Source organism: Cupriavidus sp. 2TAF22 (assembly GCF_052115045.1).
Taxonomy (GTDB): domain Bacteria; phylum Pseudomonadota; class Gammaproteobacteria; order Burkholderiales; family Burkholderiaceae; genus Cupriavidus.
The window spans coordinates 1-43414 of sequence record NZ_JBFRFX010000050.1; the positions used below are offsets into that span (position 1 = coordinate 1).

Annotated in this window: 33 protein-coding genes and 5 pseudogenes; 27 read left to right on the forward strand and 11 right to left on the reverse strand. The window is 59.6% G+C overall.

Annotation, left to right across the window (positions count from 1 at the left end; all coding sequences use genetic code 11):
• A partial coding sequence (locus AB4Z48_RS35030) for a GntR family transcriptional regulator (RefSeq protein WP_441622587.1) occupies positions 1 to 416 on the reverse strand: 416 nt, incomplete at its 3' end.
• A 33-nt stretch (positions 417 to 449) separates the two neighbouring features.
• Positions 450 to 2066 carry an HAL/PAL/TAL family ammonia-lyase gene (locus AB4Z48_RS35035; protein WP_441622589.1) on the reverse strand — a complete coding sequence of 539 codons (1617 nt, stop codon included), beginning with the start codon at positions 2064 to 2066 and terminating at the stop codon, positions 450 to 452.
• Positions 2067 to 3057: 991 nt separating this feature from the next.
• On the opposite strand from AB4Z48_RS35035, the gene AB4Z48_RS35040 reads away from it, so the two are divergent.
• Positions 3058 to 3645, forward strand: coding sequence for a TetR/AcrR family transcriptional regulator (locus AB4Z48_RS35040; RefSeq protein ID WP_441622591.1), 588 nt, complete (start codon positions 3058 to 3060; stop codon positions 3643 to 3645).
• Between the two features lie 31 nt (positions 3646 to 3676).
• Here the strand turns inward: AB4Z48_RS35040 and AB4Z48_RS35045 are convergent, their stop codons facing one another.
• Positions 3677 to 4009: a hypothetical protein gene (locus AB4Z48_RS35045; protein ID WP_441622593.1), complete on the reverse strand. Its 333-nt coding sequence runs from the start codon at positions 4007 to 4009 to the stop codon at positions 3677 to 3679.
• An 846-nt stretch (positions 4010 to 4855) separates the two neighbouring features.
• Here AB4Z48_RS35045 and AB4Z48_RS35050 point away from each other — a divergent pair.
• Together AB4Z48_RS35050 and AB4Z48_RS35055 are read left to right on the forward strand one after the other, a co-directional pair.
• Entirely contained in the window at positions 4856 to 6232 is a 1377-nt protein-coding gene (locus AB4Z48_RS35050) for a pyridoxal phosphate-dependent decarboxylase family protein (protein WP_441622595.1), read from the forward strand.
• Between the two features lie 137 nt (positions 6233 to 6369).
• Positions 6370 to 6524, forward strand: a pseudogene (locus AB4Z48_RS35055) (IS256 family transposase); the annotation flags it as partial.
• Positions 6525 to 6630: 106 nt separating this feature from the next.
• Here AB4Z48_RS35055 and AB4Z48_RS35060 read toward each other — a convergent pair.
• The 4 genes and pseudogenes from AB4Z48_RS35060 to AB4Z48_RS35075 all read right to left on the reverse strand — a co-directional run bounded on the left by AB4Z48_RS35060 (position 6631) and on the right by AB4Z48_RS35075 (position 11233).
• Positions 6631 to 8301, reverse strand: a complete 1671-nt coding sequence (locus AB4Z48_RS35060; protein ID WP_441622597.1) for an MFS transporter — start codon at positions 8299 to 8301, stop codon at positions 6631 to 6633.
• Positions 8302 to 8419: 118 nt separating this feature from the next.
• Positions 8420 to 8610, reverse strand: a pseudogene (locus AB4Z48_RS35065) (FAD-binding protein); the annotation flags it as partial.
• A gap of 143 nt (positions 8611 to 8753) precedes the next feature.
• Positions 8754 to 9950, reverse strand: coding sequence for an acetyl-CoA C-acetyltransferase (locus AB4Z48_RS35070; RefSeq protein ID WP_441622599.1), 1197 nt, complete (start codon positions 9948 to 9950; stop codon positions 8754 to 8756).
• Positions 9947 to 11233, reverse strand: a complete 1287-nt coding sequence (locus AB4Z48_RS35075) for an acetyl-CoA hydrolase/transferase family protein (RefSeq protein WP_441622601.1) — start codon at positions 11231 to 11233, stop codon at positions 9947 to 9949. The genes AB4Z48_RS35070 and AB4Z48_RS35075 overlap by 4 nt, the downstream gene beginning before the upstream one ends.
• An 830-nt stretch (positions 11234 to 12063) precedes the next feature.
• On the opposite strand from AB4Z48_RS35075, the gene AB4Z48_RS35080 reads away from it, so the two are divergent.
• From AB4Z48_RS35080 to AB4Z48_RS35150, 15 genes and pseudogenes are all read left to right on the forward strand, one after another.
• The gene (locus AB4Z48_RS35080; protein WP_441622603.1) at positions 12064 to 14007 is read left to right on the forward strand and encodes an AMP-binding protein; all 1944 of its coding nucleotides are present in this window, start codon (positions 12064 to 12066) and stop codon (positions 14005 to 14007) included.
• Between the two features lie 58 nt (positions 14008 to 14065).
• A complete protein-coding gene (locus AB4Z48_RS35085) occupies positions 14066 to 14851 on the forward strand; it encodes an SDR family oxidoreductase (RefSeq protein WP_441622605.1) in 786 nt (261 codons plus the stop codon).
• 59 nt (positions 14852 to 14910) lie between these two features.
• A complete protein-coding gene (locus AB4Z48_RS35090; RefSeq protein ID WP_441622607.1) occupies positions 14911 to 15741 on the forward strand; it encodes an enoyl-CoA hydratase/isomerase family protein in 831 nt (276 codons plus the stop codon).
• A 21-nt stretch (positions 15742 to 15762) separates the two neighbouring features.
• A complete protein-coding gene (locus tag AB4Z48_RS35095; RefSeq protein WP_441622609.1) occupies positions 15763 to 16950 on the forward strand; it encodes a CaiB/BaiF CoA transferase family protein in 1188 nt (395 codons plus the stop codon).
• Positions 16951 to 17505: 555 nt separating this feature from the next.
• Positions 17506 to 18909, forward strand: coding sequence for an amidohydrolase family protein (locus AB4Z48_RS35100; RefSeq protein ID WP_441622611.1), 1404 nt, complete (start codon positions 17506 to 17508; stop codon positions 18907 to 18909).
• A 166-nt stretch (positions 18910 to 19075) separates the two neighbouring features.
• Positions 19076 to 20254, forward strand: a complete 1179-nt coding sequence (locus tag AB4Z48_RS35105) for an ABC transporter substrate-binding protein (RefSeq protein ID WP_441622613.1) — start codon at positions 19076 to 19078, stop codon at positions 20252 to 20254.
• 95 nt (positions 20255 to 20349) lie between these two features.
• Entirely contained in the window at positions 20350 to 21741 is a 1392-nt protein-coding gene (locus tag AB4Z48_RS35110; RefSeq protein WP_441622615.1) for an amidohydrolase family protein, read from the forward strand.
• A 1212-nt stretch (positions 21742 to 22953) separates the two neighbouring features.
• Positions 22954 to 23859 (forward strand): SDR family NAD(P)-dependent oxidoreductase, encoded by a 906-nt coding sequence (locus AB4Z48_RS35115; RefSeq protein ID WP_441622646.1) that lies wholly within the window; start codon positions 22954 to 22956, stop codon positions 23857 to 23859.
• A 60-nt stretch (positions 23860 to 23919) separates the two neighbouring features.
• Positions 23920 to 24798: a MaoC/PaaZ C-terminal domain-containing protein gene (locus AB4Z48_RS35120; RefSeq protein ID WP_441622617.1), complete on the forward strand. Its 879-nt coding sequence runs from the start codon at positions 23920 to 23922 to the stop codon at positions 24796 to 24798.
• A gap of 350 nt (positions 24799 to 25148) precedes the next feature.
• Positions 25149 to 26021 carry a branched-chain amino acid ABC transporter permease gene (locus AB4Z48_RS35125; RefSeq protein WP_441622619.1) on the forward strand — a complete coding sequence of 291 codons (873 nt, stop codon included), beginning with the start codon at positions 25149 to 25151 and terminating at the stop codon, positions 26019 to 26021.
• On the forward strand, positions 26014 to 27051 hold the full coding sequence (locus tag AB4Z48_RS35130) for a branched-chain amino acid ABC transporter permease (protein ID WP_441622621.1): 1038 nt from the start codon (positions 26014 to 26016) through the stop codon (positions 27049 to 27051). The genes AB4Z48_RS35125 and AB4Z48_RS35130 overlap by 8 nt, the downstream gene beginning before the upstream one ends.
• On the forward strand, positions 27044 to 27802 hold the full coding sequence (locus AB4Z48_RS35135) for an ABC transporter ATP-binding protein (RefSeq protein ID WP_441622623.1): 759 nt from the start codon (positions 27044 to 27046) through the stop codon (positions 27800 to 27802). Before AB4Z48_RS35130 ends, AB4Z48_RS35135 begins: the two co-directional genes overlap by 8 nt.
• Positions 27803 to 27804: 2 nt before the next feature.
• Positions 27805 to 28509: an ABC transporter ATP-binding protein gene (locus AB4Z48_RS35140; RefSeq protein WP_441622625.1), complete on the forward strand. Its 705-nt coding sequence runs from the start codon at positions 27805 to 27807 to the stop codon at positions 28507 to 28509.
• Positions 28510 to 28684: 175 nt separating this feature from the next.
• Positions 28685 to 28960 (forward strand): annotated as a pseudogene (locus AB4Z48_RS35145) (ATP-binding protein); the annotation flags it as partial.
• A gap of 270 nt (positions 28961 to 29230) precedes the next feature.
• Positions 29231 to 29365: pseudogene (locus AB4Z48_RS35150) on the forward strand (biotin/lipoyl-containing protein); the annotation flags it as partial.
• A 96-nt stretch (positions 29366 to 29461) separates the two neighbouring features.
• Here the strand turns inward: AB4Z48_RS35150 and AB4Z48_RS35155 are convergent.
• Entirely contained in the window at positions 29462 to 29656 is a 195-nt protein-coding gene (locus AB4Z48_RS35155) for a hypothetical protein (protein WP_441622627.1), read from the reverse strand.
• Between the two features lie 1322 nt (positions 29657 to 30978).
• Between AB4Z48_RS35155 and AB4Z48_RS35160 the strand changes: the two genes are divergently transcribed.
• From AB4Z48_RS35160 to AB4Z48_RS35180, 5 genes are all read left to right on the forward strand, one after another.
• Positions 30979 to 31923: a LysR substrate-binding domain-containing protein gene (locus AB4Z48_RS35160; RefSeq protein WP_441622629.1), complete on the forward strand. Its 945-nt coding sequence runs from the start codon at positions 30979 to 30981 to the stop codon at positions 31921 to 31923.
• A 626-nt stretch (positions 31924 to 32549) separates the two neighbouring features.
• Entirely contained in the window at positions 32550 to 33008 is a 459-nt protein-coding gene (locus AB4Z48_RS35165; RefSeq protein WP_441622631.1) for a (2Fe-2S)-binding protein, read from the forward strand.
• 1 nt (position 33009) lies between these two features.
• Complete coding sequence (locus tag AB4Z48_RS35170) at positions 33010 to 35211, forward strand: xanthine dehydrogenase family protein molybdopterin-binding subunit (protein ID WP_441622632.1); 2202 nt, start codon at positions 33010 to 33012, stop codon at positions 35209 to 35211.
• A gap of 32 nt (positions 35212 to 35243) precedes the next feature.
• On the forward strand, positions 35244 to 35558 hold the full coding sequence (locus AB4Z48_RS35175; protein ID WP_441622634.1) for a c-type cytochrome: 315 nt from the start codon (positions 35244 to 35246) through the stop codon (positions 35556 to 35558).
• A gap of 105 nt (positions 35559 to 35663) precedes the next feature.
• Positions 35664 to 35867, forward strand: coding sequence for an XdhC family protein (locus AB4Z48_RS35180; RefSeq protein WP_441622648.1), 204 nt, complete (start codon positions 35664 to 35666; stop codon positions 35865 to 35867).
• A gap of 340 nt (positions 35868 to 36207) precedes the next feature.
• Here the strand turns inward: AB4Z48_RS35180 and AB4Z48_RS35185 are convergent, their stop codons facing one another.
• The 3 genes from AB4Z48_RS35185 to AB4Z48_RS35195 are packed head-to-tail and all read right to left on the reverse strand — an operon-like array spanning position 36208 to position 40252.
• A complete protein-coding gene (locus AB4Z48_RS35185; RefSeq protein ID WP_441622636.1) occupies positions 36208 to 37893 on the reverse strand; it encodes a 4Fe-4S dicluster domain-containing protein in 1686 nt (561 codons plus the stop codon).
• On the reverse strand, positions 37893 to 39056 hold the full coding sequence (locus AB4Z48_RS35190) for an acyl-CoA dehydrogenase family protein (RefSeq protein WP_441622638.1): 1164 nt from the start codon (positions 39054 to 39056) through the stop codon (positions 37893 to 37895). Before AB4Z48_RS35190 ends, AB4Z48_RS35185 begins: the two co-directional genes overlap by 1 nt.
• A 41-nt stretch (positions 39057 to 39097) precedes the next feature.
• Positions 39098 to 40252, reverse strand: coding sequence for an acyl-CoA dehydrogenase family protein (locus AB4Z48_RS35195; protein WP_441622640.1), 1155 nt, complete (start codon positions 40250 to 40252; stop codon positions 39098 to 39100).
• A 516-nt stretch (positions 40253 to 40768) separates the two neighbouring features.
• Between AB4Z48_RS35195 and AB4Z48_RS35200 the strand changes: the two genes are divergently transcribed.
• The 4 genes and pseudogenes from AB4Z48_RS35200 to AB4Z48_RS35215 all read left to right on the forward strand — a co-directional run.
• On the forward strand, positions 40769 to 41152 hold the full coding sequence (locus AB4Z48_RS35200; protein WP_441622642.1) for a cupin: 384 nt from the start codon (positions 40769 to 40771) through the stop codon (positions 41150 to 41152).
• A gap of 49 nt (positions 41153 to 41201) precedes the next feature.
• Positions 41202 to 42386 carry an NADH:flavin oxidoreductase/NADH oxidase gene (locus AB4Z48_RS35205; RefSeq protein WP_441622644.1) on the forward strand — a complete coding sequence of 395 codons (1185 nt, stop codon included), beginning with the start codon at positions 41202 to 41204 and terminating at the stop codon, positions 42384 to 42386.
• 208 nt (positions 42387 to 42594) lie between these two features.
• Positions 42595 to 42997 (forward strand): annotated as a pseudogene (locus AB4Z48_RS35210) (transposase); the annotation flags it as partial.
• Between the two features lie 264 nt (positions 42998 to 43261).
• Positions 43262 to 43414: biotin carboxylase N-terminal domain-containing protein (locus AB4Z48_RS35215; protein ID WP_441622650.1), on the forward strand; the 153-nt coding region annotated here is incomplete at its 3' end.

The following is a 43414-nucleotide window of genomic DNA, read 5'->3' on the forward strand; positions in this document are numbered from 1 at the left end:
ATCAATATCAATGCTCCGTGAAAAGCGCGGTTACAGCTTTCCCATTCCTCGATATCCGAGGCATGGTTGCCGCGTTCGATTGCTGTGGCTGCGTCAGCGATATCACTGTCCCTGATAAGCGGTACTGCTACCCGCAGCGCCAAGGTTTCCAATGCTGCTCGCATCCTTGTGATTTCCACGATGGATGTTTCGTCGAGATGCGCAACTCTGACGCCCTTGCGGGGTTCGCTGAGCACGAGTCCCTGCGATTCGAGTCGACGAAATGCTTCACGCACTGGTACATGACTGATGGCGAACTCGTGTGCGATCGTGTCTTGGCGTAACCACTCTCCTGGCATCAATTCACCCTTGACGATGCGATCGGCCACTATCTTTGCAATCCGCTCCTGCAATGTCAGATCTGTTGAAGCATCCATCTGAAGCTCGCACTGAGGTTAATTAAGGTGTCATTAAAATAGAAGGTCGCAAACGGACTCGACAGCATTTCTAAACGTGCCATCGATCACCATCGCTTTTATTGCCTCCAAATCGTCATACACCCATCTGTCGTCTTCGAGTGTCGCTGGAACTTTCTCCCGAAGAGCCTGAAGCGCTACCGCGGTACCAATTCCAAGTGGATATTCATTAAGACGGGGCTCAGACAGGTCTAACGCCTGTGCGGCGATCAGCAGCTCGGCCGCGACAATCGCCTGCGTATTTTGAATTACCGTCCGAGTCCGACGGGCGGCAAAGCAAGAATTGCTCACATGATCTTCGGTGTTTCCCTTTGCTGGCAAACTAATTGTGCTGGCGGGGCTGCATAGTCCTACATTTTCGAGAGTAAGACCCGTACCCATGCTTTGCACAACTGAGAAGCCAGTGTTTATTCCGGCCCGCTGAGCGATCAAGTTAGTAGGTAGGCCAAAATTGCAAGCGGGGTCGATGAGGCGGGCACTCCGCCTGTCACAAATAGCGCCTACATCAGTTACTGCCAAGGCAAGAAGATCCATTGCTTGCGCAATATATTGGCCATGGAAATGGCCACCCGAAACTACATCGTATCCTCCCTTTAGGTCGGAAAATATCAACGGATTGTCCGTTGCACTGTTCATTTCCGCTTTGAGAATGGTATCGATGTAATCGAGTGCGTCTAGCGCAGGTCCATAGACCTGCGGCGCACAGCGTAAGGAATATGCGTCTTGAATGCGGGGTTCAATCACAGCTTCCTGGGAGGCCTGGAGCTGAACTTGTCGGGCCGCTTCTGTGCACCGACCGCTGCCCGAAACGACATTGCGTATCGCGGCGGCGACGCGCCGTTGACCACGATGTGGTCGAGCCAGCATGACGCGGTCTTCGAAGCAGGACAGTTCTCCGCGCAATGCCTCAAGTGTCATGCCTAGCGAGATAGTGGCGTCGGTCAATAGTGACCGTGCGTCGTGTGCGGCCAAGACTGCATAGGCTAGGGAAGCTGTGGATCCATTGATGAGAGCCGTTGCGTCCTTTGCGTGCACATCCATGGTCGGTGCCAACCCCGCACGTTCGAAAGCGATTGAGGCTGGGATAACGTCGCCTTGGAACTCGACCTTGCTCTCAGCCATGCCCATGAGCGCGGCACTCATGATGGCGAGCGGCGCGAGATCCCCACTCGCTCCTACGCTTCCTTTGGCCGCGATGACGGGGATGATGTCGTGATTCAGCATCGCGAGCAGCCTATCAACAATCGTCTCTCTAACACCTGAGTGATTACTGGCGAAGGCGTTGGCCCTCATGGCCATCATGGCCCGTACGACTTCGGATGGCATGCGCTCCCCAGTGCTTGCAGAGTGAGAGCGCACAAGATTCCTCTGAAATTCCGAGATCTCTTCGCTTCCAATACGTCGATTTTTGAGACTTCCAACGCCAGTATTGAACGCGTACATCAGGGGAGCGAAATCGTTGAGCCAATTCTCCTCAATGTGAGCGCGTGTCGTGCGAAGTGCTCGCCGGGCGTGCGCGGACAACTCAACTCGGGCATGGTTGCGTGCGATTTCGATCACTTCGTCGGGAGTGAGAGTGGCGCCGTCGAGGGTAACGGTCACTTGGGTCATGGGCTGCTCCGTATTTGATAGATAATAGATAATAGATAATAACTCATCAGAACCGAGTGTCAAGAGATGCATGGGGCACATGCACGCGAGTTGCCGCTTGGTGGGAGGAGCTGCTAGCGGTCTTGAGTGATGTACGCCTCAGGCGTACTGGAACAGGGTGCAGGCAATTGGGGAGGCCATATGCAGCAGCGCGACTAGCTTTGGCGGCGCGTGGGGCGTTTGGATGACTCGCCGGGCTGTGGTGCGCCGTCAAGCGTTCAGTTGGGGGCTACAACCCTGGGGCGGCACGCCTGTCAGGTTGTCGCGTGAAGTAGGAAGGCGCGTCGCTGTGCCTTGATTTGCGCGACAAGCGATGCAAGCGCTTTGCATCAATCTGCTCGATCGCTGCAAGGGAGACGCCCGCCTGTCGACCGAAGACGGGCGCTGCGAGGACGAACTGTTCTTGCAACTGTTCGTCGAGTCCTATCTACTGACGGCCCCTGCGGGTTGCGGCGCTTGCGCCTTGCCGTGGATCGTTTATCCGAATCATCCGACGCGCCGGCGGCTCTTACCCTACTATGGCGCGGCGGCGAGCGTGCCCGCGGCGAACGCGGAAACACTATGCTTGGCCATAGACTTGGTCTCCGCAGGATTGGGGGCTTGCGTGGCGCCTGAGTCCTTGGTGCGCGGCCGTCCGGGTGTCGAGATCCGGCCTATCTGGGCTTCGAAGTGTCGCGACGTGTGGGCCTGTGGTATGCCGTGCAATCGCTCGACAATTCCGTCCTGGCTACACTGGTCGAGCAGCTGCGCACCGATCGATCATCCCGCCAGTTCTGCGTCTGGATGCTTAAGGCCGCCCTAGCGGCCGGGCGACGTTATCCCTGCATTCAATAACTGCGCTCGAAGGATTGACACGAACCCGACCAACTAGTAGATTGGTTGATGTTGTATAGATACCAAGTGCGCGCATGAAACATTGTTCTTGCGTTATGAGTCCCTCCAATGAATAGGCATGAGCGCTGATCTGTCTCCCCGTGCGACCGAAATTGCAGAGCACACTAAGCAACTGCTCGCCGCAGGCGGCTATCACGGGTTCAGCTATGCGGATCTGTCCAAACTGGTGCACATCGGCAAGCCCAGCATTCATCATCATTTTCCGAGCAAAGCGGACTTGGTGTTGACAGTGGTCACGCGACACCGCCAGCAGGCTCGGGAAGGATTGGCGGCTCTCGATCGGAATATTGAGGATCCCTTGGCGCGATTGATGGCCTACGTCAACTATTGGACGGAATGCATCCGCGATGGCACATCGACAATGTGTATTTGCGCCATGCTCGCCGCAGAATTGCCCATGATCCCGCAAGAGATCGTGGATCAGGTTAGAGGTTATTTCGACGACTTGACGACTTGGATAGCGACAGTTCTGGACAGTGGGGTGGCAAGGTCTCAGTTCAAGCTGTGCGACAGCGCGTTTGTCGAGGCTCAGACCTTTATGTCTACGGTACACGGTGCGATGTTGACCGCACGGGCCTTGGGCAACGCGGACTCGTTTCAGGCCATTTCGCGAGTGGCAATTGGTCGCTTGAGCGCGTTGAGTTGAGCATCCCTCATGGAGGCGGGCGCTACGGCGCTCATTTTTTGAGTTGTTTTATCGACCAACTAGTCGGTTGTTTGTTTGGGAAACAATAATTGCCGCCCTGCATTCGTCCAGCCGCCAGCGTTACGGCGATCAGGGCTTTACCTTCAGAAGGAGTCATTGTCCTATGCCTCATCCCATTTCCGCGTTGGGCGCGGGTCACACCATTCTCAGCTTGGCGACCTTCGCTGCGGGTCTCTATAGCTTCGCCCGATACCAAAGAATTGAGAGCACTACCCAGTCCGCCAAGATCTACTTGACCGGAATGGTGGTCTCGGTACTCACATCGTTTGGCTTGTCCAGTACAGGCGGCTTCAATGTTGGCCACGCACTGGGTATCGCGGCACTTATTGCGGTATTGGGCGGCCTATTCGTTCCGCGGATAGGGTTCTTGGGTGGTGCACGGCGATACCTTTCCCAGTTCGCATTCACGTTCAGCTTCTTTCTGTTGTTAGTCCCCGGGATCAATGAGACGCTGACGCGGCTACCGGCTAGTCATCCCATAGCGAGTGGTCCCGAGTCCCCCATCGTACGTGGCGCGCTTGCGGCGTGGCTGGGTATTTTTGTGCTGGGGTCGATACTGCAGTTTTCGTGGCTTCGTTCGTACCGCAGCCGTACATAGCCTGCGAAAACATATTCCAATAGATGGCTAGGCAATATGGCATCGCCAACCTCTGGCCAGAGTTTCGCCAAACTCTGAGCCTAGAACTAGACATTCCACCTAACAGTATTCCTCTCTCCCTCAAGCCGCATCAACGGCGGCCGATGATTTCTAGGAGCAGATTGTGCATGCCGGTCATGAGCAAATACAGAATAATAGGCATTCAGAGAACATGAAAAACATGCTTGATGATGACGAAGCCTTGGAGGGAGTGGAGTCGTGGTTTAACGGGCAAGAGTTGACAATCAAACTAGGCATTCGATACCCAGGGCGAAAAGCTGACGAGTACTTGGAGTCGTGTGCGGGTTGGTTGCTGCGCCTTGTCCGACATGCTCGCGGCGCAAGCATTAAATAGATAGGACGCTGCCGGGTAGCTACTTGTATTTCCCGTATCCTTCTTCAAGCGCTTTTCCAATGTCAGTGCGACGGAACGGTGGTTGAGGCCAGGGGCGCAGAAAACGGCGCCAGAATCAAACGCGCGCGTCTAGTACACCGGAAAGATATGGAGTTTCTATGGAAGACTCGTCGGTATACAGAGTTTTGCAAGCCGCCTGTGAAAGAGCTACATCATATTTGCAGTCAGTAAAAAGTCGGCCGGTAATAGCCTCACCCGAGGCCATACGCCGTCTCGACGAACTTAGGCATGCACTACCGCAAAAAGGCGTTGACTCGATCGAAGTCCTACGGCGCCTCGATGAGATCGGATCTCCTGCGACTGTCGCCACCGTAGGTGGACGTTATTTTGGCCTGGTGATAGGCGGTGCTTTGCCAGCTACCGTTGCGGCGAACTGGCTTGCGACGGCGTGGGACCAGAATGCATGCTTCCGATGGACTTCTCCGATTGCGGCGACTCTAGAAGACGTGTCGTTGCAATGGCTACGCGAATTGTTCGGTATGCCAGAAGGAGTCGCAGGGGCGTTTGTCAGTGGCGCGTCAATGGCCAGCCTTACCGGGCTGGCATCCGCACGCCACGCGCTTCTTTCGCGTTTGGGTTGGGACGTGGAAGCTAAAGGAATTTATGGCGCGCCCGAACTCCGCGTTGTTGTTAGTGAAGAAGTTCATGTGACGGTGTTAAAGGCGCTTTCGTTACTCGGCCTCGGACGCGAACGTGTTATTCGGGTCCCGACTGACCGCCGCGGGCGGCTCAAAGTCGATAGTATGCCGGCGCTCGATAGCCGTACAATTGTCTGCATCCAGGCTGGTAACGTGAACACCGGTGACTTCGATCCGGCGGCGGAAGTCTGTCGTCGTGCAAGAGAGTTCGGTGCCTGGGTCCATGTTGATGGTGCTTTCGGTCTCTGGGCACTTGCGAATCGGGATTTCGGTGCGTTGACAGCCGGCTTGGCTGAGGCAGATTCATGGGCGACGGATGGTCATAAGTGGCTCAATGTTCCTTATGATAGTGGCATCGTCCTTGTTCGAAACGCAGCGGATCTACGGGCAGCAATGTCAGCGAGTGCGGCGTACCTATCAGAGGGCGTCGAGGATGGGCGTGAACCCTCCCACTACACACCGGAATCCTCCAGACGAGCGCGCGGCGTCGAGATATGGGCTGCGTTGCTGCACCTCGGTCGCGACGGCATTTCAGATCTCGTTGGACAATTTTGCAGCCTTGCACGGCAGTTCGCTGACGGTCTTTCGAGCCACGGATACGAAATACTCAATGATGTCGTGCTTAATCAGGTGCTCGTATCCTTTGGATCGCCCGAGGCGACGCGAGCAGTGATCAATGCGCTCCAGGCTGAAGGCGTCTGCTGGTGTGGGGGGACGCTGTGGCAAGGCCGCCCCGCAATGCGCATCAGCGTTGCGAATTGGGCAACTACTGAGGCAGACGTCGAACTCAGCGTTCAAGCCATAGTACGGGCCGTGAAGAGTTCCCTGCCAGGGTGACGGCTTAGGGCAAAGAGGATGGCGCGGCGAGAGGACAGCCTCATTCATAGCAGCCAAAGACACGCTGCACATTGCGCCCGCTTCGCGTCAAATCCAACGTTGTTCTTTCGCCGCATGGGGAGTCTCGCTACCCCTTCGGAAACGTCCCCAGCGATGAGGCGGCGACCAGCTACTGTGGCTGGCCCTGCGCAACATCACCGGGAAGTGGGGCAATTCAACGCATGACTGGAAGGCTGCCATGAACCAGTTTGGGATCCTCTACGAGGAACGGTTCACACATCCACATTGTTGAGATAATGCTGGCTCACCGGACGAAATGATGGTGAGCCTTTAACTGTCCTGCGCACAAAGAAACTGACAGGCCCCGGAATGCGTCGTGCTCAGGTGCCCCAAGTCTCTCAATCCTGGGCGGTGATGTCGATGTCGCGCGTTTCCTTGAAGAAGATCAAAGCCAGTAGCGAAACAATCGTCCAGCAGATCGGATACCAAAGGCCCGAGAAGATGCTGCCGGTCTGCGCTGATATCCCAAAGACGAAGGTCGGTAGCAATCCTCCAACCCAGCCCGTGGCCAGGTTGTACGGGACCGACATCGACGTGTATCGAATTCGCGTCGGGAACATCTCGACAAGCGCCGGACCCACTGTCATCACTGACAGAATCGCGAAGCTAAAGAAGATTACCAACAGCAGAAAGACCATGATGCCGTTGAACGCGGAAGGATCGCTTCTCTCTGGATAGCCTTGATCAATTAAGAGCTTTCGCAGGTCGGTAGACATGCCCGTGCTCCGCACTTTGGCCTCGTCCGCGGAGAGGCCGGCTGCGTCGTACGCCTCGACAATGCCGCTGCCAACCCGAATCATTGTCGCCCCACCGACAGGGGCTTCCGCCAGCGAATAACTGATGCCGGCACTAGACAGTAGCTGTTTTGAGACGTCGCATGGTGACGTAAATTTCCGATTGCCAACCGGATTGAACATCAGTGAGCAGCTGTCCAGATTCGTCTGCAGAGTGACCGGTGCGTTCGCCTGCGCTGAAGCGAGTGCCGGATTGGCGTAATGTGCCAGCCCTTTGTAAGTAGGCATTACAATCGCCGCGGTCACCATGAAGCCGATGAGCAGCGAGTACTTGCGTCCGATGCGATCGCAGATCCATCCCGACAAGGGGAATACAGGTAGGCAGGCAGCCGTCGCCAACAGCACCACGGTATTGACGGTCTTGGGATCGACTTTCAGCGTCTGCGTCAAAAAGTAGGTCGGATACAGGGCCGCCATGTAGTACATCGCAGTCATGCCTGCACAGAGCGCGAAGGCTACGACGATGCGGCGCAAATTCACAGGGTCGAGAAACGCTTCCCTGATGGGCGCCTTAGATAGTTTTCTCGAGGCCTTCAACTTCTCAAATGCGGGCGATTCCTTCATCTTCAGACGAAGGCCGAGCGAAATAGCCAACAGCAAGATCGAACCGACGAACGGTATGCGCCACCCCCACACATCGAAGGCGCTGCCGGAGATCTCCCGGGCACCCAGGATAACGAGGAACGACATCAGTAGGCCAGCGGTAGTCGATGCAGTCGTCCACGACATATTGAGGCCACGCTGGCGCCCAGTAGAGTACTCGGCAACATACGTCAGTGCGCCCGTATATTCACCGCCCGCCGCGAGCCCCTGAAACACGCGCATGCAAATCAACGCAATCGGGGCGGCGATGCCGATCGTTGCATATGTCGGAAGCAACCCTACGCCGACGGTCGCTAGGCCCATCATGCTTATCGTCACGACGAATGTGCGCTTGCGCCCGATCCTGTCGCCAATTCGGCCAAAGATAAGTGCGCCCAAAGGTCGCATCATGAAGCCGATTGCAAACGTCAGCAATGCAAAAATGAAAGCTGTATTGGCGTCGACGCCCGAGAAGAACTTCTGGGCCAGCACGGACGCCAAGGAGCCATATAGCGCGAACTCATACCATTCAAAGGCCGTCCCGATCGAAGCCGACCAGATCGCGCGTGCCATCGGGGCCGGCTCGGAACCTGTCCGCTCGAGGCTACCCTCCATACCTGCGGAATTGCTCATGTTTGTTTGTCTCCAAAATCTAGGGTGGGCTAGGGCGCTTTTTTCTGCGCCGTAAATACAACTTGAATGGAACCTCAGGGCCCGTCCGCGACGCGCGGCGTGTGCTATGCACCAAATTTCACAGGCGCACCATTAGGTCGGGGACGACCTCGAACAGATCCGTGCAGAGGCCATAGTCGGCCACGGAGAAGATGGGCGCATCGGGACCTTGTTGATCGCGACGAACGCCTTGGCGCCCCTCATGCCTGCCAGGTGCTGGATCGCGCCGGAGATGCCAACTGCCACGTAAAGCTGCGCTTCGACGAATTTGCGCCATCTTGACGTTGGCGAGGTCGATGCCCACGCCGTCCGCCATCACGCGGACCTTTACATCAGAGTCGACCACCGGCTTGATTGGGACATGTATTTTCAAAATCTCACTCCTCTGTTCACACCTCGAGAGGCACGCGTCTCTACACGGCCTCGAAGATTGCTGCCATGCCCTGCCCACCGCCGATACACATTGATTCCAAGCCGTAACGTGCTCCGCGGCGGCGCAGCTCATGCAGCAACGTAGCCAGCATGCGCACCCCAGTCGCGGCAATAGGGTGGCCGAGCGAAATGCCGGAGCCATTGACGTTCAACCGCTCTTGATCGTTCCATTTCCACCCCTTGAGGACCGCGAGCACCTGAACGGCGAACGCCTCGTTGAGTTCGACAAGATCGATCCGATCAAACGAGAATCCGGTGCGCGCAAACAGGCGTTGAACTGCAGGCACGGGACCAATGCCCATTTGCGAAGGCTCGCACCCTGCCGCAGCCCAGCCGACCAGGTACCCCATCGGCGACAGTTCAAGTTCGTCGAGCTTGTCCTCGGCGACGATGAGACACGCGGCTGAGGCATCGTTCTGCTGGCTCGCGTTTCCGGCCGTCACAGTTCCACCGTTGCTGATCGGGCGCAGCTTGGAAAGCGACTCCACAGTGGTCCCGGGCCTGATACCTTCGTCACGCGCAAACAGCAGCTCGTCACCCTTCTTTTGCGGGATTGAGACCGGTACGACCTCATCGTCGAACCGCCCACTCTCCCAGGCGTCCGCCGCACGCGCGTGGCTCCGGGCGGCGAACCCATCGGCTTCTTCCCGGGAAATGCCGTACTCGCGCGCGAGGTTCTCGGCTGTTTCTAGCATTCCGGAGATGTAGCCGAAGCGCTCCTCAGGCTGCGAACGCTCTCGTCCACGTTCGAGCCGGTCGAGCAGGCGCGCCGAACCGGAGCGTTTGCCCCAGCGCATGTCGGTCGAGTAGTACTCGATATTGCTCATGCTCTCGACTCCACCTGCGAGAACGACATCGGCGGCTCCACTCTGAACCATCATCGCGGCAGTAACGATGGACTGCAGGCCGCCTCCACAGCGTCGGTCGAGTTGCATGCCCGGCACCGCGATCGGCAGCCCGGCGTGCAATGCGGCCCAGCGGCCGATGCAAGGCGTTTCGCTGTTGGCATACGATTGCGCAAACACCACGTCGTCAATGCGCGCCGGATCAATGCCAGAGCGCGCTAGTACCGCCTGGATGACGGTACTCGTCAGCGCTTCAACCGGAACCCCGCGCAAACTGCCGCCGAATGTGCCGACGGGGGTGCGCACGGGTGCCACAATGGCAGCTCGTCTCATGAAATCTCCTTGAATGTGGGTTTCCGCGCGCCCGGCACTGTGGCGCGCGCAAGTTCGTCGCGATCCTCCGGATGCGCGATCGCGATCATCGCGTCGATACGTTGTGCAAGAGTGAGCGCACGTAGGTCAGCGACGCCGTACTCGGTCACGATGATTGCGGCGTCGCTGCGCGGCGTGCTAACCGGTCCCGCAATCCTGGGTACGATCCGGGCATGCCGGCCAGCACGCGACGGCAGTACCACGATCGGCAGGCCGCCACGCGAACGCCGCGCCCCACGCAGGAAGTCCATGGCGCCGCCGACGGCGCCGAGATACCGTCCGCCCGCGACTTCCGCGTTGACCTGTCCGCTTATGTCGACTTCGATGGCCGCATTGATCGCCACAAACCGGTCAATCGATTCGAGCACGCGAATGTCGTGCGTATAGCTCGTGGCGCGGAACTGGATAGCGCGATTGCGGTGCGCAAACCGATGAATGTCCGCTGAGCCCATGATCGTGCCGGCAATTGTTACGCCGAAGTCGATCGTTTTGCGGGCGTTGGTGACCACGCCCCGGCGCATTAGCTCCGCGACAGTGTCGCCGATCGCGCCGCTGTGAATCCCGATATCGCGATGACCGGACAGGGCTGCCAGCACGGTTTCCGGCAAGGCGCCGATGCCACATTGCACGGTGGCGCCATCATCGACGAGCCCTTGCACATGCGACGCGATCGCCAGCTCGACGTCCCCGGCTCGGCTTGCCGGCGCATCGGGCAACGCCCGCGACGACTCAACGAGCAGATCGAAGTCCGTCTTGACCAACCTCCGTGGACCGTAGGTCCATGGCGCCTGCTGATTGACCTCCGCAATCACCACGCGCGCCGAATCGATAAGGGGCACCAGATACTCGTGACTCGCGGACAGGCTGAAGCAGCCGTCAGCATCCGGGGGCGCGACCTGCAACAGCAGCACGTCCACCTTTGACGGACCTTCAGTCAGCACTTTCTCCAATGATGAATAATGAGCCGGCAAGATGTCGAGAACCCCGGCTTCGGCGAGTTGCCGATTCTGAGCTGTACCGCAGTATGAGCGGAAGTCCACCACATCCTCGAACGCTGGCTGCAGCGTGTCGCTCCAACTGGCGCCGATGAACACAGTGAAACGCCCACCTACTGCGTGGCGTTGTGCCATGAGCAGGCGCGTGAGCGTCACGGGCTCCGCAGAGCACTGCCCCCAGGCGACGGTGTCGCCTGGGCGGACCCAGCCTGCCAAGTCCAGGCTCGCGATGTCGCCAACGATCGTCATGATAGCTTTGTAGGCTTAAGGGCAAGTAACGATTGGGTCATGCGAAAGTCTCCTGCTAGTGGGGCTGGACCTCGTCGACCTCGCGGAGAAGGGCGTTGCGAAGCACTAATGCAATGATCGCGAGGCACAGGGGGGTGATCTGTCTTTTCCCACAATGGACGTCCGTCGATACCTCCGTCAATGCAAAGTCAAGAACCATTCCGTACTTCGAAAAACCGCTGTGTATGGCGTGGCCCCGACACGAGGTCCCTGGCAATGCAGAGCGGCTAGCCCAGCTCAATCCAGAGTTTTCAAAGTACGGAACGCAATGTGGGAGAACATTGACTTGCCATCAGGCGTCGCGCACGATGAAAAACAGAAACCGCCCGTGAATGACTTTTGGTCTGAAAGACGCGCCGGGTCGACACGTGGCGCCGCCACGTTCGGAGACATGCAATGAGAAATGTTTACAAGGATCCTGCACTACGAGATACGCCCAGTCAGATGCGCATCGGCAACGTAGTCAAATCCTGTCCCCTATCGAGGCGTCGAGACGTATGTGGGCCCGGGCAAATTCCAATTCCTTCCGCCCCGCGTTTTGGTGACAAGGTGACCCGGTGCGGCGGTCTCGTCGAGAGCGAGTCAAAGACGGCTAGTAGCCACGAAGTCGTATGCGTGACCGTCTGCGGCAACGCCAGCGTGGTCCTCGTGGAGTCGGCGATGCGGTGCGGGAAAATCTCAGGAATCAGTCCCTGAGCCGAGGCGTCGGAGACGCCGTTGCCGGCAGGGGTGCATAGCATAGTCGCCCCTTTTCCATTTAATGAATCTTGTGTTCTGTAGGTGTATTTTCGATGAGTGACTATCTAAGGGATGCATGGCAACCGACGGCCGACGATATTGCCTCGTCAAACGTTACTGCGTTGATGCGGCGGCTTGGTCTCGACAGCTACGACGAACTGCTGGCGTTCTCCAATGCTCAGCCAGAGGCTTACTGGGATACCGTGCTGGATTTCTGCGGCGTGGTGTGGGACACCAAGTACGACGCGTATCTGGACTCATCCAATGGTCTTGAATTTCCCAACTGGTTTCCAGGGGGGCGCCTAAACTGGGTCAAGTCGATCTTCAAGTGGGCCGATGACGTCGAGATGGCCCAGCGCCCCGCTGTCGTTGCAGAGCGCGAGGATGGCAGCGTACAGCGCGTAACTTTTTTTGAACTGAGGGAACGTGTGGCGGCGTTTGCCGCAGGCATGGCATTGATTGGCATCGAACGTGGCGATCGGGTCGGGCTGTTGATGGAGAATGGCGTCGAGGCCACGGTCACGATGCTCGCCTTAGCCTGGCACGGTGCCATTGCTGTTCCGTTGTTCAGCGGCTTTGGCGTCGACGCAATCGTGTCCCGTCTTTCATCGTGCGGCACCAGCAAGCTCATCGCGACTACCGGATTCTCCCGCCGGGGGAAATGGGTCGATACGCGTAAGTTAGTTGCCGAAGCACTGACCAGATTGCCCGAGATCCAGACGGTTGTCTGGAAGCATGCCGGCGAAGACATCACCTTCAACGAGACGGTTGTCGCATGGGAGGACATCGCCAGGGCCGCGCCGCCGTCGCCGGAGCCCGCGGGGATGTCGCCAGTCGACCCCTTCATGATAGTGTACACATCGGGCACCACGGGAAAGCCGAAGGGCGCGGTCCATACCCATGGTGGCTTTCCACTGAAGATCGCTCACGACGCCGCCGTTCATTTCGATGTCCGCCGCGGCGACGTCTTTTGCTGGCCCGCTGACATGGGGTGGATCGCTGGCTCTTTGGTCATGTCGAGCGCGCTGCTAAGCGGCGCTACGCTGGTGTGTTACGACGGCGCCCCAGATTTTCCCGATTGGTCGCGCATGTCGCGGCTCATCGAGCGTCACCGCGTGACCCATTTCGGCTCCGCACCGACCCTGATTCGTGGTCTCGCCGCCAATGCAAGGATCGCGACACAAGGTGATGTATCGTCGATTCGTCTGCTGATCACGGCCGGCGAGGGTATCGATCCCGAGCACTTCTCCTGGTTCCAGCACGCGTTCGGACGCGGACATCGGCCTGTGATCAACTACACCGGCGGGACAGAAGTATCCGGGGCATTGCTATCGAGTGTGGTGGTGCGGCCGATCAGTCCGGGCGGATTCAACACCGCCTCGCCGTCGGTCGAGGCCGATGTCGTCGACGCAAGCGGCAACCCTGTTGTCGGCGCGGTGGGCGAACTCGCGATTCGACGGCCCTTCGTGGGCATGACTAGCTCGTTCTGGCAGGACGACGCCCGCTATCTGGAATCCTACTGGCACGCAATTCCCGGCATCTGGGTCCATGGTGATCTCGCCATGAGGCGCGAAGACGGCACTTATTTTCTCCTCGGTCGCTCCGACGACACGATCAAGCTTGCGGGCAAGCGCGTCGGCCCCGCGGAAATCGAGGAAGTACTTCTTGAGCTGTCTGCGGTGTCCGAAGCGGCCGCCATCGGCGTCGACGATCCGGTCAAGGGACAGAAGCTCGTCGTATTCCTGATCCCGGCGCCATATTGGGATGGCGACGAGGTCAAATTGCGCCGAGATGTAGCCCAACACGTGGATGAGCGGCTGGGCCGTCCGTTTCGCCCGAGCCAGATGCATCTTGTAACCCAACTGCCCAAAACGAGGAGTTCAAAGATTATGCGGCGCGTCATCCGCAGCATCTACACCGACCAGCCGGCGGGCGATCTGTCATCGCTCGACAATCCGGCTGCAATCGAGGAAATCCGTCTCGCTGCGCAGCATTGACGCGCAATCCGCCTTTTCACGAACCGACTCGGTGTCAAAGCGCCGGGAGGAAGAGAAGATGAACCTGAATCTTAAAGACAAAACCGTCTTGATCACCGGCGCCTCGCAGGGTATTGGCGAAGGTCTGGCATGGGCGTTCGCCCGGGAAGGCTGCCATTTGCGGCTAGTTGCGCGTTCGGGGGAAAAGCTTGCCGCGATCGCAAGCAAGGTCTCCGCGGAACATGATGTCGAGGCGGACATCCTCGCGATCGACATGACGCTGCCCGGCGCTGTGGCCGAAGTCGCGCAGTTCGGCGAGACAACTGACGTCATGGTCAACAACGCAGGCGCCATTCCAGGAGGCAACCTCTGGGATGTCGACGAGGAGCGTTGGCGCGCGGGATGGGAATTGAAAGTATTTGGGTACATCAACCTGACTCGCGCACTGTACCCGGTGATGAAGGCCCGAGGTGGCGGCGTGATATTGAACAACATTGGCAACGGCGGTGAGAACTTCGACTTCAACTACATTGCCGGTACGACCGGGAATGCGGCACTGATGGCGTTTACGCGAGCCCTGGGCGGCCGCAGTCTCGCCGACGATAACATTCGCGTGGTCGGCGTAAACCCTGGGCCGGTTGATACCGATCGCATCAACAAGGTACTAAAAGGGCACGCGCAACGCCTGCTCGGCGACGCGGATCGCTATACCGAACTGCTCGCGAACTATCCACTTGGTCGCGCTGCAACGGTCGACGAAGTCGCGGACCTGTTTGTCTATCTCGCCTCGGAAAAGTCTGCTTACACATCCGGCGCGATTTTCACTGTCGACGGCGGGATTACTTCTCGCCGATCTGTCGGCTAACTTCATCACATCCCGGATCGCCCTCCCTGCATCCAACGGCGATCCTTCAAGGAAATGAAATGTCTGAGAACGGCATCGACTTCAACCCTGTCTACAAAGCCTACACGCGACTCGCCTTCGACCGTCCGGCAGCGGGTGTACTGCGAGTGACACTGAACCGACCCGAGAAGCTCAACGCACTCGATGAGCGCGGGCATGATGAGATCGCGCGCGTCTGGCGCGATATCGATGCCGACGAGACAGTTAGCGCGGTACTGCTTTGCGGCGCCGGACGTTCCTTTTCAGCCGGCGGCGACTTCGACATGGTCGAAACGATGATTAACTCGTTCGAAGTGCGTTCCCGTGTCTGGCGAGAAGCGAAGGATCTTGTTTACAACATCGTCAACTGTTCCAAGCCGATCGTTTCTGCTATCCAGGGCTCCGCGGTGGGGGCGGGGCTCGTTGCCGCCTTGCTCGCCGACATTCCCGTCGCCGCGCGCACAGCCAAACTTGTCGATGGACACACGCGTTTGGGCGTAGCTGCCGGTGATCACGCCGCAATTGTCTGGCCGCTATTGTGCGGTATGGCGAAAGCCAAGTATCACCTGCTGTTGTGCGAGCCGGTTAGTGGGGAAAAAGCCGAACAGATGGGCCTAGTGTCTGTCGCGGTGGACGAGTCGGAGCTCCAGGAGACCGCGCTTTCCATCGCGACTCGCTTGGCCCAGGGGGCGCCGACGGCGATTCGCTGGACGAAATACGCGCTGAACAATTGGCTACGCCAGGCGGGCCCGACGTTCGATGCTTCGCTTGCCCTTGAAATGCTCGGATTCTCCGGGCCCGAGGTCATCGAGGGCGTTGCGGCGTTTCGAGAAAAGCGCGCCCCTGCATTCTCGCAGAAGGTTGCGATCTAACGCCAGGGCAACGGAAATTACATGATGTCTAAGGTACTTGATGGTATTCGCGTCCTCGACTTCGGCCGTTATATCGCTGGCCCCTTCTGTGCAGCACTCCTCGCCGACTTCGGCGCCGATGTGATTCGCATTGACCGTGTCGGCGGTAGCGAAGATCGCTTCGTCATGCCGGTGACCGACACTGGCGAAGGGGCATTTTTCCTGCAGGTCAATCGCAACAAACGATCGCTCACGCTTGACGTCGACAGCCCCGGTGGACGGGGAATCGTGCAGCGTCTGCTAAAAACGGCCGACGTCGTGATCGCGAACATGCCGCCAGATACGCTCGCAAATCTCGGTCTCGACTACACGACCATCAGTGCCGTCAAGCCCGATATCATCCTGACCGCGTCGACGGCATTCGGTACGCACGATGATGCGAGCCACCGCGTCGGCTTCGACGGCATCGGCCAGGCGATGAGCGGGGCGGTCCATATCTCCGGCCAACCGGGCAGTCCCACGAAGGCTATGGTGCCGGTGGTTGATTTTTCTACCGCATTATCGAGTGCGCTTGGTACCGTCATGGCCCTATATGAACGTCGTAGCAGCGGCAAAGGCCAATCGGTAGATGCGTCCCTGTTGCAGACAGCGCTGAATCTCTCGAGCGGAGTGCTCATCGAGGAGGCCACGCTTCAGATTAACCGCCAGGCCACCGGAAATCGTAGTCCGATCGCCGGCCCGTCCGACATTTTTCGCGTCGCAGACGGCTGGATCATCGTGCAGGTGATTGGCCAATCCCTCTTCAAACGCTGGGCGCGCATGGTTGGCGCACCGGATCTGATGAACGACCCGCGATTCTCGGACGACCTCCTGCGCGGAGAGAATGGCGACGCGTTGAGCAAGATGATGTCGGAATGGTGTGCGTCGCGCACGCGCGAAGCGGCGCTTTCCGAACTCGAGGCTGCCAAGATCCCTGCCGGTCCTGTCTATTCACCGCGCGAGGCGCTCGAGGACCCCTCAATCCGCGCATCCGGTGCGTTCACCTGGATCGAGTACCCGGGGTTGCACGGCCCGGTACCGATCGTTTCGCCTCCAGCCCGCCTTTCCCGCACGCCACCGGCCATCGACACCCGGCCGCCCACGATTGGCGAGCATACCGACGAGGTCCTGCGGGAAATCGGCTACGCGGCGGAGGAGATCGATGCGTTCCGTGCCTCAGGGGTCGTCTGATGCTGACGTAAATCTCCGGCGGCCGGATTGGGCGACGACGTGTATCACAGGCATTAGTCGTCACATTAAAGTTGGGGGCTCGCGAAAGCACGGAGGCCCGCTCGAGGTCCGCGCGGACGGTGGGCGCATGCACGTGGAGCATCAAGCCGAACATGTGTTGCCGGACGTCGTGAATAGGAAGTCACTAGGAGAAACAGCCCAGTACACAAGTTGGCTGCATCCCGTCCAGAGGGCCACATATTCCCTTGCTTAGACGCGGGCGAAACTCAGCTTCACTAATCCGGTGCCATAAATCAACTGCAATGCTCCGCGACACGAAAGACACGGTTCCGCCCCTCTAATGTGAATTTTAATGTACGGAACATCATTCCGCGACAGATTGACCGTTCCGCGCACGGCTCATTAAATGGGGACATGGTTGACCGAAGGCAGAATGCCGGGCCGTTGGTCACCGGGACGAGGCGACAAGTGTCCAATTCTACCAACGCGTGGTTTAGGTGACAACTTTGGTCACGGCGGCCACGGAGTTCCATAACACCAAGAGGAGACATTCGAATGACTGTGAACAAGCAAAAGCGCACGTTGATCCGGGGAGGCAGCATCCTCAGCAACGACAAGGCGATTGGGGAGCTTCGTATAGGCGACGTTTTGATGCAGGGCACGAAAATCGAAGCGGTGGCGCCGCGCATCGAGGCGGACGACGCCGAGGTAGTGGATGCGACCAACATGATCGTCATGCCTGGCCTTGTCGACAGTCATCGCCATACCTGGCAAACATTGCTGCGGGCGGCCGGCACAGATTGGACCCTCGGGCAATACTTCACTGGCATGCGGCTCATCGCCGGCCGGCTTCTCAGTGCCGACGACATGTATCTGTCCAACTACCTTGGTGCGCTCGAAGCGATGAACTCGGGCATCACCACGTTATACGACTGGTGCCACAACAACAATACGCCGGACCACGCCGAGCAGGCCTTCCTCGGTCTTCGCGACGCCGGTATCCGAGGGGTATGGGGCTACGGCAATGCCAATGACGACAACCTGCCCCCCAACATGACGATCACCGACCTGAATGATGTGCGGCGCATGAAGACGCGGTACTTTTCTTCGAGCGACCAGCTTCTGACGATGGCGTTCGCCGCCCGGGGTCCCGAGATCACTACGCTCGAAATCACCGAGCGGGAGTTCCATTTTGTACGCGATCTCGGTCTGAGGATCACCATGCATGTCGGCGTTGGCTCCTGGCACGTCGACCCGATGAAACAACTGCACCGGCGCGGACTGCTGTCGAATGACACGACCTACGTGCATTGCAACATGCTCAGTCGGGACGAGATGCAACTAATTATCGATACGGGTGGCACGACGTCGATCTCTCCGGAGACGGAACTCAACATGGGCCTAGGCGACCTTGCCACGCTACGCCTGCTCGCGCTAGGCCACCGGCCGAGCATTTCGACCGACGAAGCATCGTCCGCGCCAGGTGACATGTTCAGTTCGATGCGTACTGTTCTCACCATGGCCCGCGCTGAAGCTGCGCGCGAAGCCCTAGCGCAGGGCCGGGAACTGGAACCGATCCCGTTGACCAGTCGCGATGTCTTCGAGTTCTCCACTCTTGAAGGGGCCAAGGCCTGCGGGTACGACGGCCTGATTGGCTCACTCACGCCCGGCAAACAAGCGGACGTTGTGCTCATCGACACCAATGCAGTCAACCTGATGCCGCTCAACTACACGTACGGCTCGATCATCGAATCGACCCATGCCGGCAACATCGATAGCGTCTATGTCGCTGGCAAAGCGATGAAGAGAGGGGGCAAGCTGCTCAGTGTAGACCTGGCCTCGCTGCGCAAGAAGGTGGATGCGGCGCGCGACGGGCTGTTCTCGCGTGCGGGAGTGCCTCATGACCAGCATTGGATGCCGAAGCCGTACCTGCGCAAGCAAGTGGTAGACGCCGCCTGACCGTACCGCAGCGGTGCGAAACAATCCGCCGTGCCACACCTCAATGGGGAACGCCTTCTGTGGCGGGTGTGGCGCTTCGATCTGCCAAGGCGTTGTCGAAAGGCACGCATGAGGCGGGCGGTAGAGTAGGACCCAAAAATGAGGCCAGTGGCCACAGGAGACAAAAATGCACTTCCTTCGAACCAGCGGCATTGCATGCGGCGCCCTGGCAGTCGCTATGCTCGTCAACAGCGCCGCCAACGCGGCCGATCAGTTGAAGATCGGTTTCATCGGGACGCTCTCCGGCACGAACGCCACCATGGGCAACCAGTTGAGCGACGGCTTCCAACTCGCGATCGAGCAGGCCGGTGGAAATCTGGGTGGACTGCCCACACGCGTCATCAAGGTCGACGATCAGCAGAAGCCGGATATCGGCCGGCAGGAAGCCAACCGGCTGATCGAGTCGGAGAAGGTCCAGTTCATCGTAGGCGTACCGTTCTCGAACGTGTTGAACGCGGTGTTCACGCCAGCTGTGCAGAAAACGATCCTGATCGGCATGGCTGGCGCGCCATCGGCAATCGCCGGCGCGTCCTGTTCACAGTACTTTTTCTCGAGTTCGTGGCAAGGCGACACGCTCGCGGAAGCCGTTGGTACCGCGCTTGAGCGCAAGCAGGTTAAGCGACTCTATGTGATGGTCCCCAATTTCCCGGGCGGCCGCGAGGTTGTGGCCGGGCTCAAGCGAAAATTCAAGGGAGAAATCGTCGGCGAGATCTATACGCCGCTGACGCAACTCGATTTCGCTCCGGAGTTGGCGCAGCTTCGCACGGCAAAGCCTGATGCGGTCTTCGCATTCTTCCCGGGCGGGCTCGGTATCCAGTTCATCAAACAGTACGCGCAGTCCGGTCTCAAGGATGCCGTTCCCTTGTACACGGCCTATACGATCGATGCCAACACGCTTGGCGCCATGGGCGAGGCTGCAGTGGGTGTGCGCACCGCCGAGTTCTGGGGCGCCTCAATGGACAACCCGGCCAACCGGCAGTTCATCGACGCCTTCCAGAAACGGTACAAGTACGCGCCATCCTCCTACGCAGCCCAAGGTTACGACGCCGGTCGAATGCTTGACGCAGCCATTCGACAGGCGAACGGCAGCATTGATGACCGCGCGGCCATGGCTGCTGCGCTCAAGTCGGCGAAGTTCCAATCTGTGCGTGGGGACTTCCGGTTCAACAACAATCATTTCCCAATACAGGACTTGTACGTTGGCGAAATCGTGAAGTCCGCGGACGGCGTGCCCACGATGAAGCTTGGCGAGCGCGTGCTACACGACTACGGCGATGCCTATGCGGCTTCCTGCCCGTTGAAGTAGCCATACGAAGCATGATCTCACGGCGTTGGCGGCGCTCCCCCAGCGGGAGGGTCGCCAACGTCGCTTCACACCCTAATCCAACTAGACCTCGCATCATGACCCTGCAAGAAAAGCGGACGCTGCTTCGCGGCGGCACGATCCTTACCGGCGACGAGAAGCTTGGTGAACTGCGCCGCGGCGATCTCCTGATCGAAGGCACTCGTATCGCAGCCATTGCTCCCAACATTCCGGTCGACGGTGCCGAGATCGTCGATGCCGACGGCATGATCGTCATCCCCGGCTTCGTCGACAGCCATAGGCACACGTGGCAATCGCTGCTACGCGCAGTGGGCACCGACTGGACGCTGGGTCAGTACTACACTGGCATGCGGTTGACGATGGGTAAGCTGTACACCCCGCAGGACATGCAGCTCGCCAACTACCTTGGCGCACTAGAGTGCCTCAATGCCGGCATCACGACACTACTCGACTGGTCGCACAACAACAACACGCCCGACCACGCGGACGCGGCTATTGCCGGTTTGCGCGACGCCGGGATTCGTGCGGTGTGGGCGTATGGCAACGGCAATGACGAATGGATCCCGCCCAACGACAAGCCGTCCAACCTCAACGATGTGCGTCGCGTGCGTATCGAGCATTTCTCCTCCGAACGCCAACTGCTGCGCATGGCGTTCGCGGCGCGCGGCCCGGAGTTCACGCCGATCGACCTCACCGAGAGCGAGTTTCGCTTCGCGCGCGAACTCGATATTCCGGTCACCGTACATGTTGGCGTCGGCCGCTGGTCCGCCTGCAAGCCTATCCATCAGTTGAACTCTCGCGGGCTCCTGTACGAGAACACCAACTACGTGCATTGTTGCACGCTCCCCGACGACGAGCTGCGCATGCTGGTCGACAGTGGGGGTAGCACTTCGCTTGCGCCGGATACCGCTCTCAACGAGGGGTTCGGTGACCCGCCGACGTTGCGCCTGCTGGCCATGGGGCACGAGCCGAGCCTATCGGTCGATGTGGTGTCATCCGCCCCGGGCGACATGTTTGCGGCGATGCGCCTGCTCCTCAGCACGACGCGCGGCAATGAAGCTCGCCGTTTCCTTGCAGAAAACCGGGACTTCGACCCGATTCCCCTGACCAGCCGACAGGTCTTCGGATTTGCCACCCGACAGGGCGCACTTGCCTGCGGATTCGGTGACCGCGTGGGAACGTTGGTTCCGGGCAAGGAGGCCGACGTCGTGCTGCTCAACGCGAGGGATATCAACATGATGCCGCTCAACTATTCGTACGGAAACATCGTCGAATCCGCGCATCCTGGCAATGTCGACTCCGTCTTCGTTGCGGGCCGCGCCGTCAAACGCCATGGCAAGCTCGTCGGCGTCGACCTCGACGGCCTATACCGTCGCGTCGTGGCCGCAAGGGACGGCTTGTTCGAAAAGGCCGGATTGGCGTGCGATCGGCACTGGATGCCGGCGCCTCTCCCCAAGCCGGACCTCTAGTCGAAGGAATGCCGGAGGCCCCTGATCCTGGAAGTTGCGCAAGTCTTGGTAGCATGCGGCCAGGCGACGGCGTTCGAAGCCGTGTTGGTCGAAGCCATCCGCCAAAGTCTGATGCCGGCGAAGGGGTTTATCCTGCAGCGTGCGCCGCGGCATCGAGGCCCCTCTACGGCATCTTGGGCAACGCTGCGCTAAATGCCCCCGTCGTGGGGATTCGCGCCGTCAAGGTCGTGCGTTACACGACGCCTGATCTGGCTGGTTCCCGGACCACGGCGCTGGTCGGCCTGGGCGGCGTGCCGGGCAACGCCGGGGCATCGTCTTACGTTTCCGCAAATGCGAGCTACGCGCGCGGTGACGCTCACGCGACAAGCGCGTACCTCTCAGGAAAGTACGCGAGCCGTGCCCGGGCGGCGCAGAATCAGCGTATCGGATTTGTGTACGCCTTAAATCCCCTTGTAAGGGCCTACCTCCCATACGCTGGCGTGTGCGCGTGATGCATCTCGATCTACAGGCGGGTCAGTCAACGCAACGTTCGCTCCCCTGCGTTTGCGCTCCCCGCCGCGCGGCCTGAAGGTGTGTGGGGTAGTTCAGATCGATCGGCCTGGCTCGTATCCCTCGCAGACCAGCCCGTCCGTCCAGCTCGGCGCGCACTGCTTCGCGCTTAGTGAATCCGTCGTCGTGCAGAGCGCAAGAACTTAGCATAAGAACCATCGTCGCCACTACAGCGCCTGATGGAATCTAGGTATTCACGTTTCACTCGAGATAACTGTTGGCTGGGCGCGCCCATTCGCCGCAAGCTTTCTGCTGATTGTCGTTCACGTGCATTTGGAGGGTAGGCTGCACCGAGGACGCCTTCAGCGACACGCTCCGTCGAATCTGCCCAACGCGCGGAGCCACTGCAAGCGCAACGACGCCGAAGAAGTTCCGTGCTTTAAAAGCCCGCATTCAACCACGCGAACGATGCTGCCGGCGCAAACGGGCGGCCGATCGATCCCGCGTCACGCTATCAGCATCTCTTTCGAAGTACGGAAGGACTGTTTTTGGTTCATTGACACTCAGGCAGCTCGCCGCCATTGTGGAACTCCTTGCAATGCCGGCGCGCTATTCTTGTTCCACTTTGCTAGTGGCGCCTTGCGCCCAATGCTTTAGCGCAAGGCATACCGTGCGCCAGCCTTTATTTTCAAAACGATGGAGATAGCTATGACTGAAACAGACATGATGGCCGGCAAAGTGGTCATTGTTACCGGCGCCGGTGGCGGTATCGGCAGGGACATCGCACTATTGATGGCCCGCTATGGCGCACGCGTACTCGTCAATGACATCGGCGCGGCCCTTGACGGCGCCGGCCGCGATACAACGCCGGGGCAGCGCGTGGCGCAGGAAATCGTGGCAGCGGGCGGGGAAGCTGTAGCTGACGCGCAAAGCGTTGCCGACCCTGGCGCCGGTGATCGGATCGTTACCCATGCGCTTGACGTATTCGGCCGCGTAGACTGCGTGGTCAACAATGCGGGAATCCTGCGAGATCGCTTCTTCCACAAGATGACAGACGAGGAGTGGGATGCCGTCCTCAAGGTGCATCTGTATGGCACGTTTAGCCTCAGTCGGGCCGCGGCGGTACATTTCAAACAGCGGGAAAGCGGCGCATTCATCCACATGACATCGACCTCTGGCCTGATCGGCAATTATGCCCAGGCCAACTACAACGCCGCCAAAATGGGTATCGCTGGTCTCTCGAAATCGATCGCGCTCGATCTCGAAAAGTTCAGCGTTCGCTCGAATTGCATCGCGCCGTTCGCGTGGAGTCGTATGGTCAGTTCGATCCCGATCGACACGCCTGAACAGGCCGCGCGCGTCGAGAAGATCAAGCAAATGACTCCGGCCAAGATTGCACCGCTCGCAGTCTACCTCGCAAGTGACGCGGCGCGCGACGTCAACGGGCAGATCTTTACTGTACGTAACAATGAGATCTTCCTAATGAGCCAGCCTAGGCCCGTGCGTTCCGTGCATCGCAGCGAGGGTTGGAGTCCGGAATCGATTGCCGTCCATGGCATGCCGGCGCTCAAGGCATCGTTCGTGCCCATGGAGCGCTCGGGTGACGTTTTCAGTTGGGATCCTACATGACGTTCGACGGCGCCCCAGCTTTCGCCGCCGTCCACCTTGCCACATTCACAGGATCTCTCCATGTCGATTGACTACCATTCGCTCAAGGCTTGGCCGTTCGAGGACGTTGAGCACCACTATTCCGAACGCGACGCGATGCTCTATGCGCTGAGCGTGGGTTATGGCCATGACCCTCTGGACCGTAACGCGCTGACGTTTACCTACGGACCATCCCTGCACGCTGTGCCGACCATGGCAGCAGTACTAGGCTTTCCCGGTCAGTGGATGAAGCACCCCGCTGCCGGCATCGACTGGGTAAAGGTGGTGCACGGAGAACAACGCATCCGGCTGCATCGCCCCTTGCCGAAGTCGGGAACGATTATCGGCCGCTCCCGCATTAAAGCCGTCATAGACAAGGGCGCGGGCAGGGGCGCCCAGGTCCTAATCGAACGCGATGTCGTCGACAAGGCCACGGGAGCACTTCTGGCTAGTGTCGAGCAGTTGAATTTCTGCCGGGGGGATGGCGGCTTCGCCGAGCGGGGCCAGCCCAGCGACGTGCCCTTGCCGCCTGTGGAAAGCGTACCGGACTCGTCGCCCGATATCGTATGCGATCTGCCGACGCGCGCGGATGCGGCGCTCCTGTACCGTCTCAATGGCGATTCGAACCCGCTGCATGCTGATCCTGATGTGGCGGACGCGGCAGGATTTCCACGTCCGATCCTACACGGGCTTGCCACTTACGGCATTGCCGGCCACGCGATCCTCCGTAGCGTCTGTGGTTACGATCCGCTGCGGCTGCGCATGCTATTCGCAAGGTTCTCGGCGCCGGTGCTACCCGGCGAGACAATCCGTACCGAGATTTGGGTCAGAGACAGAGGCAGCCCGACAATTGCCTTCCGTGCCAGAGTGCTCGAACGGGATGTCACAGTCCTCAGCAACGGTGTTGCCGAAGTGAGGTGAGCGCCTTCGTCTCAGTCGATATCGGCTTTCTCACGTGCTCGCCGGCCCAAGCCGCGGGCACTGTGGCGTGGGCACAATTCCGTACTTTGGACGGACAATCCGACGTTCGGGGCGGACTCCCCCGAAACCCTGAGAATACGTCCAACGGCGCATTCGCCATAGTCTATCGATGCCATGTGTGCAGGGGCTCCCCCCCGAACGCAAGATGTCTTCCGCACTACGCTTATCAAAGTACGGAACACATGGCGTGGTTTGATTGACCTCCTCGGCAATCATTGCCATGCTAAATGCATAAATAGAAGGGATCGGCTCCTCCTTCCAAGGTGCCGATCGAACTCACGGAGTGAGACATGACTTTAAACTTACTAGTCGAACAGGCGCTCAATGGCGCGCAGTTCGGCGTGATGCTGTTCTTAACGTCAGCTGGTCTGACGCTCGTATTCGGCATCATGAATCTTATCAACCTGGCGCACGGTTCGCTGTACATGGCCGGCGCCTATGTCGGCGCCAGCGTGCTAGCGGCAACGGGCAGCTTTGCTCTGGCGATTCTGGTGGCGGTGCCAAGCGCCGCTCTCCTCGGCATGTTGATCGAGCGCGTGCTGCTCCGCTGGTTCTATCGACGCAGCCACCTGGACCAGACGCTGGCGACCTTCGGCTTGATCATGGTTGCCAACGAGGCAGTACGCATGATTTGGGGTGCCACCCCGATGCAGATGACGCTTCCGGTAGCGTTGCAAGGGTCTGTGGAACTCCTGCCAGGTATGCAGTATCCGGTGTACCGCCTCGTCGTGCTCTCGATTGGCCTGTTAATTGCCCTTGCCCTTTACCTGATGGTTGTGCACACGCGCGGAGGGATGTGGGTTCGCGCCGGCGCCAGCGACCGAGTTGCCGCATCTGCTCTGGGTATCAACGTGGACCGGGTCTTCGCCATCGTCTTCATGGCGGGCGCCGCGCTGGCCGGCCTGGCCGGCGTCATGGCCGGGCCCATCCTGGCGGTGCAGGTAGGGATGGGCGAGCCAATTCTCATTCTAGCCTTGGTTGTCATTGTTATTGGCGGTGTCGGTTCCATCCGCGGCGCCTTCATCGCCGCATTGCTCGTCGGCATCGGCGACACGTTCGGCCGGGTGCTGCTCAGCCCGGCGCTCGGGTCGATGTTCATTTACATGATTATGGCTGCCCTGCTTGCCTGGCGCCCCACCGGACTCTTTCCCAGCCATGCTTGACGTAACCTCTCCCATCCTGCGCCCAGTTCGCCCTCACGTTCTGCGGACGTTGCCGAGCCTTCTGATCATCGTGGCTCTCGCCGTGCTACCGGTGCTCGCCACCGCGTTTGACCAGCCCTTCCTGGTTCGCGTCCTAACCCGGGTCATGGTGTTCGCGGTAGCAGCGGTATCGCTGAACGTCCTGCTCGGATTCGCGGGCTTGATAAGCGTGATGCATGCAGCCCTATTCGGGATCGGTGGCTATACGATTGCCATCCTAGCGAGCCACGTTGACATGCCGCTGACGATCTTCGGCCTGGCATTCAAGGGCACAGACAATCTTCTGGTCTCGCTCCCAATCGCGATGCTCGTGTCCGCCGCCGTGGCCGGGGTATTGGGCATCGTGGCCCTGCGCACGCGCGGTGCGTATTTCATCATGATCACGCTCGCCTTCAACCAGATGATTTACTACTTCTTTGTCTCGTTCGACGCCTACGGCGGCGACGAGGGCTTGCAGATCAGTTCGCCGCTTCGTTTGGGGAGCTTGCCTCTGGAAGATCGCACGACGATTTACTACCTGTGCCTAGGCGTCCTTCTCGTCGTGCTGGCCGGTGCCTCGCGCCTCGTCCAGAGCCGATTCGGTACCGTGATCCGGGCCGCCATGGGTAACGAGCGGCGCGTGGCGGCCGTGGGAATTTCCCCGACGCGATACCAACTGATGGTCTTCGTTATCGCTGGCGCGGTAGCCGGCCTTGCTGGCGTGCTCCTCGCGATCTCACAGCAGTTCGTCAGCCCAGCGGACATGGCATGGACCCGATCTGGCGAACTTATCGTGATGGTCGTACTAGGCGGTATGGCCACCGTGTGGGGACCGGTAGTCGGCGTGGCCCTGTATGTCGTGGTGGAAACGCTCCTTTCGGGACTCACTATCCATTGGCAACTTCCCTTCGGGATTCTCATCATCCTCATGGTCCTGTTTCTACGCCACGGCATTGCCGGTGTACTTACGGCAGTAGGGACTCACAAGGGGGAGAAACGTCATCATGCATGAGTCGATGCTTTCCGTTACCAAATTGCGCAAGCGCTTTGGTGGACTTCAGGTCACGAACGGACTATCACTTGACGTCTGGCGCAACGAGTTTCATGCCCTGATCGGTCCGAATGGCGCCGGCAAGACCACCTTGATCAACCAACTCCATGGAACGTTCTTCCCGGACGCAGGCGATATCCAGTTGGACGGAGTAGACATTACCCGTCTGCCGGTACACGCCAGGGCCACACTAGGCCTGGCTCGGTCATTCCAGATCTCGTCGGTCATCCCTGACTTCACGGCCCTGCAGAACGTGGCGCTAGCAGTGCAGGCGGGCACCGGCCACAGTTTCCGCTTCTGGCGACCGACGCGTGACGATGCCACCCTCCTCGCGCCGGCCCGCGAAGCGTTGCATCTGGCAGGCCTGGAAGCACGAGCCGACACAGCAGCGGTTAACCTTTCGCACGGCGAGCGCCGTCAGCTCGAGATTGCCATTGCCCTGGCAATGCGCCCCAAGGTCATGCTGCTCGACGAGCCGATGGCCGGCATGGGCCAGAACGAAAGCCGACAGCTGGTGGATCTCCTGCAGCGTTTGAAAGGGGAATACACCATCGTTATGGTTGAACATGACATGGACGCCGTTTTCGCGCTGGCTGACCGACTCAGCGTACTAGTCGCCGGCTCGGTTATCGCTACTGGCACGCCAGACGACATCCGACGCGACGCATCAGTACAGGCCGCCTATCTTGGCCATTCGGAACCTCGGAGTTAAAAATGCTGCTTGCTCTGCAGAATGTTTGTGCCGGGTATGGGGATGTCCCAGTGCTGTTCGATGCGTCACTCGTCGTTCAGGAAGGCGAGGCTGTAGGCCTGCTCGGGCGTAATGGCATGGGGCGTACCACCCTAATCAACGCTGTGCTCGGCATCTGCCCCCCAAGCGGGGGCCAGATCACGTTCCGTGGTGCTCGTATCGACGCCCTGGCGCCCCATCGCATTGCGCAGCACGGCATCGGCATCGTACCGGAGGGGCGGCGCATCTTCCCCAACCTCAACGTCCGGGAAAACCTGCTGGTGGCGGCCCGCCACGGCCGTCGTCCGGGTGCCTGGACGCTCGATCGCGTTCTCGCCTTCTTCCCGCGACTGCGCGAAAGGATGTCAAATCCTGGCAACCTCCTTTCTGGTGGCGAACAGCAAATGCTCGCGATCGGGAGGGCACTGCTGACCAATCCCGCCTTGTTGATTCTCGACGAAGCGACGGAGGGGCTGGCGCCGCTCATCCGCGAGGAGATTTGGACAATCCTTCGGCGCCTCAAGAAAGAAGGGATGTCGATGATCGTCGTCGATAAGGACGTCGATGCGATCTGCCGAGTCGTTGATCGGCACTACATCATGGAAAAAGGCCGGGTAGCGTGGCAGGGATCCAGCGACGATCTGATGCGCGACGAAGCGCTACGCAAGAGCTATCTTTCGGTCGCTTGAGTGGCGATAGTGGAAGCGGGCTTTGTCACGTTGGCGATTCGATGACGCAACGTCACAGAGAACACGAGTTTGCTCTCACGAAGACTTCAAACGGCAACTGTCACGGGGCGATTCCCATGGGATTGACTTGGAAGCCCGGCGTTGGCGACTGGGCGTTGGAGGCCGGCGATGCTGCGCTGGCGCCGTTTTCCTTCGTAGCGCTGATTCTCTGCCGGATGACATTGAGGAGGCCACGAAGCTGGCGGCGGGCATCGGCTATCCACTGATGCTTAAGGCTAGCTGGGGCGGAGGCGGCCGCGGCATGCGGGCGATTCGGCAGGAAGTGGAACTGGCCGACGCTATCACCGCGGCCCGGCGTGAAGCAAAGGCGGCCTTCGGCAACGACGAGGTGTACCTCGAGAAGTTCATCGTGAGAGCGAAGCATGTGGAGGTCCAGATTCTCGGCGACACCGAGCAAGTTGGGTATTCCTACTCACTTCCACACTCACGATACGAGCGGCGTGGCTGCACCGTCGGTGCTGGCGGCCGTGGAGGTGGGGTGGATGCAGTCGACAGCTCCACGGACTCCATGAGCGGGCTGACGTCCCAGCCAAGCCTGGGTGCCAAGCTTGTCGCGGGGGCAAGGATGGCCACCGCGGGCAATCCAATGCTTGTTGGCACGCCGATGCAAGGCGCCGTGATAACTGTCAGCGTCAGGGTCGGGTAGGTTGTCGCCAAGGGTGAAACCGTAGGGGCAATTGAGGCGATGAAGATGGAGACAAGCGTCGTGACCGAAGTCGGTGGGACGGTGAAGGAGATTCTCGTGCAACCAGGCGCTCAGGTTCGCGCTGGCCAGCTGCCGATTGAGTTGCAGTAGGACGTTCCAGTTTGAAAAGGGCTGCGGCACGCTGATGCTGCTGCCTAAAATTCTTCTGGCATTACTTCGGGTCCTCCATAAGCCATCGACATACAACTACAGCCCGTCCTCCCGCAGGCGGGAGACTGTCTGCAATGAAACGCCAAACCAGTCGTAGAAGGACGACTCAAGGTCGTGTGGACCCGCCCAGCCGATGCGGTCTTTCAGTTCGGCGATAGATAAGTTGAATTGCATCGACTCGAACAGCGCACGCATCAAGCGCTGCGTCCTGCATATCTGGGTGAAAGCCATGCCTCTGGTGAAAAGGGCGCTTCGAATGCGCTGGGGAGTTGTATTGAGGGCCTGCGCAACCACTTCGGCTGTCCAATTCCGCGTCGGGTCGTGGAATACAGTTCCAGATATCATGTCCCGTAACCATGGCGCCCCAGGCGAGTCCCCTAGCATTCCTTGAGTGATAAGGAGGCCGACTTCACTGTGCGCCTTGCCGCTGAGTTCCAGGCTGCAATTGGTCGCAGAGAACGCGTTGCCTGCAAGGTGCAGGTCAATGGATTCGAAGGCCGGGACTTCGATGGCATGGCCGGTCTTTAGGGGGCGCTCAAAGCCGCGTCTCGTTAGGCTGTGGTCACCGTGAGCCGGTGAAATCCTTAGAGGGAAGGCTGGCACGAGTCTACGGAGGGACACCCGGGAACGGCAACGAATTTGGATACGCATGGAAACCTCTAAATCCTGTTCTGTTTCCAAATCTTCGTCACAATCCCAAATGGCGTAAATTTGATTCTTCTGAACGCACCGTTCGGATAACTGCCGAAACCCAGCATTCTGTGTGAGCGAACGGCTATTCCGAACTTTCCCAGATGGAAGTGGCCTACCCCCGTACAGAGTGGGGACCTTGGAAACAGACTAGGGGACGCTCATGGACACCGTCACGCTGAAAGGAGTGGGTTGGTAAGTCAACCGAGTCCCAAGACGAAATAATTGCGTTCCCCGTCAAGGCGCTCTCCGCGACCCGCGACCGTGAGGAGCGAGTACAGGTTCCCGGCGATCCACTGGCCCCTCGTTGGTACCGGCTGTACATTCTGCCGCCGGTGCCGCTTCAGCGCTGCATGTGGGCCGGTGGACGATTGCGGTCCCTCCGCGTAGTGAGGTTGTATCGAAGAAGTCCACCATACTGGACGTGGGCGCCGAAACGGGAGGGACGGGGTCACTGGCTTTCGTTGCCGTGGAGAGTACTGCGCGCCCCAAGGCCTTCGGTTAGCCGAAGCGCAAGACATCGGGAAGAGGCCTCTCAAATGCGTCACCGGCGCCGCTCGTTGCGAGCGCGATCGAGGAATGGCCTCGCAAAATGGGGCCCGACCCGGTGCTTCTGCTCCGATTCTCTACCTTGACCTTCAACGGACACAGGATTCACTACGAGCGCCCGCGTGGAACCGCCTTTTTGGATCTCAGCCCGCGTCGATAAGTGTCATAATTCTGCCTCCGTGGTTGCGCACCAGAGCATAGTGGCATGGCCGGAAAAGCGACTGTCGGAGCGGTCGCCCTGAGAAACTGTTCATCCGCAAATATGCCGGCCGGTCGCCCGAGGCTTGGCCGCTGGCTACCAATATGGGCTCTCCATGGACCGTCTGCAAGCAATGCAAGTGTTTCGACGCATCGTTGAAACGAATAGCTTCACTAAAGCTGCCGAGACGTTGGGGCTGCCTGCATCGACAGTAACCAGTATCGTAAAGAATCTCGAGGCTCACCTGGGTGTCCGACTGCTTCAGCGCACCACGCGAAGGCTGAGCGTGACCTCCGATGGCGCCACATACTACGAGCATTGCAGACGGATCATTGACGCTATCGACAGCGCCGAGGCCGGCTTCCCCGGCGTAGCTGGCAAGCCAGCCGGCAAACTCAAGGTCGACGCCCCCACGTCGTTGGCCAGGGCGGTCTTGATCCCGGCACTGCGGGACTTTCGGCGGCGTTACCCCGATATCGAACTGACGCTTGCGCTGGGAGACCGCCCTGTCGATATCGTTCACGAAGGAGTCGATTGCGCGATTCGAACCGGTGTCCTGGCGGACTCGTCCACCCTGGTTGGGAGGCGGCTCGGCAGCTTTGAATGGATTGTTGCTGCATCGCCCACCTATCTCGACGCTTTCGGCGAACCCATGGACCTTAGTTCGTTGCGTGACCATGAGGTTGTCGGCTATACGCTCAGCCAGACCGGCCGCCCCATGGAGTGGGATTTTGTCGTGGATGGAGAGCCCCAGCATTTCCAGCCCACGGGCCACTTATTTGTGAACGACACCGAAAGCTATATTGCCTGCGGCGTCGAAGGGCTTGGCATCGTTCGTGCGGGGAATTTCCTGATGCTGCCACATATCGAGGCAGGACGCCTTCGTCGGGTGCTGGCTGGGTATGCATCGCCCCGGGTGCCCGTTTCGATGCTGTATGCCCGCAACCGGCACCTAGCGCCTACAGTGAGGGTCTTCTTCGATTGGGCATTGGCCTTGTTCACCGCGTCGCCCCTTTTCAATCCCCAAGCTCGAGGCTTGACTCGTAGCGAGAAAGGCTGAGGCCGGGGTTGCATTAGACCAATGTGTCACTTGGCGAGACGCATCACCGCTCGCTATTCGGCTTCAAGGATTGCGTCGGAATCAATGGTGGTTTTCGGGTCACTAGATCGCCCGCAAGCATCCATTCTTACTTGGCCGCGAACGCGAGGCTACGTCGGTCTTCCAAGGGATTCGTCTGCTCTTTCCGGACCACAAGTATGCTCCACGACTGCGTTGTGAATCCCTTGCTCCTCGTAGAATGCCACAGCTCCCTTTGCTGAAAGTATGGGTGCAGCTCCCGCTGATTTAGGACTGACGTAACGCCTACTACCCCTCGACGGGAACTACGTTGACAGGCAATCGATGATTGCCTGTACGAAGACCCCGCAAGCCTGGCTACACAACCGGCGGGTGCCACATAGGCATATTTTCTCCGGCAATTCTCGAAGGTGAAAGTAGGTTGCCGAGCTGGCCAGGACCGGGACCCGCAGCGGTATCGAACGTCCCGTAGTCGCCGCCATTGGCGCCATGTCATCCACTCGTCGATTCTTCGCCTACCCGGAATTCTGATCGCAGCTAGAGCTACTTTATCTTACCGTGCGTCGGCCCCCAAAATTCGTTCAATTTTCCCCGGCCCAGGAGCGACCATGACTCACTTCACTTTGAACGGCAAGCCAATAGACATGGACGGCGACCCAGAGATGCCTCTGCTCTGGGCGCTGCGCGAATCCCTGGACCTGACAGGTACAAAGTTCGGTTGCGGTATGGCGTTGTGCGGCGCTTGTACCGTGCTCGTGGATGGCTCGCCCGCCCGTTCGTGTCAGACCCCAATCGCCAATATTGCCGGCCGCGCCGTCACTACGATCGAGGGAGCAAGTGGCAAGGTCGCCGTGGCTGTTCAGCAGACGTGGATCCGCTTGGACGTGCCGCAGTGCGGCTACTGCCAGTCCGGCCAGGTGCTGGCCGCAACGGCGCTGCTGACGGTGAACAAGCGCCCGACGGACGACGACATCGACGCGGCGCTGAGCGGCAACCTGTGCCGTTGCGCCACATACCAACGTATCCGCGCGGCGGTGCACGAGGCCGCGAAGGCACTGGAGGCCTAGTATGCATATTCCTAAGATCTTTTCCGAACACAAGCCGCAGAACGCATCGCGCCGCCGCTTCCTTATCGGCGCCGTGGCGGTCGGGGGCGGGCTGGTCGTCGGCTTTCATAACGTGCCCGCGATTGGCTCATCGGGATCCGATGCGGCCAAGGTGGCCGGAGAAGCGATGAGCAACCCGTTCGCGGGTTACGTGAAGATCGACGCCGACAACAAGGTGACCGTGATCGCATCGCAGTTCGAAAGCGGTCAGGGAATTTGGCACGGAATCGCCACATTGGTGCAGGAAGAGCTCGATGCCGACTGGGCCGATATCGACGTTGTCGGTGGCTTCGGCAACCCGGCGCTGTACAGCAACAAAGTGCTCGGCATGCAAGCCACAGGCGGGTCGACCGGCACATCCATTTCGTTCGATCGCTACCGCCAGGCTGGCGCCGCCGCCAGGGCGATGCTCGTCGCTGCGGCAGCGCAAGCGTGGCACGTGCCGGCCGCCGAGATCCGCGCAGCTAAGGGCGTGCTGACGCATACCTCGGGGAAGCACGCAACCTACGGCAGCCTGGCCGCTGCCGCGGCGAAGCTGCCACCGCCGGCGACGGTTGCGCTGAAGGCACGAAAAGATTGGGTCTATATAGGGAACGAGACCCTACCACGCTTCGACACGCCGCCCAAGGTCAACGGCAAGCTGAAGTTCGTCATCGACGTGAAGGCTACAGGTATGTTGACCGCGGTGATGATCCATCCGCCGCTGTTTGGCGCGCGCCTTATCGGTGTCGATGCGAGCGCGGCACGCCGATTGGAGGGCTTCGTCGACGCCATCGAGACACCGCGAGGCGTCGCCGTAGTGGCCGATCATATGTGGACGGCACTCAAGGCGCGCGACTTGGTCAAGGCAGAATGGGACGATAGCAAAGCGGAGAAACGCGGCTCCGAGGAGATCATTGCCCAGTACCGCCTGCTGGCCGCCCGGGGGGGAGATGCCGTTGCGATAGAAAAGGGCGACGTGAATCTAGCATTCCGTGAGGCGGCGAAGGTCATCGAGGGGACCTATGAATTTCCTTTCCTGGCGCACGCTCCGCTCGAACCATTGAATGCCGCTGTTCGCATGAATGCAGACGGCACGCTCGAGGTCTGGGGCGGGCACCAGTATCAGGATACCTATCAGGCGCTGGTTGCTGAACTCGCTGGCGTCCCGCCGGAGAAGGTGATCCTGCACGTTATGCGAACGGGAGGCAGTTTCGGCCGCCGCGCTGTATTCAATGCCGACGTGATCTTCGAGGCGGTGAGCGTGGCAAAGGCGATGGGCTTCAAGGCGCCAGTCAAGGTGCAGTGGACACGCGAGAACGACATGCGCGCGGGCCAGTACCGGCCGATTTACCTGCACAAGTTCAAGGCCGGCATTGACGCGCAAGGCAAGCTGATTGCTTGGCGGGACACGATTATCGGGCAATCGCTATGCGTGGGCACTCCGTTCGATGTATGGATCAAAAACGGCGTCGATCCCACAACCGTCGAGGGTTCGGCGACGATGCCGTACGCGGTGCCGAATCGCCGCGTCGACGTAAGCGCTCCGCAGTTGGGCGTGCCGGTGACCTTTTGGCGCTCCGTCGGTATGAATCATGCTGGCTACGCTGTGGAATGCTTCTTCGACGAGGTGGCCGCAGCCGCCGGCAAGGACCCGCTGCAGTATCGGCTCGACCTGCTCGGCGAGCATCCACGCCAAGCCGCGGTGCTCAAGCTGGCTGCCGAAAAGGCAGATTGGGGCAAGACCTTGCCCGCTGGGCGCGCGCTTGGGCTGTCGATCACCGAAACATTCGGCACCGTCGTCGCGCAGGTCGCTGAGGTCTCGAACGACAACGGCAACCTCAAGGTCCATCGTATCGTTTGCGCAATTGACTGCGGCATTGTTGTAAGCCCGGACCAGGTCCGAGCGCAGATGGAGGGCGGTATCGGTTTTGGCCTCGGTGCGGCGCTCAAGTCGGAGATCACCCTTGACAAAGGCACCGTAGTGCAGGGCAACTATGGTGATTACGATGTTCTGCGCCTGCACGAGATGCCTTGTATCGAGGTGCACATCGTCAAGTCCGATGCCCCGCCGACTGGCGCAGGAGAACCAGGCGTGCCCGGTGCCGGTCCCGCTGTCGCTAACGCACTGTTCGCGTTAAGCCGCAAAGCGCACCGTGTGCTTCCCCTCCTGCGACACACTTGAGCAACCATTCCCTAGATCATTCAGGAGGCATCATGAGCACGATACCCAAGTTGGTCACCGCGATCACGTTACTTGTCGCGCTTCCTAGCGCGCAATCGCAGGACTCCGCGGCGTTGGCGCAGAAAAGTAACTGCATGGCGTGCCACGCAGCAGACAAGAGACTTGTTGGCCCGTCCTTCGCGGAAATTGCCGCGCGCTATAAGGACAAGCCGGATGGCCTGGCCGCCGTTGCGACAAGCAATCGCCAGGGCAGTAAAGGAACCTGGGGCGGCATGCCGATGCCCGCCAATCCAGGCGTCAGTGGCGAACAAGCTGCCGAGTTGGCGAAATGGGTGCTCGCGCGATAGCTCACGAGCGAGCGGTAGACGCAACGCCGGATGGCGCGCGCTCTCTGAAGGTGTCAAGTCACGGAACCCGTTGATCTCGACATCCTGCGTGCCTGCCGGCGGCGGCTGCGCGAACGACAGAAGCTGGTGCTGGTCACAGTTGTCTGTACCTGGGGCTCATCGCCCCAGCCACCGGGAGCAATGGCAATCCGGGAAGACGGCATGGTCGCAGGCTCCGTATCCGGAGGATGCATTGAGGACGACCTGATCGACCAAGTGCACCATTTCGGCGTAGAGACACTAACTGATGCTGGATCCCGACCCGCTTGACCAGATCGTCGAGCGCCTGGGTCAGAGGATTACAACGCGGCGCACAGTAGAGCTGACCACGGGTCGTGCCACGTACTTCGACGGTGCGCCTCAAGAGGGGATCGAATGTGACGGAGGCCCTGACCACCGTGCTTGGCCCTGCCTGCCGCTTGATCGTGATCGGGGCAGCCCAGCTTTCGCGATACCTCTGTCAGGGTGCAGTCAGCTTGGGATTCGATATGACGGTTTGCGATCCTCGCGAGGAGTACTTTGCGGGCTGGAACGTGCCAGGCGCTCGCCTGCTACGAGGCATGCCGGACTACGAAAAAACGACAGCCTTGCGGTGGGCCTAGCCGGACCATCACATGTTTGAATAGTTCGGTCCGCCGCCACCCTCAGGCGTTCTCCAAACAATGTTTTGCGATGGATCCTTGATGTCGCAGCTCTTGCAATGCAAGCAGTTCTGCGCGCTGACGACCAGTCTGTGCGTCGCGCCCACCGAACCTGTTCCGCCCGATTGCGCGAATTCGTAAACCGCAGCCGGGCAATAGCGTGATTCCGGACCTGCGTAATGGCGAAGATTCAACGCGACCGGCGTCATGCTACTCTGCAACACCAGATGTTCCGGCTGATCCTCAGCATGATTGGTGTTTGAGAGGAGGACGGACGAAAACCGATCGAACGTCAGTTTGCCATCCGGCCGGGGATAGACAATCGGCCGATGATGCTTGGCCAGGTCGAGCGTCTCGTGATCGGCATGTCGGTGCCTAAGCGTCCAAGGTACTCGACCGCCCATGAGTTTCTGCTCAATGCCCGTCATCAGTGCTCCTAGGTAGAGCCCCTTGCTCATCCATTGTCTGAAGTTGCGGGCGCGATGCAACTCTTCATAGAACCACGACGCGCGGAATGCTGCGGGATAGGCGCTGAGCGTATCGGAGGAATAACCGGCCGAAACGGCGTCGAATGCTGCGTCTGCCGCCAGCATTCCTGTCTTGATCGCGGCATGGCTGCCCTTGACGAGTGCGGGGTTGAGAAATCCGGCGTCGTCGCCAGCCAAGGCGCCGCCGGGAAATACGAGCGTCGGCAATGCGGTCAGGCCACCTGCGGCGATCGCACGCGCTCCGTAAGCCACACGCGTCCCGCCTTCGAACAACGTTCGGATAGCGGAATGTGTTTTGTATCGCTGGAACTCCTCGAAAGGCGAAAGCCACGGATTTGCATACCCCAGCCCCACAATGAATCCGACCGCAACCTGGTTGCCCTCTGCATGGTAGAGGAACGATCCGCCATAGGTGTCCCGCTCGAGCGGCCATCCGGCCGTGTGCATGACGAGTCCTGGCCGGTGCTTCGCTGGATCGATGTTCCAGAGTTCCTTGATGCCGATCCCATGAACCTGTGGGCTGGCGTTGTCCCGAAGCCCGAACTTAGAAGTCAGTTCGAGGCCCAAGTGGCCGCGCGCGCCTTCGCAGAACAGCGTATATCTCGCATGAATCGTCACGCCGCGCTGGAAATTTTCGCGGGCCTTGCCATCACGGCCGACTCCCAGGTCTCGGGTGGCAACGCCCTTGACCGAGCCATCATCGTGATAAAGGATCTCGGCCGCCGGAAACCCAGCGAAGATCTCGACACCGAGCGCCTCGGCCTGTTTTCCCAGCCAGCGAACAACGTTGCCGAGGCTGACGACATAGTTGCCCTCGTTGCGCAATATGCGGGGCAGCAGCCAGTCTGGCACGCTCACCGACGTCCTTTTAGTGAGGAACAGGAACCGATCTTCGCTGACTGGCACGTTGAGCGGTGCACCCATCGACTTCCACTCAGGCAGCAGTTCGTTCAGCGCACGCGGGTCCATGACCGCTCCGGAGATGATATGGGCGCCGATCTCCGAGCCTTTCTCCAGTACGCACACGGCGATGTCGGTACCTGCTTCCCGGGCGCGCTGTTTGAGCCTTATAGCGGCTGACAGGCCCGCCGGACCGCCGCCGACCACGACGACATCATATTCCATCGTCTCGCGAGCCGCGCCTGCTGTCTCTGCTTGTGTTGCCATCAGAAGGAGCGTGGCAGGCCGAGTATATGCTCCGCAACGTAGGAAAGGATCAGATTGGTCGAGATCGGTGCGACCTGGTACAGGCGCGTCTCGCGGAACTTGCGCTCGACGTCGTATTCACAGGCGAAACCGAAGCCGCCGAACGTCTGCAGGCAAACGTTGGCCGCCTCCCAAGAGGCTTTCGCGGCCAGGTACTTGGCCATGTTCGCCTCCGCTCCGCAAGCGGAGTGTGCATCGAACAATTCACAGGCGCGAAAGCGCATCAAGTTAGCGGCGCTGACTTCGATGTAGTTCTCGGCGATCGGGAATTGCACACCCTGATTCTGTCCGATTGGCCGGTCGAAGACGATGCGCTCTCCGGCGTACTTCGCTGCGCGATTCAGGAACCACCAACCGTCGCCAATGCACTCGGCCGCGATCAGCGTGCGTTCGGCGTTGAGGCCGTCGAGAATGTAGCGAAATCCCTTACCTTCCTCGCCGATCAGGTTCTCCGCCGGAATTTCCAGGTTGTCGAAGAACAGCTCGTTTGTTTCGTGGTTAACCATGTTGGTAATCGGACGTACGGTCAGTCCGCTGCCGATCGCGTCGCGCAAGTCCACCAGGAAGATCGAGAGGCCTTCGGATTTACGCTTGACCTGATCCGCCGGCGTCGTGCGGGCGAGTAGGATCATGAGTTCGGAGTGCTGCACGCGCGAGATCCAGACCTTCTGTCCGTTGATCACGTAGCGATCGCCCTTCTTGATGGCAACGGTCTTGATCTTCGTGGTGTCGGTGCCTGTCGTCGGCTCGGTCACGCCCATTGATTGCAGCCGCAGTTCGCCCGACGCAATACGTGGCAAGTACTTCCGCTTCTGCGCTTCGGACCCATGGCGCAGGAGAGTGTTCATGTTGTACATCTGACCATGGCAGGACCCGGAATTGCCGCCATTGCTATTGATCTCTTCCATAATCACGGATGCTTCGGTCAGGCCGAGACCGGAGCCACCATACTCCTGGGGAATCAGTGCGGACAGCCAACCGGCCTTGGTCAGCGCCTCGACGAACGTCTCCGGATAGCCGCGCTGCTCGTCGATTTTGCGCCAATACTCGTCGGGATAGTCGGCGCACAGGCTTCGAAGGGCGTCACGGATTTCCTGGTACTTGTCTTCGGTAGGGAATTTCATCGTCGTCAATGCATGGTGGAGAGGTTGGGCGAGTCGAGGAATCAATGTGCGGCGTCGCGAATCATGTTGCGGGCGATCACGAGTTGCTGGATCTGTGTCGTTCCCTCATAGATGCGGAAGAGCCGGACGTCGCGATAGAAGCGCTCGATGCCGTAGTCGCTGACATAGCCGGCGCCGCCGTGGATTTGCACGCATCGGTCGGCCACGCGTCCACACATTTCGGAGGCGAACAGCTTGGCGCATGACGCCTCGGTGCTCACGTTCTCACCGCTGTCCCGGCGGCGGGCGGCATCGATCACCATGCAGCGGGCGGCGTAGAGTTCGGCGCGGCTGTCGGCAAGCATGGCCTGAATCAACTGGAAATCGGAGATCGCTCGGCCGAACTGCTTGCGCTCCATGGCGTATCGCAAGGTGTCGTCGAGCATGCGCTGTGCGACTGCCACGCAGATCGCGGCGATATGAATGCGGCCCTTGTCGAGAACCTTCATGGCCGTCTTGAAGCCCTTGCCCTCGATGCCACCGATGAGGTTGGCAGCCGGCACGCGGCAGTTCTCGAAGATGACGTCGCACGTATGCGCGCCCTTCTGCCCCATCTTTTTGTCGCGCTTGCCGAAACTGATGCCGGGTGTGCCCGCGTCCACGATGAACGCCGAGATGCCGGCCGCACCCCGTTCTTCCGGATTGGTGCGCGCCATCAGCGTAAAGATACCGGCATGCGGCGCATTGGTAATGAAGCGCTTCGTCCCATTTACCACGTACATGTCGCCTTCCCTGCGCGCCATCGTGCGCAGCGATGCCGCGTCGGAGCCGGATTCGGGTTCAGTCAGGGCAAACGATGCGATGATCTCGCCCGTAGCCAGCCGAGGCAGGTAGCGCGCCTTCTGTTCGTCGGTGCCATCAAACAGGATACCTTGGGAGCCGATGCCGACCGTGGTGCCGAGCAGTGATCGAAAGGCCGGCGAGGCATAGCCCAACTCGAACATTGACAGCACTTCTTCTTCCATCGTCAACTCGAGGCCGCCATAGGCTTCCGGGATGGTTAGCCCGAACAGCCCCATTGCCTTCAGATCCGCRACAATGTCGTCGGGAATTTCGTCAGCTTCCGCGACACGTTCCTCATTCGGGATGAGGCGCTCGCGGACAAAGCGCGCGATGTTGTCGCGCAGGACGTTCATCGTTTCGATATCACGGATCATAGTCGTCAACTCAGTAAATCAAGTAATCATGCTGCGTTGTGGATTTCCAAGCGTCAACAAGTCGGCGCGCTTTGTTCCGTACTTCGACAGACGCGTATCCCGGCGCTCGATGGTGCACTGGCACATGAGGGCCGACGCTTTCCCCGCGCAAAAAGGGGCCGCCTCCCACGTGCGGTGTGGCCCAACCCGTTGCTGGTGGACACCTTGGCGATACTGGATGCGTCTGGCCAATTACGCGCACGTCGTCAACACCATCTGACTAAGCGATAGAGCCTCTGTGCGCCGCATTTCAAATAGTTACCACCATTGATTTCGAGGTACGGAACGTGCTGTGGTGGTGCGTTGACTTGTCCGTGCCCGCGTATCAGGATGGAATGCAGAAGTGCGTAGCTGCGGAAGCGTTCGCCGTTACGGATGCGACTACACCCCCCCTCGCCGGCGGTATCGCCAGTAACGGTTCCGTTGCACGCGCCGGATTCCAATCCATATCACTCGGGACGATGAGGAGTTACACCCATGAAGATGCCGCGTGCGCATATCGAGATGATGGCGCTTTCGCAAGATGAAGGCTGGTGTGTGTTGGATGGATTTCCGGCTGGGCTCGAGGTGAGAGTGCTGGCCGACGACCTGGACGAGGCCGCCCAATGCGGCGCCCGGACACGGCTTGTCCGGTTCGCTCCTGGTGCCGTCACGCAGGGCACGCTGGTGCACGGGTATTGGGAAGAGGTGTTCTTGATATCGGGAGACCTCCAAGCGCTCGACGAGTCCCCGCGGCTCTCATCGAACGCGGTCCCGCCGTTACATACATACTCGTGCCGGCCTCCCGGTACCCCGCACGGCCCTTTCGTTTCGCGGCGCGGCTGCATCCTGTTCGAAGTGCAGTATTTCCTGCCGCGCTGATGTTCCCATCCCATTCTTTCTAACTAGATCCTCAACAAGGAACCTTGAAATGTCCGGACTATTCGACTCATTGACGCTGCGCGGCGTGACGCTGCGCAACCGGATCGGGGTGTCCCCGATGTGCCAATACAGTGCAGTGGACGGGTATGTCAACGCCTGGCACCTGGTTCACCTGGGCTCCCGCGCCGTGGGTGGCGCCGGGCTCGTGATGACCGAAGGTACCGCGATCGTGCCCGAGGGGCGTATCACGCCATCCGATCTCGGCCTCTGGAAGGACGATCACATTGCTGGCCATCGAGATCTCGTCCGATTCATCGAAGCCCAGGGAGCCGTGGCCGGCGTGCAACTCGCGCACGCCGGGCGGAAGGCGTCGCGCGTGCCGCCTTGGGAATCCGACCCGGGACAGACGCAAGGTAGGCCGTTGACGATCGAAGAAGGTGGATGGGAGCCGGACGGCGCCAGCCCGCTCGCCTTTGATCACGGATACACCGTACCGCATGAACTGACGATCCAGGAGATTGAGCATGTGGTCGATGAGTTTGCCCTTTCGGCGCAACGCGCCGGGGAAGCGGGATACCGGTGGATCGAAGTGCATGCCGCGCATGGTTACCTCCTGCATTCCTTCAATTCAGTGCTATCGAACCATCGGACGGATGCCTACGGCGGTTCGCTCGAAAATCGCTGTCGAATCACTCTCGAGGTGGCTCGCGCGATACGCCGGGTCTGGCCGGCCGACCGGGTGCTAGCCTTCCGGCTGTCATACACCGACTGGGTAGAAGGCGGGTGGAGTGTCGAAGAGACGATTGAGCTTGCTCGCTGGCTCAAGGATGAGGGTGTGGACCTGGTTGACGTTAGCTCGGGCGGAGCCGTGCCCCATCCGACGATTCCGGTCGGACCGGGCTACCAAGTACCCGGCGCTGCGGCGATTCGCGAAGGAGCAACGATGCCGGTCGCCGCAGTCGGCTGGATCGACAAGGCCGAGCAGGCCGAGGCGATCCTGCGGGAGAAAAAGGCGGACATCGTTATGATGGCGCGCGAAATGCTGCGGGACCCCTATTGGCCACTTCGCGCCGCACTGCAACTGGACCGCACCGAGGAAGCTCGCATGCCCGTCCAATACAATTCCGCCTGGGCACATCTTGGCGCCTTCAGCTTCGATCCCATTACGGCACCGAGAATCACGAAATCGGGGATCGAAAAAGTGGACGGCGCTCGCCGCAATGCCCTCGCATAACCATGATCATGGGCAAGCGCCCGCATGCCCATCTGGGTAGTCCGCCTGCGGGGGGCCACCCAGACGGAGCGCATCGACATTGCCACATTACTGAGGCGGTCGTAGAGCGAAGTAATTTCGTCACTCCGGAATCCGGTTGGATCCCGCCTTTTATATAGAAGTCTGGCCGGTTAATTGACAATATTGCTCGAACTAATCGCGAATGACAGCCGATTGGCATGGAGAGTACAAGCGCAATGGCACATTGAGCCACTTTGCCGCGTTGAATACGGCCACCGGAGACGTGCTGCGCAAGACCGCGGCGCGTCACATCTGCGAGCAGTTCGTGGCGTTTCTGACCTATATTGTGGCCCTCAGCACGGTGGTCAGGAAATCCACGTGATCTGTGACAACGTGAGCAGCCACAAGACGTCGCACGTCCAGGACTCCTGCGGGCTCATCGATGCGTACACATGCACTTCACGCCCACCTATTCGTCCTGGCTGAGCAAGGTGGAGAATTGGCTATCCCGCATCCGGCGTGACGTAATTAGTCGCAGCATCGTTACTTCGGTGAATGACTTGGACCGGCCTGCGCTGCGCGCAAGAAGTAAAACCGTCGCCACAATTTAAAAACTGGATTCAGTATTTAAAAAATAAATGCACGCGGCAGATATGCATTCTTGTGTTAAGAAAAAAGCAATAGGATGCAGTTTTATGCGTGTTGGCCAGTTCCTGTGGATGGAAGGGCTTGTTCTCAGGCTGTGCTCCTATTTCTGGTGCCGTATTTATTGCATAGTGTTGACTCCAGTCGTGTGGATGACTTGACATGAAGCGCTTCTCTCTGACATTTCGTTGTCATGCGTAGTGCACGGCAACATAGTTTCCTGATGCCCCATGGACTACACCCCGATCAAATCCCTGCTGATTGCCAACCGTTCCGAGATCTCCATCCGCGTGATGCGCGCGGCTGCCGAGATGAATATCCGGACCGTGGCGATCTATTCGAAGGAAGACCGCCTCGCGCTCCATCGCTTCAAGGCCGATGAG

Excerpts from the sequence above, each read along its gene's own strand:
- AB4Z48_RS35095 (WP_441622609.1), top strand. The coding sequence starts at position 15,763 with ATGATGTCTAAGGTACTTGATGGTATTCGCGTCCTCGACTTCGGCCGT.
- AB4Z48_RS35175 (WP_441622634.1), top strand. The coding sequence starts at position 35,244 with ATGAGCACGATACCCAAGTTGGTCACCGCGATCACGTTACTTGTCGCG.
- AB4Z48_RS35160 (WP_441622629.1), top strand. The coding sequence starts at position 30,979 with ATGGACCGTCTGCAAGCAATGCAAGTGTTTCGACGCATCGTTGAAACG.
- AB4Z48_RS35075 (WP_441622601.1), bottom strand. The coding sequence starts at position 11,233 with ATGACGATCGTTGGCGACATCGCGAGCCTGGACTTGGCAGGCTGGGTC.
- AB4Z48_RS35170 (WP_441622632.1), top strand. The coding sequence starts at position 33,010 with ATGCATATTCCTAAGATCTTTTCCGAACACAAGCCGCAGAACGCATCG.
- AB4Z48_RS35140 (WP_441622625.1), top strand. The coding sequence starts at position 27,805 with ATGCTGCTTGCTCTGCAGAATGTTTGTGCCGGGTATGGGGATGTCCCA.
- AB4Z48_RS35205 (WP_441622644.1), top strand. The coding sequence starts at position 41,202 with ATGTCCGGACTATTCGACTCATTGACGCTGCGCGGCGTGACGCTGCGC.
- AB4Z48_RS35110 (WP_441622615.1), top strand. The coding sequence starts at position 20,350 with ATGACCCTGCAAGAAAAGCGGACGCTGCTTCGCGGCGGCACGATCCTT.
- AB4Z48_RS35135 (WP_441622623.1), top strand. The coding sequence starts at position 27,044 with ATGCATGAGTCGATGCTTTCCGTTACCAAATTGCGCAAGCGCTTTGGT.
- AB4Z48_RS35040 (WP_441622591.1), top strand. The coding sequence starts at position 3,058 with ATGAGCGCTGATCTGTCTCCCCGTGCGACCGAAATTGCAGAGCACACT.
- AB4Z48_RS35165 (WP_441622631.1), top strand. The coding sequence starts at position 32,550 with ATGACTCACTTCACTTTGAACGGCAAGCCAATAGACATGGACGGCGAC.
- AB4Z48_RS35130 (WP_441622621.1), top strand. The coding sequence starts at position 26,014 with ATGCTTGACGTAACCTCTCCCATCCTGCGCCCAGTTCGCCCTCACGTT.
- AB4Z48_RS35115 (WP_441622646.1), top strand. The coding sequence starts at position 22,954 with ATGATGGCCGGCAAAGTGGTCATTGTTACCGGCGCCGGTGGCGGTATC.
- AB4Z48_RS35090 (WP_441622607.1), top strand. The coding sequence starts at position 14,911 with ATGTCTGAGAACGGCATCGACTTCAACCCTGTCTACAAAGCCTACACG.
- AB4Z48_RS35085 (WP_441622605.1), top strand. The coding sequence starts at position 14,066 with ATGAACCTGAATCTTAAAGACAAAACCGTCTTGATCACCGGCGCCTCG.
- AB4Z48_RS35190 (WP_441622638.1), bottom strand. The coding sequence starts at position 39,056 with ATGAAATTCCCTACCGAAGACAAGTACCAGGAAATCCGTGACGCCCTT.
- AB4Z48_RS35070 (WP_441622599.1), bottom strand. The coding sequence starts at position 9,950 with ATGAGACGAGCTGCCATTGTGGCACCCGTGCGCACCCCCGTCGGCACA.
- AB4Z48_RS35080 (WP_441622603.1), top strand. The coding sequence starts at position 12,064 with ATGAGTGACTATCTAAGGGATGCATGGCAACCGACGGCCGACGATATT.
- AB4Z48_RS35060 (WP_441622597.1), bottom strand. The coding sequence starts at position 8,301 with ATGAGCAATTCCGCAGGTATGGAGGGTAGCCTCGAGCGGACAGGTTCC.
- AB4Z48_RS35185 (WP_441622636.1), bottom strand. The coding sequence starts at position 37,893 with ATGGCAACACAAGCAGAGACAGCAGGCGCGGCTCGCGAGACGATGGAA.
- AB4Z48_RS35100 (WP_441622611.1), top strand. The coding sequence starts at position 17,506 with ATGACTGTGAACAAGCAAAAGCGCACGTTGATCCGGGGAGGCAGCATC.
- AB4Z48_RS35200 (WP_441622642.1), top strand. The coding sequence starts at position 40,769 with ATGAAGATGCCGCGTGCGCATATCGAGATGATGGCGCTTTCGCAAGAT.
- AB4Z48_RS35050 (WP_441622595.1), top strand. The coding sequence starts at position 4,856 with ATGGAAGACTCGTCGGTATACAGAGTTTTGCAAGCCGCCTGTGAAAGA.
- AB4Z48_RS35035 (WP_441622589.1), bottom strand. The coding sequence starts at position 2,066 with ATGACCCAAGTGACCGTTACCCTCGACGGCGCCACTCTCACTCCCGAC.
- AB4Z48_RS35120 (WP_441622617.1), top strand. The coding sequence starts at position 23,920 with ATGTCGATTGACTACCATTCGCTCAAGGCTTGGCCGTTCGAGGACGTT.
- AB4Z48_RS35125 (WP_441622619.1), top strand. The coding sequence starts at position 25,149 with ATGACTTTAAACTTACTAGTCGAACAGGCGCTCAATGGCGCGCAGTTC.
- AB4Z48_RS35155 (WP_441622627.1), bottom strand. The coding sequence starts at position 29,656 with ATGGCTTTCACCCAGATATGCAGGACGCAGCGCTTGATGCGTGCGCTG.
- AB4Z48_RS35105 (WP_441622613.1), top strand. The coding sequence starts at position 19,076 with ATGCACTTCCTTCGAACCAGCGGCATTGCATGCGGCGCCCTGGCAGTC.